At 66.9% G+C, this 50,743-nt stretch carries 46 protein-coding genes and 1 pseudogene (1 of these 47 running past the window's edge); 21 read left to right on the forward strand and 26 right to left on the reverse strand.

Annotated elements, in window-relative coordinates; translation table 11 throughout:
* Positions 1-409, forward strand: partial view of a M48 family metalloprotease gene (locus ACMUOY_RS09885; protein ID WP_413892549.1) — the end only. Its footprint begins 494 nt before the window's first position; the window shows 409 of its 903 coding nt (coding positions 495-903); the start codon falls outside the window, past its left edge; it ends in the stop codon at positions 407-409.
* Here ACMUOY_RS09885 and ACMUOY_RS09890 read toward each other — a convergent pair.
* The 9 genes from ACMUOY_RS09890 to ACMUOY_RS09930 all read right to left on the reverse strand — a co-directional run bounded on the left by ACMUOY_RS09890 (position 392) and on the right by ACMUOY_RS09930 (position 11,055).
* On the reverse strand, positions 392-1,297 hold the full coding sequence (locus ACMUOY_RS09890; RefSeq protein WP_413892550.1) for a DMT family transporter: 906 nt from the start codon (positions 1,295-1,297) through the stop codon (positions 392-394). The two genes, ACMUOY_RS09885 and ACMUOY_RS09890, sit on opposite strands and share 18 nt — an antisense overlap.
* A 162-nt stretch (positions 1,298-1,459) precedes the next feature.
* Positions 1,460-3,082 carry a gamma-glutamyltransferase family protein gene (locus ACMUOY_RS09895; protein ID WP_413892551.1) on the reverse strand — a complete coding sequence of 541 codons (1,623 nt, stop codon included), beginning with the start codon at positions 3,080-3,082 and terminating at the stop codon, positions 1,460-1,462.
* Between the two features lie 58 nt (positions 3,083-3,140).
* Positions 3,141-4,112, reverse strand: coding sequence for a Bug family tripartite tricarboxylate transporter substrate binding protein (locus ACMUOY_RS09900; RefSeq protein WP_413892552.1), 972 nt, complete (start codon positions 4,110-4,112; stop codon positions 3,141-3,143).
* Positions 4,113-4,242: 130 nt separating this feature from the next.
* Entirely contained in the window at positions 4,243-5,754 is a 1,512-nt protein-coding gene (locus ACMUOY_RS09905; protein WP_413892553.1) for a tripartite tricarboxylate transporter permease, read from the reverse strand.
* Positions 5,755-5,765: 11 nt separating this feature from the next.
* On the reverse strand, positions 5,766-6,254 hold the full coding sequence (locus ACMUOY_RS09910; RefSeq protein WP_413892554.1) for a tripartite tricarboxylate transporter TctB family protein: 489 nt from the start codon (positions 6,252-6,254) through the stop codon (positions 5,766-5,768).
* 141 nt (positions 6,255-6,395) lie between these two features.
* Positions 6,396-8,186, reverse strand: a complete 1,791-nt coding sequence (locus ACMUOY_RS09915; protein WP_413892555.1) for a GspE/PulE family protein — start codon at positions 8,184-8,186, stop codon at positions 6,396-6,398.
* Positions 8,183-8,953, reverse strand: a complete 771-nt coding sequence (locus ACMUOY_RS09920; RefSeq protein ID WP_413892556.1) for a spermidine synthase — start codon at positions 8,951-8,953, stop codon at positions 8,183-8,185. Before ACMUOY_RS09920 ends, ACMUOY_RS09915 begins: the two co-directional genes overlap by 4 nt.
* A gap of 22 nt (positions 8,954-8,975) precedes the next feature.
* Positions 8,976-9,509 carry a DNA-deoxyinosine glycosylase gene (locus ACMUOY_RS09925; RefSeq protein ID WP_413892557.1) on the reverse strand — a complete coding sequence of 178 codons (534 nt, stop codon included), beginning with the start codon at positions 9,507-9,509 and terminating at the stop codon, positions 8,976-8,978.
* Between the two features lie 700 nt (positions 9,510-10,209).
* On the reverse strand, positions 10,210-11,055 hold the full coding sequence (locus ACMUOY_RS09930) for a TatD family hydrolase (RefSeq protein WP_413892558.1): 846 nt from the start codon (positions 11,053-11,055) through the stop codon (positions 10,210-10,212).
* Between the two features lie 83 nt (positions 11,056-11,138).
* Here ACMUOY_RS09930 and ACMUOY_RS09935 point away from each other — a divergent pair, with 83 nt between their 5' ends.
* From ACMUOY_RS09935 to ACMUOY_RS09950, 4 genes are all read left to right on the forward strand, one after another.
* A complete protein-coding gene (locus ACMUOY_RS09935; RefSeq protein WP_413892559.1) occupies positions 11,139-12,062 on the forward strand; it encodes a S1C family serine protease in 924 nt (307 codons plus the stop codon).
* 129 nt (positions 12,063-12,191) lie between these two features.
* The gene (locus ACMUOY_RS09940; protein WP_413892560.1) at positions 12,192-13,199 is read left to right on the forward strand and encodes an AAA family ATPase; all 1,008 of its coding nucleotides are present in this window, start codon (positions 12,192-12,194) and stop codon (positions 13,197-13,199) included.
* Between the two features lies 1 nt (position 13,200).
* On the forward strand, positions 13,201-14,214 hold the full coding sequence (locus ACMUOY_RS09945) for a DUF58 domain-containing protein (protein WP_413892561.1): 1,014 nt from the start codon (positions 13,201-13,203) through the stop codon (positions 14,212-14,214).
* A 32-nt stretch (positions 14,215-14,246) separates the two neighbouring features.
* Complete coding sequence (locus ACMUOY_RS09950; RefSeq protein WP_413892562.1) at positions 14,247-15,290, forward strand: VWA domain-containing protein; 1,044 nt, start codon at positions 14,247-14,249, stop codon at positions 15,288-15,290.
* A 224-nt stretch (positions 15,291-15,514) separates the two neighbouring features.
* On the opposite strand, the gene ACMUOY_RS09955 is transcribed toward ACMUOY_RS09950, so the two are convergent.
* The 7 genes from ACMUOY_RS09955 to ACMUOY_RS09985 all read right to left on the reverse strand — a co-directional run bounded on the left by ACMUOY_RS09955 (position 15,515) and on the right by ACMUOY_RS09985 (position 23,226).
* Positions 15,515-17,122 carry a glycerol-3-phosphate dehydrogenase/oxidase gene (locus tag ACMUOY_RS09955; protein WP_413892563.1) on the reverse strand — a complete coding sequence of 536 codons (1,608 nt, stop codon included), beginning with the start codon at positions 17,120-17,122 and terminating at the stop codon, positions 15,515-15,517.
* 118 nt (positions 17,123-17,240) lie between these two features.
* On the reverse strand, positions 17,241-18,977 hold the full coding sequence (locus ACMUOY_RS09960; RefSeq protein WP_413892564.1) for an ABC transporter substrate-binding protein: 1,737 nt from the start codon (positions 18,975-18,977) through the stop codon (positions 17,241-17,243).
* An 81-nt stretch (positions 18,978-19,058) separates the two neighbouring features.
* The gene (locus ACMUOY_RS09965; RefSeq protein ID WP_413892565.1) at positions 19,059-19,367 is read right to left on the reverse strand and encodes a DUF2160 domain-containing protein; all 309 of its coding nucleotides are present in this window, start codon (positions 19,365-19,367) and stop codon (positions 19,059-19,061) included.
* A gap of 12 nt (positions 19,368-19,379) precedes the next feature.
* Positions 19,380-20,192 (reverse strand): carbohydrate ABC transporter permease, encoded by an 813-nt coding sequence (locus ACMUOY_RS09970; RefSeq protein WP_413892566.1) that lies wholly within the window; start codon positions 20,190-20,192, stop codon positions 19,380-19,382.
* On the reverse strand, positions 20,185-21,078 hold the full coding sequence (locus ACMUOY_RS09975; RefSeq protein WP_413892567.1) for a carbohydrate ABC transporter permease: 894 nt from the start codon (positions 21,076-21,078) through the stop codon (positions 20,185-20,187). The genes ACMUOY_RS09970 and ACMUOY_RS09975 overlap by 8 nt, the downstream gene beginning before the upstream one ends.
* Positions 21,075-22,151: an ABC transporter ATP-binding protein gene (locus ACMUOY_RS09980; protein WP_413892568.1), complete on the reverse strand. Its 1,077-nt coding sequence runs from the start codon at positions 22,149-22,151 to the stop codon at positions 21,075-21,077. The genes ACMUOY_RS09975 and ACMUOY_RS09980 overlap by 4 nt, the downstream gene beginning before the upstream one ends.
* A gap of 1 nt (position 22,152) precedes the next feature.
* A complete protein-coding gene (locus ACMUOY_RS09985) occupies positions 22,153-23,226 on the reverse strand; it encodes an ABC transporter ATP-binding protein (protein ID WP_413892569.1) in 1,074 nt (357 codons plus the stop codon).
* A gap of 161 nt (positions 23,227-23,387) precedes the next feature.
* Here ACMUOY_RS09985 and ACMUOY_RS09990 point away from each other — a divergent pair, with 161 nt between their 5' ends.
* The 11 genes from ACMUOY_RS09990 to ACMUOY_RS10040 all read left to right on the forward strand — a co-directional run bounded on the left by ACMUOY_RS09990 (position 23,388) and on the right by ACMUOY_RS10040 (position 34,285).
* The gene (locus tag ACMUOY_RS09990; protein ID WP_413892570.1) at positions 23,388-24,155 is read left to right on the forward strand and encodes a DeoR/GlpR family DNA-binding transcription regulator; all 768 of its coding nucleotides are present in this window, start codon (positions 23,388-23,390) and stop codon (positions 24,153-24,155) included.
* A gap of 38 nt (positions 24,156-24,193) precedes the next feature.
* The gene (glpK, locus tag ACMUOY_RS09995) at positions 24,194-25,684 is read left to right on the forward strand and encodes an FGGY family carbohydrate kinase (RefSeq protein WP_413892571.1); all 1,491 of its coding nucleotides are present in this window, start codon (positions 24,194-24,196) and stop codon (positions 25,682-25,684) included.
* A gap of 15 nt (positions 25,685-25,699) precedes the next feature.
* Positions 25,700-25,828, forward strand: coding sequence for a hypothetical protein (locus tag ACMUOY_RS10000; protein ID WP_413892572.1), 129 nt, complete (start codon positions 25,700-25,702; stop codon positions 25,826-25,828).
* A gap of 138 nt (positions 25,829-25,966) precedes the next feature.
* Positions 25,967-26,686, forward strand: coding sequence for an ABC transporter ATP-binding protein (locus ACMUOY_RS10005; protein WP_413892573.1), 720 nt, complete (start codon positions 25,967-25,969; stop codon positions 26,684-26,686).
* Complete coding sequence (locus ACMUOY_RS10010) at positions 26,686-27,489, forward strand: ABC transporter permease (RefSeq protein ID WP_413892596.1); 804 nt, start codon at positions 26,686-26,688, stop codon at positions 27,487-27,489. Before ACMUOY_RS10005 ends, ACMUOY_RS10010 begins: the two co-directional genes overlap by 1 nt.
* Positions 27,432-29,054, forward strand: coding sequence for an ABC transporter permease (locus ACMUOY_RS10015; protein ID WP_413892574.1), 1,623 nt, complete (start codon positions 27,432-27,434; stop codon positions 29,052-29,054). The genes ACMUOY_RS10010 and ACMUOY_RS10015 overlap by 58 nt, the downstream gene beginning before the upstream one ends.
* Before the next feature lie 43 nt (positions 29,055-29,097).
* Positions 29,098-30,303: an efflux RND transporter periplasmic adaptor subunit gene (locus tag ACMUOY_RS10020; protein ID WP_413892575.1), complete on the forward strand. Its 1,206-nt coding sequence runs from the start codon at positions 29,098-29,100 to the stop codon at positions 30,301-30,303.
* 158 nt (positions 30,304-30,461) lie between these two features.
* Positions 30,462-31,418, forward strand: a complete 957-nt coding sequence (locus ACMUOY_RS10025) for a chromate resistance protein ChrB domain-containing protein (protein ID WP_413892576.1) — start codon at positions 30,462-30,464, stop codon at positions 31,416-31,418.
* On the forward strand, positions 31,415-32,791 hold the full coding sequence (chrA, locus tag ACMUOY_RS10030; RefSeq protein WP_413892577.1) for a chromate efflux transporter: 1,377 nt from the start codon (positions 31,415-31,417) through the stop codon (positions 32,789-32,791). Before ACMUOY_RS10025 ends, chrA begins: the two co-directional genes overlap by 4 nt.
* Before the next feature lie 85 nt (positions 32,792-32,876).
* Entirely contained in the window at positions 32,877-33,332 is a 456-nt protein-coding gene (locus tag ACMUOY_RS10035) for a chromate resistance protein ChrB domain-containing protein (RefSeq protein WP_413892578.1), read from the forward strand.
* A gap of 68 nt (positions 33,333-33,400) precedes the next feature.
* The gene (locus tag ACMUOY_RS10040; RefSeq protein WP_413892579.1) at positions 33,401-34,285 is read left to right on the forward strand and encodes an energy transducer TonB; all 885 of its coding nucleotides are present in this window, start codon (positions 33,401-33,403) and stop codon (positions 34,283-34,285) included.
* Between the two features lie 203 nt (positions 34,286-34,488).
* On the opposite strand, the gene ACMUOY_RS10045 is transcribed toward ACMUOY_RS10040, so the two are convergent.
* The 5 genes from ACMUOY_RS10045 to ACMUOY_RS10065 all read right to left on the reverse strand — a co-directional run bounded on the left by ACMUOY_RS10045 (position 34,489) and on the right by ACMUOY_RS10065 (position 39,432).
* Positions 34,489-35,061, reverse strand: coding sequence for a hypothetical protein (locus ACMUOY_RS10045; protein WP_413892580.1), 573 nt, complete (start codon positions 35,059-35,061; stop codon positions 34,489-34,491).
* Between the two features lie 213 nt (positions 35,062-35,274).
* Complete coding sequence (gnd, locus tag ACMUOY_RS10050; protein ID WP_413892581.1) at positions 35,275-36,723, reverse strand: decarboxylating NADP(+)-dependent phosphogluconate dehydrogenase; 1,449 nt, start codon at positions 36,721-36,723, stop codon at positions 35,275-35,277.
* 43 nt (positions 36,724-36,766) lie between these two features.
* Positions 36,767-37,369, reverse strand: coding sequence for a restriction endonuclease (locus ACMUOY_RS10055; protein WP_413892582.1), 603 nt, complete (start codon positions 37,367-37,369; stop codon positions 36,767-36,769).
* The gene (gene lolD / locus ACMUOY_RS10060; RefSeq protein ID WP_413892583.1) at positions 37,366-38,067 is read right to left on the reverse strand and encodes a lipoprotein-releasing ABC transporter ATP-binding protein LolD; all 702 of its coding nucleotides are present in this window, start codon (positions 38,065-38,067) and stop codon (positions 37,366-37,368) included. Before lolD ends, ACMUOY_RS10055 begins: the two co-directional genes overlap by 4 nt.
* A gap of 108 nt (positions 38,068-38,175) precedes the next feature.
* Entirely contained in the window at positions 38,176-39,432 is a 1,257-nt protein-coding gene (locus tag ACMUOY_RS10065; RefSeq protein ID WP_413892584.1) for a lipoprotein-releasing ABC transporter permease subunit, read from the reverse strand.
* Positions 39,433-39,510: 78 nt separating this feature from the next.
* Here ACMUOY_RS10065 and ACMUOY_RS10070 point away from each other — a divergent pair, with 78 nt between their 5' ends.
* Together ACMUOY_RS10070 and recJ are read left to right on the forward strand one after the other, a co-directional pair.
* The gene (locus ACMUOY_RS10070; protein WP_413892585.1) at positions 39,511-40,458 is read left to right on the forward strand and encodes a phosphoglycerate mutase; all 948 of its coding nucleotides are present in this window, start codon (positions 39,511-39,513) and stop codon (positions 40,456-40,458) included.
* On the forward strand, positions 40,455-42,197 hold the full coding sequence (recJ, locus tag ACMUOY_RS10075; RefSeq protein ID WP_413892586.1) for a single-stranded-DNA-specific exonuclease RecJ: 1,743 nt from the start codon (positions 40,455-40,457) through the stop codon (positions 42,195-42,197). The genes ACMUOY_RS10070 and recJ overlap by 4 nt, the downstream gene beginning before the upstream one ends.
* Positions 42,198-42,257: 60 nt before the next feature.
* Here the strand turns inward: recJ and coaD are convergent, their stop codons facing one another.
* The 3 genes from coaD to ACMUOY_RS10090 form a co-directional block, all read right to left on the reverse strand.
* Entirely contained in the window at positions 42,258-42,758 is a 501-nt protein-coding gene (gene coaD, locus ACMUOY_RS10080) for a pantetheine-phosphate adenylyltransferase (RefSeq protein ID WP_413892587.1), read from the reverse strand.
* Between the two features lie 72 nt (positions 42,759-42,830).
* Positions 42,831-43,454 carry a 16S rRNA (guanine(966)-N(2))-methyltransferase RsmD gene (rsmD, locus tag ACMUOY_RS10085; RefSeq protein WP_413892588.1) on the reverse strand — a complete coding sequence of 208 codons (624 nt, stop codon included), beginning with the start codon at positions 43,452-43,454 and terminating at the stop codon, positions 42,831-42,833.
* 38 nt (positions 43,455-43,492) lie between these two features.
* The gene (locus ACMUOY_RS10090; RefSeq protein WP_413892589.1) at positions 43,493-45,874 is read right to left on the reverse strand and encodes a Lon protease family protein; all 2,382 of its coding nucleotides are present in this window, start codon (positions 45,872-45,874) and stop codon (positions 43,493-43,495) included.
* A 116-nt stretch (positions 45,875-45,990) separates the two neighbouring features.
* Between ACMUOY_RS10090 and ACMUOY_RS10095 the strand changes: the two genes are divergently transcribed.
* The 3 genes from ACMUOY_RS10095 (at position 45,991) to ACMUOY_RS10105 (ending at position 49,172) form a co-directional block, all read left to right on the forward strand.
* Complete coding sequence (locus ACMUOY_RS10095) at positions 45,991-47,592, forward strand: thymidine phosphorylase family protein (protein WP_413892590.1); 1,602 nt, start codon at positions 45,991-45,993, stop codon at positions 47,590-47,592.
* Positions 47,592-48,500, forward strand: a complete 909-nt coding sequence (locus tag ACMUOY_RS10100) for a ribose-phosphate diphosphokinase (RefSeq protein WP_413892591.1) — start codon at positions 47,592-47,594, stop codon at positions 48,498-48,500. The genes ACMUOY_RS10095 and ACMUOY_RS10100 overlap by 1 nt, the downstream gene beginning before the upstream one ends.
* 120 nt (positions 48,501-48,620) lie before the next feature.
* The gene (locus tag ACMUOY_RS10105; RefSeq protein WP_413892592.1) at positions 48,621-49,172 is read left to right on the forward strand and encodes a hemerythrin domain-containing protein; all 552 of its coding nucleotides are present in this window, start codon (positions 48,621-48,623) and stop codon (positions 49,170-49,172) included.
* Positions 49,173-49,235: 63 nt separating this feature from the next.
* On the opposite strand, the gene ACMUOY_RS10110 is transcribed toward ACMUOY_RS10105, so the two are convergent.
* Positions 49,236-50,573 carry a M16 family metallopeptidase gene (locus ACMUOY_RS10110; RefSeq protein ID WP_413892593.1) on the reverse strand — a complete coding sequence of 446 codons (1,338 nt, stop codon included), beginning with the start codon at positions 50,571-50,573 and terminating at the stop codon, positions 49,236-49,238.
* Between the two features lie 25 nt (positions 50,574-50,598).
* Positions 50,599-50,743: pseudogene (locus ACMUOY_RS10115) on the reverse strand (insulinase family protein); the annotation flags it as partial.

The following is a 50,743-nucleotide window of genomic DNA, read 5'->3' on the forward strand; positions in this document are numbered from 1 at the left end:
CACCAGCCGGCACCACCTCGTGGCCCTGCGCGCCAAGGCGCAGGTGGGCGTATTGACCCAGTTGGTGGGATCGCAGCTGCGCAACAACCTCGGTGGCTGGGTGTCGGCGCAGATGCTTTCGCTGGGGCGCAATCTTTACAGCAGCGGCCTGAACCAGCAGGATGAGTTCGATGCCGATCGCAACGGCGTCGAACTCGCCACGCGTGCAGGCTTCGACCCCTACGGGCTGGCCGCTGCCCTGCAGCAGTTGCGCACGGCCACCCCCGACGATCCTCTGTTCGCGCTGTCGCTGAGCACCCATCCGCCTGCCCAGCAGCGGCTGGACCGGATCGAAGTGGCCATGGGCAGCCGGCTCGACGGTTTCGCCGGCAAGCCGCCGGTGCCTCTGGCGCTACGCCTGGCGCGCTGAGCGCGAAAACACATAAATCCCGGTGATCACCAGCACGGTGCCGGCGATGATCCAGCTGTTCAGCGGCTCACCCAGAATCACCACTCCCATCAGAATGGTCGACATCGGGCCGATCATGCCGGTCTGCGCCGTCAAAGCGGGCCCGATGCGCTCGATCGCCATCATCACCAGCAGCACCGGCAGCGCGGTGCAGGCCGTCGCATTCAGCAGTGACAACCAGAGCACGGCGGGCGCGACCTCGGCGGCGGCCAGCGGGCGCAGCAGCGCGAACTGGGCGATGCACAGCAGGCAAGCCACCGAAGTGGCCAGCCCCGCCAGCCGTAGCGCGCCCAGACGGTGCACCAGCTCGCCGCTGTAGCTCATGTACAGCGCGTAGCTGATGGTGCTCAGGAACACCAGCAGCGCGCCCCAGGCCACAGCCGTTCCATCCAGCGAAAGCTGGTGACCAAAGACTAGCACCACCCCGCTGTAGCTCACAGCCATCGCCACCGCCTGGGGCCGGCGGATTCGCCGACCGTGCATCAGCCAGCCCAGCAGCAGCACCAGCGTGGGGTTGAGATACAGGATCAGCCGTTCGAGTGACGCGGTGATGTACTGCAGCCCGGCAAAGTCGAGAAAACTGGCCAGGTAGTACCCGGTGAATCCCAGCCACAGCACGCCCACCGCGTCGCGGCGTGTCAGCGCCGGCTTGCCACGCCCGGCCCACCACGCCATCGCCGCAAAGAAAGGTACCGCGAACAGCATGCGGTACATCAGAAGCGTGACCGCGTCCACGCCATGGCGATAGGCCAGCTTGACGATGATGGCCTTCCCGCTGAAGGCAATGGAGCCGACAACGGCCAACGCCAGCCCGGGCGCCAATTTCGTGGAATGAGGGGTGGCAGTCACGTCAGCCGCAGCGCCGGGCCGCCCCAAGCAAGGCTGGGCCCCCTCGGGGCTGAGTGCCGCGGCTCCCGATGTGCCTGCGCACATCGGGACGGCACGAAGGGCCCGCGCCTGTGGCGCTGGCACGTACAGCGCAGCACACGAAGTGGCAAGCGTGGAGGCCTGTCAGAAGCCAACCGCCTGCCCGTCACGGCGCGCGTCGCTGGCGGCCACATAGCCCTCGACCTTCGGGTCGCCCGCGCGCCAGATGAACTGGCCGGCGCCAAAGTCCTGGTAGGAGTCGTTGATGACTTCCATGCGGTGCCCGCGCTCGGCCAGGCCTTGCACGGTCTGCGCATCCAGCGCCGACTCCACGTTGATCTCCAGCCCGGCGTTGTAGCGCCAGCGCGGCGCATCGCAGGCGGCCTGCGGGTTCTGCCCGTAGTCGAGCATGCGCACCAGGGTCTGCATGTGGCCCTGGGGCTGCATGTTGGCGCCCATCACGCCGTAGCTCATCACCGGCTGGCCGTCCTTCGTGAGGAAGGCAGGGATGATGGTATGGAACGGCCGCTTGCCCGGCGCGACCAGATTGGCCGGGTTGGCGGCCTTCGCATCCACGCTGAAGCCATGGCCCCGGTTCTGCAGGCTGATGCCGAAGGTCGGCTCGACACAACCGGAGCCGAAGCCCATGTAGTTGCTCTGGATGAAGCTCACCATCATGCCGTTTTCGTCGGCGGCGGTCAGGTAGATCGTGCCGCCCTTGACCGGATTGCCCGCTCCGAAGTCCTGCGCCTTCTTCAGGTCGATCAGCTTCGCGCGGCTGGCGAGGTACGCGTCATCGAGCATCTGATCGACGCTGACTTCCATCGACGAGGGCTCGGCCACGAAGCGGTAAACGTCGGCGAATGCCAGCTTCATGGCCTCGATCTGCAGGTGCTGCGAGTCGACGCCGTCCACGGGCAGGCCCGCCACATCGAAATGGCCCAGGATGCCCAGAGCGATCAGCGCGGCGATGCCCTGCCCGTTGGGTGGAATCTCGTGCAGCGTGTAGCCGCGGTAGTCCTTCGCGATGGGCTTGACCCACTCGGGCTGGTACGCGGCGAAGTCGCTGGCCATGAGGTTGCCGCCATGCGTTGCCGAAAAACGCTCGATCGCCTGCGCGATCTCGCCGCCGTAATAGGCCTGGCCGCGCGTCTCGGCAATGGCGCGCAGCCCCCGCGCCGCCGCCTTGAACTGGAACAGCTCGCCGACCTCGGGCGCACGGCCCCAGGGCATGAAGGCCTGTGCGAAGCCTGGCAGGGATTGCAGTTCCGGCGTGGCCGCCGCCCATTTCTGCTGCACCACCACCGGCAGCAGGTAGCCCCGCTCGGCGATCTCGATGGCCGGTTGCATCAGGTCAGCGAAAGGCAGCTTGCCGAAGCGCTCGCTCATCGCCACCCAGCTGCTCACCGCACCGGGCACGGTGACTGCATCGAAGCCGCGTTTGGGGGGCGTTGCCACGTCTTGCCCGTACTTGCGGCGGAAATACTCCGGCGTCCAGGCGGCCGGTGCCCGGCCGGAAGCGTTCAGTCCATGCAGCTCTTTGCCATCCCACAGGATGCAGAAGGAGTCGCTGCCCAGGCCGTTGCTCACCGGCTCGCAGATCGTCATGGCCGCCGCGGCCGCCACGGCGGCATCCACCGCATTGCCGCCGTTGTAGAGCATGCGCAGCCCCGCCTGCGCCGCCAGCGGGTGGGACGTGGACACGACGTTGCGCGCAAAGACCGGCAGGCGCGTGCTGAGGTAGGGATTTGAATAATTGAAGTTCATTTGAATGAATCCGTGGTCGGTGTCGTCTCGACGAAGTCCAGAAAGAAATGGCGCGGCGCTACTCCGCCACGATCTTGCGCTCGGTGATGATTTTTTTCCACTTGGCGGCATCCAGCGCGGCCATCTGTGCAAACTGCGCCGGCGTGCCGCCAACGCCCTCGATGCCCAGCCGCGCCAGGCGCTCCTTGACATCGGCGTCGGCCTGCGCCTGGTTAACGGCGGTGTTGACCCGTGCCGTCACATCGGCCGGCAGCCCCTTGGGGCCGTAAAGGCCGAACCAGGTGTTGGACTCGAACCCGGGAAGCAACTCGGCCACCGCCGGAAGGTCCGGCGCCATCGGCGTGCGCTGCGCGGAGGTCACGGCCAGCGCGCGCAGGCGGCCGTCGCGCACATGGGGCAACCCGGTCGGCAGAGAGTCGAACAGCACGTCCACCTTTCCGCTCACGAGGTCCGGAATCGCCAGCGCCGTGCCCTTGTAGGGAATGTGCACCAGGAACAGGCCTGCCTGCGACTTGAACAGCTCGGCGGTGAGCTGCACGATGGTGCCATTGCCGCTGGAGGCGTAATTCAGGCGCCCGGGGTTCTTGCGTGCATAGTCCACCCACTCCTTGAGCGTCTTTGCGGGCGAACTGTTGGGCACCAGCATGATGCTGGGCGCGTTGCCAACATGGCAGATGGGCGTGAAATCACGCACCGCGTCATACGGCATCTTCGGATTCAACGCAGGGCCGATGGAGTGGGTGCTGGAGGTCGCCAGCAGCAGCGTGTAGCCGTCCGCGGGGGCCTTGGCCACCAGATCGGAGCCGATGGTGCCGCCGGCCCCTGGGCGGTTCTCCACCACCACCGCCACTCCAAGCTTTTCACCCAGCTTCTGCGAGAGCGTGCGGGCGAAGATATCGGTCGCACCGCCGGCCGGGAACGGCACCACCAGGCGGATGGGTTTGGACGGATAGGCCTGCGCCCAAGCGGGTGCCCCCAGCAACAGGGTGGCAGCGGCACCGGTGCCGATAACGAGTTGACGTCTTCTCATGGAATTCCTGCTGATTTCGAAGCGCTTTGCAAACCACCATTGTGCGGCACGTGACGATGAGATGCTGCAATGCCGCCGCTCAAACAAAACGGCGCCCACGGGCGCCGTTTGCGTCAGCCTGCGGACCGCGTCAATCCTCGACGAACGCCTCCTCGCGCTTGTTCTTGATGGCCGGCATCAGCACGATCACCAGCAGCAGCGCGGCTGCGGCCAGCAGGCCCGCCGACAGCGGCCGCGTGACAAACACGCTCCAGTCGCCGCGCGAGAGCAGCAGCGCCCGGCGCAGGTTCTCCTCCATCATCGGCCCCAGGATGAAGCCCAGCAGCAACGGTGCCGGCTCGGCGCCCAGCTTGATGAACAGATAGCCGATCACACCAAAGATGGCCACCATCCAGATGTCGAAGGTGTTGTTGTTGGTGGAGTACACGCCGATCGCGCAGAACAGCACGATGGCCGGGAACAACCAGCGGTAGGGCACCGTCAGCAGCTTGATCCACAGGCCGATCATCGGCAGGTTCAGAATCACCAGCATCAGGTTGCCGATCCACATCGAGGCGATCAGGCCCCAGAACAGTTCCGGGTTGCTGGTCATGACCTGCGGGCCCGGCTGGATGTTGTGGATGGTCATGGCACCGACCATGAGCGCCATCACGGCATTGGGCGGAATGCCCAGCGTCAGCAGGGGAATGAACGAGGTCTGCGAGCCGGCGTTGTTGGCAGATTCGGGTGCCGCCACGCCGCGGATGTTGCCCTGGCCGAACGGCACTTCGCCCGGCTTGAGCTTGGTCTTCTTCTCGATGGTGTAGGCCGCGAACGCCGCCAGCAGCGCGCCGCCGCCCGGCAGGATGCCGAGCAGGGAGCCGATGGTGGTGCCGCGCAGCACGGCCGGCACCATGCGCTTGAAGTCTTCCGCGGAGGGGTACAGGTGCGTCACCTTGCCGGTGAACACCTCGCGGTGCTCTTCCTTGATCGACAGGTTCTGGATGATCTCGCCATAGCCGAAGACGCCCATCGCAATCACGATGAAGCCGATGCCATCGGTCAGTTCCGGAATGTCGAAGGAAAAGCGCGCGACGCCGGAGTTCACGTCGGTGCCCACCAGGCCCAGCAGCAGGCCCAGCACGATCATCGCAATCGCCTTCAGCAGTGAGCCCGAGGCCAGCACCACGGCGCCGATCAGGCCCAGGATCATCAGCGAAAAATACTCCGCCGGGCCGAACTTGAAGGCCACCTCGGTCAGCGGCGCAGCAAAGGCCGCCAGGATCAAGGTGCCCACGCAGCCGGCAAAGAAGGAGCCGAGGCCGGCGGCCGCCAGTGCTGGCCCTGCCCGCCCCTTGCGCGCCATCTGGTAGCCGTCGATCACGGTCACCACCGAGGACGATTCGCCGGGCAGGTTCACCAGAATCGCGGTGGTCGAGCCCCCGTATTGCGCTCCGTAGTAGATGCCGGCCAGCATGATCAGCGCGGCCACTGGCGGCAGCGCGTAGGTGGCAGGCAGCAGCATCGCGATGGTCGCCACCGGGCCGATGCCGGGCAGCACGCCGATCAACGTGCCCAGCAGACAGCCGACGAAAGCGTAGATCAGGTTCTGGGCCGTGAAGGCGACGCCGAAGCCCAGCGAAAGATTGTTGATCAGATCCATGGGAAGTCTCCTCAGCCCGTGATGAAGGTCGGCCAGACCGGGAACTGCAGTTTGAGCAGCACGATGAAGGCGAGGTAACTGCCGATCGACAGGATGGTCGCGAGAATCAGCACCTCCTTGAGGTTGAACCGCTCACCAGCCAGGCTGGCGACCACGGTCAGCCCGTAAATGGCGGCGACCAGTCCCATGGCCGGGATCTTGAGCGACGGCAACCCCCCCAGCAGGATGCCGAACAGCACGTTCGACGCGATGACAAAGAACAGCGGTTTCCAGGCAAACTTTCCGATCTTGTCTCCCCCATCGGTTTCCACAACCAGGGCTTTGAACATGACGATGGCCCCCAGGATCGCCAGCAGGATGCCCAGCACCAACGGGAAGTATCCCGGCCCCATGCGCGCGCCATTGCCCACCGTGTAGGTGGTGGCCCCCAGGGCGAATGCAGCACCGACGGCGCTGAACATCAGCCCGGAGAAGAAGTCTTTCTGACTCTTGATTTTCACGAATGAACTCCTCGAAATGGATTTTTCGAAGGCTCGATTCTGGGGGGAAATGCCACCACCGCAGATGTGGATTTCACCTACGCAGCCGGATGAATCTCCCCTGACAACGACGACAGGAAAGGGTTAACACCAATGGAACCCTCAATCCACAGGCGGTGTTGCCAACAAGACCTCGTCCAGCGTGGTCAGCCCCTCGGCCACCCGCAGGGCGCCTGCCAGGCGCAACGGGCGCATGCCGTCGGCCACCGCCTGGCGTCGCAGGGCATCGATACTGGGCTGCTGGTTGACCCGGTCCTTGAAGGCCTCGGACACGGTCAGCAGCTCGTACAGGCCCATGCGGCCCATGAAGCCGGTCATGCGGCAGTCCACGCAGCCCACCGCCTTGTAGGGCCGATAGCCGCCATTGATCTTCCATGGCTTGACCACGGCTTCCAGATCGGCGCGGGTGGCGCTTTCGTCCTTCGCCTTGCACTGCGGGCACAGGGTGCGCACCAGGCGCTGGGCCAGCACGCCCAGCACCGTGGCGTTGATCAGGTAGGGCGGCACGCCGAGTTCCATGGCGCGCGTGATCGCGCTGGGCGCGTCGTTGGTGTGCAGGGTGCTGAACACCATGTGCCCGGTCAGCGCCGCCTGGACCGCCATCTCGGCGGTCTTGAGGTCGCGGATTTCGCCGACCATGATGATGTCCGGGTCCTGGCGCATCAGCGCGCGAAGGCCCTCGGTGAAGCCGAAATCCAGCTGCGGCTGGACCTGGGTCTGGTTGAATGCCGGCTCGATCATCTCGATCGGGTCCTCCACCGTGCTCACGTTCACCTCGTCGGTGGCCAGGCGGCGCAAGGTCGAATACAGCGTGGTGGTCTTGCCGGAGCCGGTGGGGCCGGTCACCAACACGATGCCGTGCGGCCGCTTGACCAGCGCCTCCCAGCGCTCGGCATCGTGGGCGCTGAAGCCCAGCGCGTCCAGATCCTTGACGGTGGTGTCCGGGTCGAAGATGCGCATCACCATCTTCTCGCCGAAGGCCGTTGGCAGCGTGGACAGGCGCATCTCGATCTCGTCGCCGCGCGTGTTGCGGGTCTTGATGCGGCCGTCCTGCGGGCGGCGCTTCTCGATCACGTCCATGCGACCGAGCAGCTTGATGCGCGCGGTCATCGCGTTGAGCACGCCGATCGGCATCTGGTAGACCGGGTGCAGCACCCCGTCGATGCGAAACCGGATCGTGCCTTGCTCGCGCCGGGGCTCCAGATGGATGTCGCTGGCACGCTGGTCAAAGGCGTACTGCCAGAGCCAGTCCACCACCTGCACCACGCCCTGGTCGTTGGCGTCGAGCTGCTTGTTGCTGCGGCCCAGCTCCACCAGCTGCTCGAAACTGGCGCCACCCGCATTGCCGCCGGCCTTCTGCGCCGCGCGCACCGACTTGGCCAGCGCAAAGAACTCCACCGTGTAGCGCTGGATCTCGCCGGGGCTGGCCAGCACCCGTCGCACCGTGCGGCGCGACTGCCGCTCCACCTCGGCCACCCAGTCGGTCAGAAACGGCTCGGCCGTGGCCACCACCACCTCGGTCGGCGTCACCTGAACCGGCAGCACGCGGTGCCGCTCGGCATAGGCCGCGCTCATGGTCTCAGACACCTTGCCCACATCGACCTTCAGCGGATCGATGCGCAGGTACTCCAGTCCCGTGCGACTGGCGAGCCACTGCGTCAGCGACTCGATGTCCAAGGGACGGTCGTCGCTGGCGCGGCGCATCGACACACTGGCCAGGCGAACCAGCGGGTGCTGCACGCTCTCGGCCTTGGCGCACCGGTCCACGGTCCGCCTGGCCTCGTCAGCCGTGATCAGGCCGTCTTCCCGGGCCCAGTCGACCAGCCGGCGCCAGTCGATGGGGCCCTGGTGGGCGGTGGCGGCAATGGGTGTGTGCGGCATGACCGTGTTCATGGTTTCCTGCAGGGTTTGAACACCCGCAACCACTTGGTGGCGGGCAGGTTCCAGCGAGTCTGGATGGTTTCGGCCCGCGCGGCAAGGGCCTCTCGCGAGGGGCGGGTGGGTGTGCGCTGCGCCAGCACCACGGTATTGCCCTCGCGGGTGGGCTTGAAGGCCCAGACGGCCTCCTCGCCGAAGGCCGCCGCAATCTTGTCCAGGCTGCGCTCGTAGCTGGAGGCGCGGCCGAACAGGTTGACGGTCATGCAGCCCTCGTCGGTCAGCAGGGCACGGCACTGCGCATAGAAGGCTTCGTCGTCCAGCACTGGTGCTGCGGCCTCATGGTCGTACAGGTCCACCTGCAACGCATCGACCGTGCCCTGCCATTCAGGACGCTGGATCTCGACCGCTGCGTCAGCAATCACCACCTGCAGCCTGGCGTCATCGGGCGGCAGCTTGAACCATCCCCGGCAGGCCACCAGCACCTGCGGATTGAGCTCGATCACGGTGGTCTTCATGCGCAGCTGGCGCCGGCAGAACTTGGTGAGCGCGCCCGCGCCCAGCCCCAGCTGCATCGCATGGCGCGTGGCCACCTGGGTGGGCTCGACGAACAGCAGCCAGGCCATCATGCGCTGCACGTATTCGAGCTCGATCTCGTACGGATCGTCCAGCTTCATCGATCCCTGCACCCACTCGGTGCCGAGATGCAGGCAGCGCACGCCGTTGTAGTCGGAGAAGTTGACCTCCGGGAGTTCCTCGCCGATGCCGGCTTTCCTGCGTGCCATAAGGGGTGGGTCTCGCTTGCTCTCAGATCAAACCATGTTGTTCACACACGCCGCGCCAGGCGGCGAGCTTGCGCTCGAAGCTCCAGGAGGCATTGGCCGGGCTGGTCGACGGCAGCCGGTGCACCGCCACACCGAGGGTGGCCGTGTGCCGCGCATGCTTGTAGCTCTCCCCGCCATTGTGTGCGATGCCGCGCAGCGCCGTGCAGCGCGCAGCCAGCGCCGCGAAATCATTGACCTCCGCGTGGCGAATGGCCGTGTCCAGACTGCCCTGGCGCTCGCAGCTGGCATACACGTCCCACAGCCCCAGGCCATGGTCCAGCAGCCAGGCAATCCTGTTTTCATAGCTGTCAGTGACCATCTGGCGCTGGGAAGGCGGCCAAATGGCTTCCATAATGCGCCAGAAGTGGTTCTGCGGGTGCCCGTAGTACTGCTGCGCGGCCAGCGAGGCGGCGCCGGGAAAGCTGCCCAGGACCAGCAGCACCGTCGCGTCCGACACGACCGGCGGCAGGCCGGTCAGGCGCTGGGCGGGGGCTGAGGGGGTGGGGGAAAGGGGCATGCGGGTGGGAATTTGGGTGATTTTTGGATTATCCCAGCGTGGGATGGTCGGTTGGTGCTATGAGTTTGTGAGTCTTCTTTTGGCTGCTGGCCGGGATGTGCGCCCGGCGGCGCCCCTACTTTCTTTGCTTCGCCAAAGAAAGTAGGCAAAGAAAGGCGAGCCGGATGCGTCGTCCCTTCGCTGCGCTACGGGCACGCTGCGTTGCTCGGCCCAGGCGGGGCGCGCAGAAACTCGCCCTTCGGGCTCAGACATCTGCGCACCTTTTCCCGCCTGGGCCTGTGCGACTCGCCGACGCATGACGGCTGGGGAACCGGGGGCTTTCGACCCTTCCGCTGGAACGAGCACTTTGTACGAATGACGGAGATCGTCGCGCCAGCGTCGCGTGAAGCGGAGGTTCCCGCTCCCCGCCGTTGCGGCCGGGCTGAGCAGCGCAGAGGCCGGCGGATCAAGAGGCTCAGATGTCTGAGGGCCGCAGGCCCGAGTTTCTGAGCCTCCCGCCGGTTTCGAGCAGCGCAAGGCACCGCGAAGCGAAGCGCAGGGGACCGGACGCCCGGCTCGCCTTCTCTTTGCTTACTTTCTCTTGGCGAAGCAAGAGAAAGTGAGTCGGCCGCCGGGCCGAGACCCGGCCAGCCACCCCATGAAAACTCACAAATCAATAGCTAAAACTGACCATCCCACGCCGGGATAGCACCAAAAAAACTCAAAAAATCCCTTCCATCACCCGCGGCAACGCCTCCCCCGCATTGCGCACGGTCGCAAGCGCCAGCTCTTCCACGGAAATCCCCCTCAAGCCCGCCACCACCGCGCCGATCCTCGGCAACTCGGCGGGTTCGTTGGGCTGGCGTGCCTGCCCGGCGGCACGCTGTTCGGCGGTCACGTAGAGCCAGTGCGGCGGGATGTCGGGTGCGTCGGTCTCCAGCACCAGCGCCGACAGCGGCAGTTCGGCCGCCAGGCGGCGCAGCTGCAGCGCGCGCTCATAGGTCACCGCACCGCCGAATCCCAGCTTGAAGCCCAGATCGATGAAGGCCTGCGCCTGCTGCTGGCTGCCATTGAAAGCGTGGGCGATGCCGCGCCAGCCTTGCAGGGGCGCCAGCTCGCGCAGCGCCCGCAGCAACGCATCGGCCGAGCGGCGAACATGCAGGATCACCGGCAGGCCATGGCGGCGCGCCAGCTTGAGCTGCTCGCGGTAGAAATGCTCCTGCCGCTCCTTCAGCGGGCTGAGCTTGAGTTCAGGCACGAAATAGTCCAGCCCGATCTCCCCCACGGCCACAAGGCGCGGGTCGTCCCGGTGGCGCTCCAGCGCGACGTCCAGCGTGGCAAGGTCGGCCTCCTGGGCGCGCGCCACGTACAGCGGGTGAATGCCCAGCGCGTAGGCGTCGCCGAAGCGGTGCGCCAGCGTGCGCACGGTGTCGAAGTTCGCGACTTCCACGGCCGGGATCACGCATTGCGCCACTCCGACGGTTGACGCACGCGCCCGCACCTCCGCGGCGTCTGTCCCAAATTCAGGCGCGTCGAGGTGGCAGTGCGTGTCGATCCAGACGGTCATGGCGCGATGATGCCCGAAGCCTGCACGAAGGCGGCAACCGTGCTAACGTGGCGGCTCCATCGTTCACGCGGGCAGGTCAAAGGATGCGAAAAACCGCTCTCTACAGCCGATCGGCACCCCGCCCGGGTCCGACTTCGCCTTCGTCCGCCAGCGATGCCGAAGCCCGGGCCGTGCCCATGCCCGACACGACCGCCCGCGCCCGGTGGCAGCGCGCCGCGGCCTTCCTCAGTAGTCCGCGCGGCCTGTGGATCGCCATCGGCGTGCTGACCTTCCTGCTGCTGTTCACCCTGGCCCAGGCACTGCGCCCCGGCGCGCGGGCGCTGACGCAGGAGGACATCGACGCCGCCGTGCTCAGCACCCTGGAGAAGACACCCCTGCCCTCGCCCGCTGCGCGTGCCGCCGAGGTGATCCGACCGTCCGTGGTGCGCGTGACGGGCTACCGCGCCGGCAAGAAGGGCGAAGAGGACATCGAGCACGGCGTGGGCACCGGCGTGGTGATCGTCGACAAGGGCGTGATCCTGACCAACCTGCACGTGGTGCAGGCCGCCGACACCATCAAGGTGCTGTTCGCCGACGGGCTGGAAGCCACTGCCTCCATCACCGGCGCTCAGCCGGAAAATGACCTGGCGGTGCTGCAGGCACACAAGATCCCCGACGACCTGATCCCCGCCACGATGCGCTCCACCCACGATCTGCTCCCCGGCGACCAGGTGGTGGCGGTGGGCTTTCCGTTCGGCATTGGCCCGTCGTATTCCGCCGGCGTGATCTCGGGGCTCAAGCGCGTGTTCCGTTCGCCCGAGGGCAAGCAGAAACTCACCAACCTGATCCAGTTCGACGCCGCGGCCAACCCGGGCAACTCGGGCGGGCCGCTGGTCACCATGGACGGCGAGGTAGTCGGCATCGTCACCGCCATCCTGAATCCGACCCCGGCACGCACATTCCTGGGCATTGCCTTTGCCGTGCCGATCGAAAACGCCGCGGCCGCCGTCGGCCTGCACCCTTTCTGAAACCTTGCGGGACAGACCAAGAGTTACACATAGTGAACTTTGCTCTGTCCTCAACCATTTAAATTGCGGGACAGACCCAGCGTTGCACGCAGTGAACCTTGCTCTGTCCTCAACCCTTTAGGAGCCCTCATGGACATGAATCCCGCAAAACCCGGCGATACCGCGCAGTTGATGGAACAGATCCTCTACGAGGTCAAGCGCGTGGTGGTCGGCCAGGACCGCTTCCTGGAGCGCGTGATGATCGCCATGCTGGCGCAGGGCCATCTGCTGGTCGAAGGCGTTCCCGGGCTGGCCAAGACGCTCACCATCAAGACCCTCGCCAACACCGTTCGCGGCCAGTTCAAGCGCATCCAGTTCACGCCCGACCTGGTGCCGTCCGACCTGGTCGGCACGCGCATCTACAACCAGAAGACCGGCGACTTCAGCACCTCCCTGGGGCCGGTGTTCACCAACCTGCTGCTGGCCGACGAGATCAACCGCGCGCCGGCCAAGGTGCAGAGCGCGCTGCTGGAGGTGATGCAGGAGCGGCAGGTGACGATCGCCGGCGAGACGCACCGCGTTCCCTCGCCCTTCCTGGTGATGGCCACGCAGAACCCGATCGAGACCGAGGGCACCTACCCGCTGCCCGAGGCGCAGGTGGACCGTTTCATGATGAAGGTGCTGGTGGACTACCCCACCGACGAGGAAGAGTTCGTGATCGTGCAGCGCGTCACCGGCGCACCGGTGGACGTCACGCCCGTGGCCACCACCGAACAGCTCGCCGCGCTGCAGGCCGAATGCCGGCGGGTCTATGTGGACCCTTCGCTGATCCAGTACGCCGTCAAGCTGGTGGCGGCCACGCGCACGCCCGAGAAAGCCGGCCTGAAGGACCTGGCGCGCTTCATCACCTTCGGCGCCAGTCCGCGCGCCACCATCAACCTCACCGAGAGCGCGCGCGCCCTGGCCATGCTGCGCGGGCGCACCTATGCGCTGCCCGAGGACATGACCGACCTGGTGCCCGACGTGCTGCGCCACCGGCTGGTGCTGTCGTACGAAGCGCTGTCCGAGGGGCTTTCGGCCGACGCCGTGGTCAGCAAGATCATGGCGAAGATTCCGGTGCCCGCCAAGCCACTGGAACACGAGAAACTCGCGGCCTGACATGGTCTTCAGGAACCCGTTTCGCCGCAAGGGCGCCGTCGAAGAAGCGCCACCGGACCCCGTTGCGACTGGACCCGCAACGGGCGAGACCGGCAGCGCCGAACGCGTTCTGCGCCGGCTGGAATGGTCGGTCATCCGCCGGCTCGACGGCCTGCTGCAGGGCGACTACCGCACGCTGATGCGCGGCGCCGGCCTGGACCTGGCGGACCTGCGCGAATACCAGCACCACGACGACGTGCGCCACATCGACTGGAACGTCACCGCCCGGCTGCAGGTGCCGCACGTGCGCGTGTTCACCGAAGACCGCGAGATGGCGGCCTGGTTCCTGCTCGACCTGAGCCCCTCGATGGATTTCGGCTCCCACACCGAGCGCAAGCAGGGGGTGGCGGCCGAATTCGTGGCGGTGCTGGCGCGGCTGCTCACGCGCCATGGCAACCGTGTCGGCGCGCTGGTCTATGGCACGGGCGTCGACACCGTCATCCCCGCGCGCGGCGGGCGCCGCCACGTGCTGCAGATGCTGCACACCCTGCAACACCGGCCCGACGCGAAGGACAGCACCGGAACCCGACTGCACGAGCTGCTGACGGCGGCCGGCAACGTGGTGCGACGCCGCTCCACGGTGTTCGTCGTGTCGGACTTCATCAGCGAGCCGGGCTGGGAGAAGCCGCTGGCCCAACTCGCCCTGCGCCACGAGGTCGTGGCCGTGCGCCTGCACGACCCGCTGGAACTCGAACTGCCCGACCTGGGCCTGATTCCGGTGATCGATGCCGAGACCGGCGAGCAACTGATGGTGGACACCAGCGACAAAGGCTTTCGCCAGCGCTTCGCGCGCATCGCCGCGCAGCGCGAGGCCGACCTGCGGGCCGCGCTGGCGCACGCGGGGGTGGACACGCTGGAGCTTTCCACAGAAGGCGACCTGGTGGACGCCGTCGTGCGCTTCGCCGACCTGCGCCGCCAGCGCACGCGCCGGGGCACGGGCGGCGCCTTGCCGCGCCACCTGCACCAGGCGGCCTGAGCAAGCCCACCAAGGACCGCAAGGACTAGACCATGACCTTCCTTTGGCCCCAATTCCTCTGGCTGCTGCTCACCCTGCCCTTGCTGGTGCTGCTGTATTTGTGGCTGTTGCGCCGGCGCAAGGCGCTGGCCCTGCGCTACGCCAGCCTGTCGATCGTCAAGGAGGCCATGGGCAAAGGGCCGGGCATCCGCCGGCACATTCCGCCGGTGCTGTTCCTGCTGGCACTCGCCGCGATGCTGGTGGCCGCCGCCCGGCCGTTCGCCGTGGTCACCCTGCCCTCACAGCAGGAAACCATCATCCTCGCCATGGACGTCTCGGGCAGCATGCGCGCCACCGACGTCAAGCCCAACCGGCTGGTTGCGTCGCAGGTCGCCGCCAAGGCCTTCCTGGAGGAACTGCCGCGCAACGTGCGCGTGGGCATCGTCGCCTTCGCCGGCACCGCGCAGGTGGTGCAGCCGCCCACGCTGAGCCGTGAAGACCTCGTCGCGGCCATCGACAAGTTCCAGATGCAGCGCGCCACCGCCATTGGCAGCGCCATCGTGATCGCGCTGGCCGAGCTGTTCCCCGACCAGGGCATCGACCTGGACGCGGTGGCCCGCGCCAGCGGCCGGCCGCGCGCCATGGCCATCGACGCGGCGCCCAAGAAACCGCAGAAGGAATTCACCCCGGTGGCGCCGGGGTCGTACAACTCGGCCGCCATCATCCTGCTGACCGACGGCCAGCGCACCACCGGCGTGGACACGCTGGAAGCCGCCAAGATGGCGGCCGACCGCGGCGTGCGCATCTACACCGTGGGCATCGGCACGGTGGACGGCGAGACCATCGGCTTCGAGGGCTGGTCGATGCGCGTGCGCCTGGACGAGGAGACGCTGAAGAAGATCGCGCTGCAGACCCAGGGCGAATACTTCTACGCCGGCACGGCCGAGAACCTGAAGGCCGTCTACGAAAAACTGGGCTCGCGCCTGACGGTGGAGAAAAAGGAAACCGAAGTCTCCGGCCTGCTGGCGCTGGTGGCAGCGGTGCTGGCGCTGCTGGCGGGCGGGCTGTCGATGCTCTGGTTCAACCGGGTGCTGTGAGGCCATTCCAGAGAGGTTTCAGAATAGAATATGGCTTTTCTCATCGTCAAATGGTCATAGTACGCTATAGATAAAGTAGTGGCATGGCGTTCACATTGGCGCGGATTTCGTCCGCCGTTGTCGCTTCACACATGGCAAAGAGGGCTGAGATTGACGACGCGGATGGTCTGGCAAGCGCCATGAACATTGCGTTCTGGCCGGCCTCGCGCAACGCGGTCCGGGTCTTAGGGCGTTGGCAGGTACTGGGCCGCGAGCCCGGCAAACTCGTCTGCCCTGGGATCGAGCCCGGTTTCTTCCCGGAGGATTTCGGCCACGCGCGGCGCCAACCGGGCTGCGAGTCGCGCATCCAGAAACAAGAGGCGTGAACGCCGCGCCAGCATGTCTTCGACCGTGACCGCATATTCATGGCGGGCGGCAAAGCGCACCATGGCCTCCGTCAGTCCGGCGGTCAGCGCCACGTCGGCGCCTGGCAAGCCCGCCAGGATCTGCATCTCACTGCCATAGGAATGCTCCCCTTCCGCCTGGCTCACCGAAACCGGCGAAAACTCAGGGCCAAACTGCGCACCGACAAGACGCAAGTCCGCCGTCTGCCCTGCAGCCCTTCGTTCCAGCAGCCCCTTTGCCGCGCACATGTCCAGCACGTCTTCGGCCATGGCGCGGTACGTTGTCCACTTGCCCCCGGTCACCGTGACCAGGCCGGTGCGGCTGACAATGACGGTGTGCTCCCGGGACAAGGCCTTGGTGCTTTCAGCATCGTCGTCCTGGGGTTTTACCAAGGGACGCAAGCCGACCCAGATGCTCTTGATGTCGGCACGGGTCGGCGCCTTGCGCAGGTAGCGCGCTGATTCCCGGAGGATGAATTCCACCTCTTCGGCAAATGCCAGGGGCTCGCGCGCGAGGTCGTTGCGCGGCGTATCGGTGGTGCCCAGAATGACCTTGCCCAACCAGGGCACGGCAAACAGGACCCGGCCATCCGAGGTCTTGGGCACCATCAAGGCGGTGTCCGAATCCAGAAATTTCCGGTCCACCACAATATGCACGCCCTGACTGGGGGCCACCATGGGCTCAACCGCCCGCCCCCCCGCAGCACTGTGGGCAGGGCTGTCCATTTCGCGCAGGGCATCGACCCATACGCCCGTCGCATTCACCACGCAGCGCGAGCGAACGCGATAGTCCTTCCCGCTCAGGGAGTCTTGCGCCAGCACACCGCTGATTTTTCCGCCTTCATAGAGCAGTCCGGTGGCCGCACAGTAGTTGACCAGCAAGGCCCCGCGCGTGACTGCCGTGCGGCCAATGGCCAAGGCCAGCCGGGCATCGTTGAACTGTCCATCCCAGTATTGCACGCCACCTTTGAGACCGTCTGTGCGTACCGTGGGCAATGCCTCCCCTGTAGCCTGCGGCCCCAGAAAGTGCGTTTTCCCCAAGCCGGCTTTACCGGCCAGCACGTCATACAGCGTGAGGCCAATGCCGTAAAACGGGGCTTCCCACCAGTGGTAGGACGGCACCACAAACGCCAGCGGCTGCGCCAGATGGGGCGCATTGCGCAGCAATGTGGTGCGCTCATGCAGGGCTTCGCGCACCAGTGAAATATTGCCTTGTGCCAGATAACGCACCCCGCCGTGGACCAGTTTGGTGGCGCGTGACGAAGTCCCCTTGGCAAAGTCGTGTGATTCCAGCAGAACGACGCTGAACCCGCGCGCGGCGGCGTCCAGCGCCACGCCCAGGCCGGTAGCCCCGCCCCCGACCACGGCAAGGTCATATTCCCTGTCTTCACCCAGGCGCGCCAGCAGATCCTCGCGCAGCGTTTGCAGCGGTTGAGCAACAGGGGGCATATCGGATTTCTAATTTCCTAGGTCAGAAGAAATGCGAGGGCCGAAATCAGGCCCTCGCGCAGGGCGACAGCAGCGCACACGCGCCGCCGTCGCGCCCAGGACAGCTATGCCGTTCGGCTTAGCGGACCTTGCCGTTCTTCCACGCGTTCAACAGCGTGTCATAGGCGATGGTTTCGCCCTTCGGCTTCTCGTTGGCCAGCTTCTTCCACGGTGCGCTCTTGTCGCTGAGCCACTTGTCCGGGCTGCTCTTGGCGTTGAGCTTGGGCGGGCACACGGCCATGCCGGAGCGCTCCAGGCGACCCATCACCGCATCCATTTCTTCGGCCAGGTTGTCCATGGCGGCCTGCGGGGTCTTCTCGCCCGTCACGGCGACCGCCACGTTCTTCCACCAGAGCTGGGCCAGTTTGGGATAGTCGGGCACGTTGGTGCCGGTGGGAGTCCACGCCACACGCGCCGGGCTGCGGTAGAACTCCACCAGCCCGCCGAGCTTGGGCGCCATATCGGTCATGGCCTTGCTCTGGATGTCAGACTCGCGGATCGGCGTCAGGCCAACCACGGTTTTCTTGAGGGAGGTGGTCTTCGCGGTGACGAACTGGGCGTACAGCCAGGCGGCGGCCACTTTGTTGGCATCGTGGTCCTTGAAGAAGGTCCATGAACCCACGTCCTGGTAGCCGTTTTGCATGCCTTGTTTCCAGTACGGACCGTTGGGTCCGGGGGCCATGCGCCACTTGGGCGTGCCGTCGGCGTTGACCACCGGAAGGCCGGGCTTGATCATGTCGGCGGTGAACGCGGTGTACCAGAAGATTTGCTGGGCAATCTGGCCTTGTGCTGGCACAGGACCGGCTTCACCAAAGGTCATGCCGATGGCTTCCTTCGGCGAATACTTCTTCATCCAGTCGATGTACTTGGTCAAAGCGTAAACGGCTGCTGGCGAGTTGGTGGCGCCACCACGTGATACGGATGCACCTTGTGGTGTGCAGCCGTCGGCCGAGGCGCGAATGCCCCATTCATCCACCGGCTTGCCGTTCGGAATGCCGATGTCGGCGGTACCGGCCATGGACAGCCAGGCGTCGGTGAAACGCCAGCCCAGCGACGGGTCTTTCTTGCCGTAGTCCATGTGGCCATAGATCGGCTTGCCGTCGATGTTCTTCACGTCGTCTGTGAAGAACGCGGCGATGTCTTCGTACGCGCTCCAGTTCAACGGCACGCCGAGCTCGTAGCCGTACTTGGCCTTGAACTTGTCCTTCAGGTCTTGCCGCGCGAACAGATCGGCGCGAAACCAGTAGAGGTTGGCAAACTGCTGGTCGGGCAGTTGATAGAGCTTCTTGTCGGGGCCGGTGGTGAAACTGGTTCCGATGAAGTCCTTGATGTCCAGACCGGGGTTGGTGTATTCCTTGCCCTTGCCGGCCATGTAGTCGGTCAGATTCATGATCTTGCCGTAGCGGTAGTGCGTGCCAATCAGGTCGGAGTCGGTGATCCAGCCGTCGTAGATCGACTTGCCGGACTGCATCGAGGTTTGCAGCTTCTCGACCACGTCGCCCTCTCCAATCAGGTCATGCTTGACCTTGATGCCGGTGATTTCTTCAAACGCCTTGGCCAATGTCTTGGATTCGTATTCGTGCGTGGTAATGGTTTCAGAGACCACGGAGATCTCTTTCACACCCTTGGCTTGCAGTTTTTTTGCGGCTTCGATGAACCACTTCATCTCAGCCATCTGCTGATCCTTGTTCAGCGTGGACGGCTGGAACTCGCTGTCCACCCATTTCTTGGCCGCCGCTTCGTCCGCCCAGGCATGCCCGCCCGCTGCGCACGCCAGCGCGACGGCGACGACGGAATATTTCAGCTTCAGTTTCATTGCCAATCTCCTCGGTTCATTGACCCCTGTATTGAAGATGCCGCGGCTCCAGGGGAAGGCGAGACGCAGCATTGGAAAAAATCAGCCCTTGTGCATGATCCAGCCGAGCAACGCCATGGACGCCACAAAGCTGATCCAGATCGAGGGCTCAGTCTGCAGGCTCATCCACTCGCCCAGCCGGCCACTGATGCCGATAAACCCCAGGTTCACGTAGGCAGCGCTGAGCAGGCCGATAAACAGTCGATCCCCGCGGGTGGTCTCCATCGGCAAAAAGCCCTTGCGCAGGATGGTGGGGGATTTGATTTCCCACACCGTCATGCCTGCCAGCATCAAGACGATGCAGCCAAAAAACACCGCTACCGGCGTGGTCCAGGCCATCCATTCAAACATCTGCTGTTCCTCTCAAACCCGACCCATCGCAAACCCCTTGGCGATGTAATTGCGCACAAACCAGATCACGATGGCACCTGGCACGATGGTCAACACGCCGGCTGCGGCCAGGGTCGCCCAGTCCATGCCCGAGGCCGAAATCGTGCGCGTCATGGTCGCGGCAATCGGCTTGGCGTTCACGCTGGTCAGGGTGCGCGCCAGCAGCAGCTCGACCCAGCTGAACATGAAGCAGAAGAACGCAGCCACACCGATGCCGGCCTTGATCAACGGGATGAAGATGCGGATAAAGAAACGCGGAAATGTGTAGCCGTCGATGTAGGCCGTCTCGTCAATTTCGCGTGGGATGCCGCTCATGAAGCCTTCCAGAATCCACACCGCCAGCGGCACATTGAACAGCAGGTGCACCAGGGCCACGGCAATATGCGTGTCCATCAGGCCGACCGAGGTATAGAGCTGAAAGAAGGGCAGCAAAAACACGGCCGGTGGCGTCATGCGGTTGGTCAGGAGCCAGAAGAACACATGCTTGTCGCCCAGGAAGCTGTAGCGTGAGAACGCATACGCGGCAGGCAACGCCACCGTCAGCGAAATGACGGTGTTGATGCCGACGTAGATCAGGCTGTTGATGTAGCCCGAGTACCAGGCCGGATCGGTCAGGATGGTCTTGTAGTTGTCCCAGGTGAAGTGGTCCGGGAACAGCGTGAAGCCGGCCAGGATTTCGTTATTGGTCTTGAACGACATGTTGACCATCCAGTAGATGGGCAGCAAGGCGAACACGATGTACGCCAGCAGGAACAGCGAGCGCTTCTGGAACCTGGGCTTACTCATGACCACCCTCCTTGGTCTGGGTACCGACGCGCTGCATCCAGTTGTACAAAATGAAGCACATCAGCAAGATGATCAGGAAATAGATCAACGAGAACGCCGCCGCCGGCCCCAAGTCAAACTGGCCCACCGCCTTTTGCGTCAGAAACTGGGACAGGAAGGTGGTCGAGTTACCCGGCCCACCCCCGGTGACCACAAAGGGCTCGGTGTAGATCATGAAGCTGTCCATGAATCGCAGCAGCACAGCGATCATCAGCACACCGCGCATCTTGGGCAACTGCACGTAACGGAAGACGTCCAGCTTGCTTGCGCCGTCAATGCTGGCGGCCTGATAGTAGGCGTCAGGGATGGAGCGCAACCCGGCGTAGCCCAGCAAGGCCACCAGCGGGGTCCAGTGCCAGACGTCCATCAGCAGCACCGTCAGCCACGCGTGGGTGGCGTTGCCGGTGTAGTTGTAGTCAATGCCCAGGCCGAGCAGGGCAGCCCCCATCAGGCCAATATCGGTGCGGCCAAAAATCTGCCAGATGGTGCCCACCACGTTCCAGGGGATCAGCAGCGACAGCGAGACGATCACCAGCACCGCCGAGGACTTCCAGCCCTGCGCCGGCATCGACAAGGCCAGCAAAATACCCAGCGGCAGTTCCACCGCCAGTACCGAGAACGAAAAGATGATCTGGCGCAACAGCGCGCTGTGCAACTCCTCGTCGCGCATGACAGCGGCAAACCACTCGGTGCCGACAAACACCCGGCGCTCGGGCGAGATGATGTCCTGCACCGAATAGTTCACCACCACCATCAGCGGCAGGATGGCCGAGAAGGCCACGCACAGCAGCACCGGCAGGATCAGGAACCAGGCCTTCTGGTTCACGGGTTTGGTGGTTGTGCTCATGCCAAAATTTCCTCGTTTTGGTAAAAGCAGGTGTGTTCGCCCATCAACTGCAGCCAGACACGGTCTCCGGCGACCAGGTTGCCTGGGATGGCCGAAAGGCGCGCCTTGATGGTGTGGCTCTCGCGGGTGGCGCTGACGATCACATGCGTGCCCACGTCCTGTACCTGCGTGATGGTCATGGGCAGGGCACCGGCTGAATCAGCGGCGGCCAGACTCACATATTCGGGGCGTACCCCCAACTTGCACTCTCCAACCACCGGGGTGCGCCCGGCCGGCATGGGCAGCGTGAATCCCGCCGTATGAAACCCCCCGTCGTCAGCATGGCCCGGCAGGAAATTCATGCCCGGCGAGCCGATGAAGTGCCCGACGAAGGTGTGGCTGGGCCGTTCGAACAAATCGGCGGCTGAGCCAGTCTGCACGGCCCGGCCACGCGTCATCACCACCACCTGGTCGGCAAACGTCAGGGCCTCGACCTGATCGTGGGTCACGTAGATCAGCGTGAGCTTGAGTTCATGGTGAATTTGCTTGAGCTTGCGGCGCAGTTGCCATTTCAGGTGCGGATCGATCACTGTCAACGGCTCGTCGAACAGCACCGCCGACACGTCCGGGCGCACCAGGCCACGGCCCAGCGATATTTTCTGCTTGGCGTCTGCTGCCAGCCCGGCAGCGCGCTGGTTGAGCTGGCCGCTCATCTCCAGCATTTCGGCAATCTCGCCCACGCGTTTTTTGATCTGGTCGGCCGGCATCTTGCGGTTGCGCAGCGGAAACGCCAGGTTCTCGGCCACGGTCATGGTGTCGTAGATCACCGGGAACTGGAACACCTGGGCAATATTGCGTTGCTGGGGCGTGGCGCCGGTCACATTCTTGCCGTCAAAGTGCACGTGTCCCTGCGACGGCGTCACCAGCCCGGACATGAGGTTCAGCAACGTGGTCTTGCCGCAGCCCGACGGCCCCAGCAAGGCATAGGCGCCGCCGTCTTCAAAGGTCATCTTCAGGGGCAGCAAGGCGTAGTCGCTGTCCTGCTTCGGGTCAGGCCGGTAAGCGTGGGCCAGGTCGAGTTCGATGCGTGCCATATCAGCGTCCTTTGCCACGCGACGGCGCCAGCAGCAACATGCCCTGCGCGTCAAACACATAAACCTGCGCAGGATCGAAATGGAAAGTCACCGGCTGCCCCAACCCGAAGTGGTGAACACCGGTCAGCTGCGCCACAAGCTCGCCCAGTGCCGTCTCAAAGTGCACGTAGGTATCGCTGCCGGAGATTTCGGCCAGTTCCACCTTGCCCGCCAGGGCCACATCGCCAACCCGTCCCGTCGCGCGCAACGCGCTGGAGCGCATGCCCACGGTCAACGCGGCGCCTAGCGTGTGCGGCAAAGCCAGCGCCAGCAGTGGTCCGTGGCGCAGTGCGACACCGGTGGGCGCCACGCTGGCGGCCAGCAGGTTCATGGGTGGGTCACTGAAGGCGCGCGCCACCCGGATGGAGGCTGGCGCATGGAAGACTTCGGAGGTCGGGCCGTATTGCAGCAACTCGCCGGCATCCAGAACGGCGGTATAGCCGCCCAGCAGCAAGGCCTCGCCGGGTTCTGTGGTCGCATAAATCACGGTGGAATCACCGGCAGCAAACAGGGCTGACAATTCATCGCGCAGTTCTTCGCGCAGCTTGTAGTCCAGGTTGACCAGCGGCTCATCGAGCAGCATCAGCGGCGCGCCCTTGGCCATGGCGCGCGCCAGCGCGACGCGCTGCTGCTGGCCACCAGACAGCTCGGACGGGTAGCGGTCCAGAAACATCTCAATGTGCAGTTTGGCCGCCAGATCGCGCACCCGCTGCTCCACATTGCGCTCGCCACGCAGCTTCAGGGGTGAGGCGATGTTGTCGCGCACCTTGAGCGACGGGTAGTTGATGAACTGCTGGTACACCATGGACACATTGCGTTCACGCACCGGCACGCCCGCCACGCTCTTGCCATCCACCAGCACCCGGCCGGTCGACGGTGCATCCAGCCCCGCCATGACGCGCATCAGGCTGGTCTTGCCGGCCTGGGTGGCACCCAGCAAGACCGTGACGGCGTTGCTGCGCGGGGCCAGGTTCATCTCGTACAGCCAAGTCTGCGGCCCGACCTTCTTGCTGATGGCCTCAAGAGTCAACTGCATCTCACGACCTTTACTTGTAGAACAGGGGCGCCCAAAAACCATTCGTATTTGATAATTATTGTTCGTTTAGCTTCTTTTTTTCTCAGTATTTACCCTATATCAGTTCTTTTTGATTCGTTTTACAGTCCATCGACCCCGCCCTTCTGGCGCAGCACAAGCCCATGAGTCCCAACCCCCGCCAGCTGACCCTGCTCACTGTGGTGCAAGCCCAAGGCTCCGTCACGGTCGAGCAGCTTGCGGCCACCCTGGGCGTCACATTGCAGACCGTCAGGCGCGACGTGCAGCGACTGGCCGACGAAGGTTTGCTGGCGCGCTTTCACGGCGGCGTGCGCCCGCCCAGTTCGACCACCGAAAACATTGCCCACAAACAGCGCGAGAGCCTGAACGCCGACGGCAAGGCGCGCATTGCGCTCAGCGTGGCCGCGGCGGTGCCCAATGACTGCTCGCTGATCCTGAACATTGGCACCACCACCGAGGCCATCGCCCGCGCCCTGTCGCGCCATTCCGGCCTGCGGGTGATTACCAACAACCTGAACGTGGCCAGCATCCTGAGCACCAACCCCAAGTGCGAGGTGATCGTCGTGGGCGGTGTGGTGCGCGGTCGGGACCAGGGCATCGTCGGTGAAGCCGCGGTGGACTTCATCCGCCAGTTCAAGGTGGATATCGCCTTGATCGGCATCTCGGCCATTGAACCCGATGGCTCGCTGCGCGACTACGACTACCGCGAAGTCAAAGTCTCGCAAACCATCATGGCCCATGCGCGCGAAGTCTGGCTGGCCGCCGACCTGAGCAAGTTCAAACGACCGGCGATGGTCGAAGTCGCCACGCTGGATCAAATCGACCGCCTGTTCACCGACGCCCATCCCCCCGACCCCTTCCCCGCCCTGCTGGCCGAAGCGCAAGTGCGCCTGACGGTCGCAGCGCACTAGGTGGTTGGCCCCCCCTTCTTGCATTGACACACGCCGCCATGACCTACCTGCTCGCCCTCGACCAAGGCACCTCCAGCTGCCGCAGCATTGTGTTTGACCCCAACGGCACCCTCGTGGCCATGGCGCAAAAGGAGCTGCCGCAAATCTACCCGCAGCCCGGCTGGGTGGAACACGACGCGCTGGAGATCTGGCGCCTGCAGCTGGTCACCGCCCGCGAGGTCCTGAGCACGGCGGGCATCACCGCGGCGCAGCTCAGGGCAGTGGGCATCACCAACCAGCGCGAGACCACGCTGATCTGGAACCGCCGGACCGGCCAGCCGATTCACCACGCCATCGTCTGGCAGGATCGCCGCGCCGAGCCCACCTGCGCCGAACTTCGAGCGAGCGGCCTGGCCGACAGCATTCGCGCCAAAACCGGTCTGCTGGTGGACGCGTATTTTTCAGGCACCAAGCTCAAATGGATTCTGGACAACGTGCCCGACGCACGCGCCCAGGCCGCCAACGGCGAACTGGCCTTTGGCACCATGGACAGCTGGCTGATCTGGCAGCTCACCGAAGGCCGCGTTCATGCGACCGATGTCAGCAATGCCTCGCGCACCATGCTCTTCAACGTCCATCACAACCAGTGGGATGCCGAATTGATGGCGGCGCTGGAGATCCCCGCCAGCCTGATGCCGGTGGTGCAACCCAGTGCGTCCCTGTTCGGCGAAGTGGCCCCGGCGCTGCTGGGCCATCGTGTACCCATTGGCGGTGTCGCCGGTGACCAGCAAAGCGCCTTGTTCGGGCAGGCCTGCTTCACGGCCGGCATGGCCAAGAACACCTATGGAACCGGCTGCTTCATGCTGATGCACACCGGCAGCGCCTTCCAGATTTCGGGCAACGGCCTGATCACCACCAGCGCGGCACAGACCACGGCACTGCCCGAGTTTGCGCTGGAGGGCAGCGTATTTGTGGGCGGTGCCGTGGTGCAGTGGCTGCGTGACGGCCTCAATGCCATCCAGAGCAGCACCCAGGTGCAGGCCCTGGCCGAAAGCGTTCCGGATTCCGGTGGCGTGATGGTCGTGCCGGCTTTCACCGGGCTGGGTGCGCCTTACTGGAAGCCCGATGCGCGCGGCTCGATCACCGGCCTGACGCGCGGCAGCACGCTGGCGCATATCGCCCGCGCGGCGCTGGAAAGCATCGCCTACCAAAGTGCCGCCCTGCTGCTGGCCATGGGTCGGGATGCCGCCCGCGCCGGCAGCGCGCCGGTGTCCGAGTTGCGGGTCGATGGCGGTGCCTGCGTCAATGATTTGCTGATGCAGTTCCAGGCCGATCTGCTGGGCATTCCAGTGGTTCGTCCGGCCGTGATCGAGACCACCGCCCTGGGCGCGGCCTACCTCGCGGGCCTCACCACTGGCGTCTACAGGAACACGGCCGAGCTGAGCGGATTGTGGCGCGCCGAGCGCCGCTTTATCCCCACCATGGCGCGCGCGCGCGCGCAGGACATGATGGCCCGCTGGGAGCATGCGGTCACCCAGACCGTGCTCTGACCCACAGCGGGACGATTGACCGGAACCCTTGGCCTGATCGGCGGCGGCAACAGGGCCTGCGTCATATTGGGCGCAGGGCTGAAGCCAGGTGAGAGCCCGGCCGGCTCCGGCGTCTCGCTGATGGGGTTCAACCGGGTGCTGTGAAGCGGCTTCAGAAGTGTTTCAGCCTAAAAAATGCTCCCTCCCAGCGTCAAATGGACATGAACAGCTATTGATTCAATAGTGACCCGGCCTTGACATCCGGGCTGGATTTTTCACGGGGTTCGCCGTTAGCATGGCCTTATGGACGCAGCACCGCGTGAAGTCATCTTCAGGGCCGAGGGCCTGACCAAGGTCTACCGCATGGGCGAAGTGGAGGTGCACGCCCTGCGCGGCGTGGATCTGGTGCTGTATGCGGGAGAGTTCGTCGTGCTGCTGGGCCCCTCGGGCAGCGGCAAGTCCACGTTGCTGAACATCCTGGGCGGGCTGGACGTGCCCACAGCCGGCCATGTCTGGTACCACGGCGAGGACCTGACCCGCGCCAACGATGCACAGCTCACCGCGTTTCGGCGCGAGCATGTGGGCTTCGTCTTCCAGTTCTACAACCTGATCCCAAGCCTGACGGCGCAGGAGAACGTCGCCATCGTCACCGAGATCGCGCCCAACCCCATGCTCTCCGGGGAGGCCCTGGCCATGGTCGGCCTGAAGGAGCGGCTGGACCACTTCCCGGCCCAGCTCTCGGGCGGTGAGCAGCAGCGCGTGGCGATTGCCCGCGCCATCGCCAAGCGGCCGGTGGTCATGCTCTGCGACGAGCCCACCGGCGCGCTGGACTCGGCCACCGGTGTGCACGTGCTCGAAGCGCTGGAGCGCGTCAACCTCGACATGGGGACCACCACGGTGGTCATCACCCACAACGTAGACATCGCGCGCATGGCGCACCGGGTGCTTTACATGGCCGACGGGCGCATCGGGCGCGAACAGGTCAACGCCGAGCGCCTGCCGGCGCGGGAGCTGCACTGGTGATGCGCCTGAAAGCCATCCACCGCAAGGCGCTGCGCGACCTGTGGCACATGCGCGGGCAAGCGCTGGCAATCGCGCTGGTGATCGCCTCGGGCATAGCCATGCTGGTGATGTCGGCCGCCACGCTCAGTTCGCTCCAGGACACGCGCGACCGCCTGTACCGCGACTACCGCTTCTCCGACGTCTGGGCCCAGGTCAAGCGCGCCCCCAGTGCCCTGGCGCAGCGCGTAGCCGAACTGCCGGGCGTCAATGAGGTCGAGACCCGGCTGATCGCCGGGGCCAAGGTCGAGCTGGCGGACTTTTACGAACCGATCGAGGCGGTGGTGCAGTCGCTGCCCGACACCGGCGAGCCTGCGCAGAACCGCCTGTACCTGCGCAGCGGGCGCATGCTGGCACCGTTTGCCGACGACGAGGTGCTGGTCAGCGAATCGTTCGCGCTGGCGCACAAGCTGCAGCCCGGCGACCGCCTGCGTGCCACGGTGTATGGCCGCACCCAGTGGTTCACCATCGTCGGCATGGCGGTCTCGCCGGAGTACGTCTACCAGATCAAGCCTGGTGCCATGTTCCCCGACTACCAGCGCTACGCCATCCTGTGGATGAACCGGCGCGCGCTGGAGGCGGCGCTCGACATGAATGGCGCCTTCAACCAGGTCGTGGTGCGGCTCAGCCCTGGCGCGGATGAGCGCGACACCATCGCCGCGATGGACCTGCTTCTGGCGCGAAACGCAGCCTGGGCGCGCATGGCCGCATGGACCAGCTCTCGTACCGTTTCCTGCACGAGGAATTCCGCCAGCTCGCCACCATGACGCGCGTCTTTCCGACGATTTTTCTGGGCGTGGCGGCGTTCCTGCTGAACGTGGTGTTCACGCGGCTGGTCGGCACGCAGCGGGACCAGGTCGCCATCCTCAAGGCCTTTGGCTACAGTACGCTGGACGTGGCGCTGCACTATGGCCTGATCGTCACGCTGATCTGCCTGATCGGCTCGGCGCTGGGGGTGGCCGGTGGCGCCTGGCTGGGCACGCTGATGTCGGCGATGTACCAGATGTACTTCCGCTTTCCCTTCCTGGATTTCAGCGTGTCCGTGCCGGTGGCCCTGACCGGTATCGGGGTCAGCCTGGTGGCGGCGCTGCTTGGCACCGGGCGCGCCGTCTACGCCGCGGCCGACTCGCCCGTGGCCGAGGCCATGCGCCCGCCCGCGCCGGATCGTTTCCGACGCTCACTGGCCGAGCGCCTTTTGCCTGCGCGCTGGCTGTCGCAGCCCACCCGCATCATCTTCCGTCAGATCGAGCGCCGGCCCGTCAAGGCGCTGATGACGGTGCTGGGCCTGGCCTGCGCGGGTGCCATCATGATGATGGCGCGCTTCCAGGACAGCGCGATCAACACCATGGTCGAGCTGCAGTTCCGCCTGTCACAGCAGCAGGACCTCTCAGCCAGCTTCATCGAGGTGGCGCCCCGGCGCGCGGTGAACGAACTGCGCGCCCTGCCCGGCGTGAGGCAGGTCGAGGGCGTGCGCTCGGTGCCAGTGCGTTTTCGCAGCGAGAACCGCAGCCTGCTCACCAGCATCGAAGGCCTGCCGCCCGGCGGCGAGCTGCGCCGGCCCATCGACGCCCAGCTGCGCCGCATCGACCTGCCCGAAGACGGCCTGGTGCTCAACGACTACCTGGCCGCGCGCCTGGGCGTCGGCGTGGGCGACCGGGTGTGGGTGGAGGTGCTCGAAGGGCGACGCGCAAAATTGCAGCTGCCGGTGGCGCGCCTGGTGCGCGAGCACGTCGGCCTGCAGGCCTACATGAACCTGGATGCGCTGAACCGCGCCCTGGGCGACGGCGATGTGATCAGCGGCACGCTCATGACGGTGGACGACGGGGCCGAGCCGGCGGTCTTCCGTGACCTCGACCGCCGCCCGCGCATCATCGGCTCGGCCTCCCGGCTGGCCTCGGTGGAGGCGCTCTACCGGAGCATTGCGCAGATGACCGGCCTGTTCATGTGGATCTCGATCGTGATGGGCGCGATCATCAACTTCGGCGTGGTCTACAACTCGGCGCGCATCGCGCTGGCCGAGCGCGGGCGCGAACTGGCCAGTCTGCGCGTGCTGGGCTTCACGCAGGGCGAGGTCAGCTACATCCTGCTCGGCGAGCTGGCCCTGCTGGTGCTGGTGTCGATCCCGCTAAGCTTTGCCGTGGGCTACGGGCTGTCGTGGTACCTGGCCAACAACCTGCAGTCCGACCTGTACCGCGTGCCGATGCACATTGCACCGTCCGCCTACGCCTTTGCGGCGCTGACCACGGTGATCTCGGCCCTGCTGTCGGCGCTGGCGGTGCGCGAACGCATCTACCGGCTGGACCTCATCGGCGTGCTCAAGACACGCGAGTGAAACACCCGGCCTGCCGCACAATGAATCCCCTGGAAAACCCGCCATGACCACGAACGCCCTCCCCCGCAAGATCCTGTTCTGGAGCGCCGGCGCCATTGCACTCGCGGTGCTGGCCTGGCAGGCCATGCGCGATCCGGTGCAGATGGCCAGCGTGGTCCCGGTCAGCCGCGGCCCGCTGGAGCAGAGCTTCCTGGAAGAGGGCAAGACCCGCCTCAAGCAGCGCTACGTGATCACCGCCCCGCTGGCCGGCGTGGTGCGGCGCATCAGGCTGCAGCCCGGCGACGCGGTGCAGGCCCGCCAGGTCGTCGCCGAGATCGACCCCACCGGCAGCGCCCTGTTGGACCCGCGCTCACGCAGCCAGGCGCTTGCGGAGGTCAGCACCGGCCAAAGCGCCCTCAACGCGGCGCGCCAGCGTGTGGCCGCTGTCACGACCACCGAAGCGGTGGCGCAGGGCGAGCTGCGCCGGCTGCAGCAGCTGCGCGAACAAGGCATGGTGACGGCATCGCAGCTCGACCAGGCGCGCGCCCAGGTGGCCACGGCCGGGGCCGAACTGTCCACCGCCCGCGCGGACGAACAGATCGCTGCGCGCCGCCTGCAGGTGGCGCAGGCTTCGCTGGCGCAGGAAGGCCAAGCCGGCCGCGGCAAGGTCCTGCCCGTCACCGCACCGGTGGCAGGCTTGGTGCTCAAGCGCCCGGTGGAGAGCAGCACCGCCGTCGCTATGGGCCAGCCCCTGCTCGAAGTGGGCGACCCGGCGCAGCTGGAGATCGAGGTCGAGGTGCTGTCCACCGACGCCGTGCGGCTGGCTGCCGGCCAGAAGGCCCGCGTGCTGCGCTGGGGCGGCGAGGGCGTGCTGGACGCCATCGTGACGCGCATCGAACCCGGTGGTTTCACCAAGGTCTCGGCCCTGGGCGTGGAAGAGCAGCGCACCCGCGTCATCCTCGACTTCACCTCGCCGCGCGAACGATGGGCCGCGCTGGGCGACGCCTACCGCGTGGAGGTGGAGTTCATCCTCAAGCAGGAGAAGGATGTGCTGCAGGTGCCCGGCAGCGCCCTGTTCCGCGCCGGGGACGGCTGGGCCGTCTACGTGGTGGACGGCGGCACTGCGCGGCGCACGCCGGTGAAGATCGGCGCCCGCGCCGCCACGGCCGCCCAGGTGCTAGCCGGCCTGAAAGCCGACCAGACGGTGATCGTGCAGCCCGATGACCGCATCAAGGACGGCACGCGGATCGAGGCGGTGAGCGGGCGTTGAATCATCGCTGGGGCGTAGGAGCGACCCGACCACACGCAGGTGGCCATTTCCTGCGCCAAATATGAAACGGAGAGTGCGAGCGGTGCGCTCTACCAATGACCTTATCTTTTTTGCATTTGAAATATTTATAACTATTCATGTGATGTATATTTCAACGCATGCTAGCCATCCTGATCCTGACCCTCCCGACCCAGCCCAACGCGGTGCGGGTGCGGGTCTGGCGCGCGCTCAAGACATTGGGCTGCGGCGCCTTGCGCGACGGCGCGTATCTGCTGCCTTCGGAACACGCGGTGCTGTTCGAGCCGCTCGCCGCCGAGGTGCGCGAGCACGGCGGCTCGGCCATGGTGCTGTCGCTGTCGCCGCGCGACGATGCGCAGCGTGATGAGCTGCTGGCGCTGTTCGACCGCACCGAGGCTTATGCGGCGTGGCGCGACACCGTCACGGCCCTGCAATCGGATCTGCCAGCCCTCGGCGAAACCGAGGCGCGTCGGCGCGGGCGAGCGGTGGCCGAGGCGCTGCACGCGCTTCGCCGCATCGACTACTACCCCGGCGCCGCCGCCGACCATGCACAGGCCGCGATGGACACGCTGCGGCTGGCGCTGGACGCCCGGTTCTCCCGGGGCGAGCCGCAAGCCCAGCTCGACCACGGCATCGAACGGCTCGATGCGCGCAAGTTCCAGGGCAAGCGCTGGGCCACCCGCGCGCGCCCCTGGGTGGATCGGCTGGCCTGTGCCTGGCTGATCCGGCGCTTCATCGACCCCCAGGCCCGGTTCATCTGGCTGTCCGACGCCGCCGGAACACCGTCCGCGCCGCGCGGCGCGCTGGGCTTCGACTTCGACGGCGCCCGGTTCACCCACGTGGGCTCGCGCGTCACGTTCGAGGTGTTGATCGCGGCCTTCGGCCTCGACGGCGACGCCCGCTTGCAGCGCATCGCCGGCGCCGTGCACGTGCTGGACGCGGGCGGCATTCCGGTGCCCGAGGCGGCGGGACTGGAAAGCGTGCTGGGCGGTCTGCGCGAACTGCACGCGGACGACGACGCGCTGGCGGCCGCCGCTGCAACCGTGTTCGACGCCTTGTATGCCTCGCCCGCCCCTTCGACCGGAACCGGCGCATGACCACCCCATCCACCGAACCTCGCGACGAAGCCCACCCCGAGGCTCTGGCCGCACCCGCCGCGGTGAGCTTCGCCGAGGCCTTTCGCTTCTGGCTCAAGCTCGGCTTCATCAGCTTTGGCGGACCCGCCGGGCAGATCGCCATCATGCACACCGAGCTGGTGGAGCGCCGCCGCTGGATCAGCGAGAAGCGCTTCCTGCACGCCTTGAACTACTGCATGGTGCTGCCCGGGCCGGAGGCGCAGCAACTGGCCACCTACATCGGCTGGCTGCTGCACCGCACCTGGGGCGGGATCGTGGCCGGTGCGTTGTTCGTGCTGCCCTCGCTGTTCATCCTGATCGCGATGTCGTGGGTCTATCTGCGCTTTGGCGACGTGCCCCTGGTGGCCGGGATCTTCTTCGGACTCAAGCCGGCCGTGACCGCCCTGGTTCTGCACGCCGCGCACCGCATCGGGTCGCGGGCCTTGAAGAACCGCTGGATGTGGGGCATCGCCGCCGCGTCCTTCGTGGCGATCTTTGCGTTCGACACGCCGTTTCCCGCCATCGTGCTGGCGGCGGCGCTGATCGGGCACTTCGGCGCGCAACGCTGGCCGGCGGTGTTTGCCCTGGGCGGCGGGCATGGGGGCGCGAAGCAGGGCTATGGACCTGCCCTGATCGACGATCACACGCCGACACCAGCCCACGCCCGTTTCTCGCGCAGCCACCTGGTCAAGGTGCTGGCTTTCGGGCTGGGGCTCTGGCTGCTGGCGATCGTTGCGCTGGTGGCTGTCAACGGCCTGCAGGGCACCCTCACGCAGATGGGCTGGTTCTTCACCAAGGCGGCGCTGCTCACCTTTGGTGGCGCCTATGCTGTGCTGCCCTACGTGTACCAGGGCGCGGTGGAGACGCACCAGTGGCTCAGCGGCCCGCAGATGATCGACGGCCTGGCGCTGGGCGAGACCACGCCCGGCCCGCTGATCATGGTGGTGGCCTTTGTGGGCTTCGTGGGCGGCTGGCTCAAAGAGGCGCTCGGGCCCGACGCGCTGTTTCTCGGCGGCGCCGTGGCCGCCACGGTGGTCACCTTCTTCACCTTCCTGCCCTCGTTCATATTCATCCTGGCCGGCGGCCCGTTGGTCGAGGCCACGCACGGCAAGCTGGGCTTCACCGCGCCGCTGTCGGCGATCACCGCGGCGGTGGTCGGCGTGATCCTGAACCTCGCCATGTTCTTCGCGCACCACGTGCTCTGGCCGCAGGGCTTTGGCGGGCGCTTCGACGCCGTATCGGCCGCCATCACCGTGGGCGCGGCCATGGCGCTGTTCCGGTTCAAGGTCGGCGTGATGCCGCTGCTGGCGGGCAGCGCAGCCGTCGGGCTGGCGGCCAGCCGGTTTCTCCCGTGATGCGCCAAAGGCCACCACCGGCAAGACGAAATCGATGGCTGGAAGGCCTTGCGAGTCGACCGACCCCACCCGAAGGAGCAACAGCATGAAATGGATCACCCGCGAACGCCCGAAGATCGACCGCATCGCCTGCCCCTGGCTGATCAGGCGCTTCATCGACCCCGACGCCGAATTCCTGTACGTGCCGGCGTCCGACGTGCTGAGGGTCGCCACCGAAACGGGCGCCACGCCCTATGACATCCCGGGCGTCGAAATGACGCACGTGGGCGAGCGGTGCAGCTTCGATGCCTTCATCGCCCGACACGCTTTGCACGACCCGGCGCTGCAACAGCTCGCCACCATCGTGCGCGGAGCCGACACCTCGCGCCTGGACCTCGCGCCCCAGTCCGCCGGGCTGTATGCGGTGTCGCTGGGCCTGTCTCAAGTGTTCAAGGACGACCATGAAATGCTGCGCCATGGCATGGTGATCTACGACGCGCTGTACGCCTGGTGCAAGGCCTGCCAGGCCGAGACGCACAACTGGCCGCCGAACCTGGCATGACCGCCGTGCACACGGGCTGTGAGTTCCCCTTCGGAGCCGTCTGATCCGTCGGACAGCGCTTGAACCCCATGCAACAAAACCGGTTGGTTGTCGCCGTTTTGCTGTCCGTGGCTTTGCACGCCCTGGGCATCATGGCGCTGGTCCAAGGCGGTCTTGACAGCAAGCGCCGAGTCGAAGCGGCCCGACCGGAGGAACGCGTGATCCGCCTGCAGGTGACGCCGATGCCGCCGATGGCCCCTGCAGAGGTTCCTTCGCCAGATCGCCCCGAACCGGCCGTTGCCCAGGCACCCACCCCGAAGCCCGCTCCTGCACCCGGCACAGCCCTGCAGGCCGCGCGGGAAACGGTGGCGCAGCCCCCGCCCACCGCACGCCCGCAGGCTTTAATGGACGCGCCCCCCGCCCCGACGGCGCAAGAGTGGGCACAGGCCGGCACATACACGCTGAAAAACAGCAAACGCTACCGCTACACCTGGGGGCAGCAGGTTCGCAGCATGATGGGCACCGCCATTGAGGGGCCGGACCAAGGCGTGGTCCGGTTTCGCGTCGAAGTCGCGCCCAGCGGGACATTGGCGCGGCTGGAGACCTTGTGGACCACGTCAGCGGCTGCCGAGCAACGGGCCCGCAAAGCCATCGACAACATGCCGGCGCTGCCGCCGACGCCGACCGGCAGGCCCCTGATCTTCGAGACCACGATTTCGTTTCAACCCTTTGATGCAGGCGGGCCACCGATCTACAAGCACGACTGCCTGCCCGATCCACCGGCCTACCGCAACCCGTTTGTGTGGGACGGCAAATCGCCACAGGTGCGTGCCCCGCAGCCGCCGGTGGAAAAGCCGGATCCCCAGGCCCTGGCGGAATGCCTCAAACAGCTGCCCGAAGACACTATCGAAGCCGAGAGCGCGCACGACCAGCGACAGCTGGATCAATGGGGGTCCGGCAAACTGGGCCGTTGACGGGGTTGGAGGCTTTCGCGTCACGGGCCGCAAGAGCACGTTCCAGGGGTCGTCCGGAATGACCGCGCCCGCTGCCAAACCGGCTTTCAAAGCCGCCAAACCCTTGCGAAACTCCATGAGATCGACTCTTTCAAGCAAAAATAGCCAAATCCCAGCATCGGATGGTCATACCATGCTATTTTTAAGATAGCGTCCTGGTGGAATCAGACAGTTTCCAGATCGTCGGCCAACAGCATCTGCGGCACGATCACGAAGCGGTAGGCCAGTTCCTCGCCGGGCTGGCGCACCAGCACCCAGATCAGGTCGAAGCGCTCGTCCGGCCAGTGCTTGGGCACATCGTCGGGATTCACGATCGGGAAATGGCGCACGATCTTGGCCATCGTCCCGTGGTGCCAGACCACCAGCGCGTTTTCGGGCCGACCGAGCACCTCTCCAACCAGTTCTGCCTCGTTGCCGTGGGTATGGCCGTCTTCGATGTCCAGCTTCAGGCGATTGGCGGTGGGCGCGGCCGTGTGGATCTCGCGCTTGCTCTTGGCTTCCTCGGTGGGGCGGGTGGCAATGACGCGACCCGGCCGCACGATGTGGGGATGGGCTTGCGACGGCACATGGGCAAACAGCCCCGCCAGCGCACCGGCACGCGTCCAGCCCAGCACCGACAGGGAGTGCCCGTCGTGCTCGCCATGGTGGTTGACGCCATGGGGTTTCGTGCCTTCGCCGGGCTTCTCGCCATGGCGAACAAACATGATCACTTCGGGGGCTTCGTTGGCGTGGGTCATCTCAGGATCTACCGGTTGGAAAGGGTTCATCAGGTGAAACGGGCGACCGGCTGAAGGGCCGTCCCATCGGGCGGGGCGCCACAAAGTTTACGACAGGCCGGCCGGCCCGGTGCGCTGCCGGCCAGGTGTCCGTTCAACCCCCATGGCTGTGACCATCGGGCACCTGGCGACGCCACTTCCGCCAGCCGCTGAACCGTTTAGCGCGCGCGGTTCCTAGGCCGCATAGACGGTCGAGGCGGTGTCGCCGCCGCGGCCGGTCCAGTTGGTGTGGAAAAAAGCTCCCCGTGCCTGGTCCACCCGCTCATACTGGTGCGCGCCAAAGAAGTCCCGCTGCGCCTGCAGCAGGTTGGCCGGGAGATTCGCGCTGCGGTAGCCGTCGTAATAGGCCAGCGCGGCGGACAGGGCCGGCGTCGGGATGCCGTTCTTCAGGGCTTCAACCAGCACATTCCTCAAGGATTGCTGGGCCTTGGATATGGTGTCGCGGAAGAACGGATCGAGCAGCAGGTTGGCCCGCGCCGGATCCGCATCGAAGGCTGCCTTGATCCTTTCCAGGAACACCGATCGGATGATGCAGCCCCCGCGCCACATCAGCGCAATACCGCCGTAGTTCAGCTCCCAGCCAAACGCCTGCGAGGCGGCGCGCATGAGCTGGTAGCCCTGGGTGTAGGAGATGATCTTCGCGGCGTACAGGGCGCGCCCGAGTTCGTCCACGAAGGTCTTCCTGTCACCCGGAAAATGAGGCCTGGGCCCCTTCAGGACGCTTGAGGCCAGCACGCGCTCGTCCTTCATGGACGACAGCACGCGGGCAAACACCGACTCGGTGATCAGCGTGAGCGGCACACCGATGTCCAGTGCGGTGACCACCGTCCACTTTCCGGTGCCTTTCTGCCCTGCCTTGTCCAGGATCTTGTCGACCAGGGGCAGGCCATCCTGATCCTTCACCGCCAGAATGTCCCGGGTGATCTCGATCAGGTAGCTGCTCAGTTCGCCCTCGCTCCATTCGGCGAACGCCGCGTGCATGTCCTCAGCCGTCATGCCCAGCAGGGTTCTCATGACGTCATAGACCTCACAGATCAGCTGCATGTCGCCGTACTCGATGCCGTTGTGCACCATCTTGACGAAATGGCCCGCGCCCTCGGCCCCGACCCAGTCGCAGCAGGGCACGCCATCGTCGACCTTGGCGGCAATGGCCTGGAAGATCGGCTTCACGCCGGCCCACGCGGCGGCCGAGCCGCCCGGCATGATCGAAGGCCCCAGCAGGGCGCCTTCTTCGCCGCCCGATACGCCGGCGCCCACATACAGGAAGCCCTGGCGCTCCAGCGAGCGGGTCCTGCGGGTGGTGTCCGAAAAATGCGAGTTTCCACCGTCGATGAGGATGTCGCCCGCATAGAGCAAAGGGGTGACGGATTCGATGAGGTCATCCACCGGCCGGCCGGCCGGGACCATCAACAACACTTTTCGCGGACGCTCGATCGATGCGACCAGCGCCTGCAGGGAATGACAGGCTTCGATGCCCTTGCCGTGCCCGCGGCTGGACACAAATTGCTCGACCCGGTCGGCCGACGCATCGAAGACCGAGACCGAGATGCCTTTGCCGGCCATGTTGAGGGCCAGGTTCTCGCCCATCAATCCCACGCCAATGAGTCCGATCTGAGACGGCATCGTCAAGTTTCCTCTCCATGAAGCCCGGGGCAGGTTCGGCGGCTCATCCCCGCGACGCGGTGCCCAACGGGGTATCCCGAAGCAGGCTCACGAGTTCCGGAGCCTGCAATACGCGGATGTGATTGCCCTTCGCAAACTTGGCGGCCTGCGGCGTCACATCCCCCAGGGCCACGAAAAGTCCCGCGCTGGCCTCGGCCTTGTCGATGGCCGCCTTCAGCTCACGCAGGGGCTCCATGCCCAGGCTGGCGGCCTTCCAGCGCTTGCCACTGACCAGCGTGGTCACACCCGCCTTGTGGATTGCAAAGTCCGCGCCCTCCGCGTCGCGCCCGTGGCGCCGGTTCACCGTGAAGCCCTGCTTGAGCCAGCCGTCTTCCAGTGCGGCCGAGAAGTCGCGCCATGACATCGCTCCGGCGGCCTCCAGCGTCTGCTGCACCCGCGCCGCGCTGGGCTCCTTCATCTGCCGGCGAGCGGCCATGACGGCGATCACCAGGAACGGGAATCCGCCCATGGCGCCGAACCAGAACATCTCGGCCGGCAGGGCGAGCCTGGCAATGAGCGCGATCACGCCGGCCAGCGCCAGACTGATCCACCACGGCGAGCGCAGCAGGATCGCAAACAGCGAGCGCTCGGCCATGCGGAATTTCATGCGCCCGCTCCCGCCATGCCAGCCTCGGACAGCTGGCCCAGCACCAGCCGCAGCTGACGCCCGCAGCGCGCCGCCAGCGTCTCGTCGTGAGTGACCAGCACGAAGGCCATGCCGTGTTCGCGCGCCAGTTGCAGCATCAGCTCGAACACGCCGTCGGCGGTGACGCGGTCCAGGTTGCCGGTGGGTTCGTCAGCCAGAACGCAGGCCGGCCGGGTGACCAGGGCACGGGCAATCGCCACCCTCTGGCGCTCGCCGCCCGACAGCTCGGCGGGGCGGTGGTGGATGCGGTCCTGCAGACCCACGCGGGCCAGCATCTTCTCGGCCACCTTTGCGGCCTCGGTGCGCGAATCACGGCGGATCCACAACGGCATGGCCACGTTGTCCAGCGCGCTGAACTCGGGCAGCAGGTGGTGAAACTGGTAGACGAAACCCAGGTGCCGGTTGCGCAATTCGCCCTGCTGCGCCGCCGTGAGCGCGGAAAGCTCCTGCCCCCGCAGCCGCACCTGCCCGCTGGTGGGCGCATCCAGCCCGCCCAGAAGGTGCAGCAGCGTGCTCTTGCCCGAGCCGGAAGCGCCCACGATGGCCAGCGTTTCGCCGGCGCGCACCTGCAGGTCCACCCCCTGCAGCACGGTCACGTCAAGCCGGCCTTCGGTGAAGCGCTTGGTGAGGCCTTGGGCCTGAAGAACGGTTTGCTCCATCACACACTCACACCGATAAAGAGGGGTTTCGCCGCCGGGCCGCCCCAAGGCGAAACGCGGCCCCCTTGGGGGGCAGGAAGCCACACGAAGTGGGCGACCGTGGGGGCTTCATTCATACCGCAGTGCCTCGGCGGGGTTCACGCGGCTGGCGCGCCAGCTGGGGTAGATCGTGGCCAGGAAGGCCAGCACCAGCGAGATCACGGCCACCGGCAGGATGTCGCTGCGCTGCGGATCGCTGGGCATGCGGCTGATCAGGTAGATGTCCTTGGGCAGGAAGTTGGCGTGCAGCAGGTTCTCCAGCGCCGGCACGATGACGTCGATGTTGAAGGCCACGCCCAGGCCCAGCAAAAGGCCGGCCAGCGTGCCGATCACACCGACCATCGCGCCCTGCACCACGAAGATGCCCATGATGCTGCCCGGGCTGGCGCCCAGGGTGCGCAGGATGGCGATGTCGGCGCGCTTGTCGGTCACGGTCATGACCAGCGTGCTGACCAGGTTGAACGCAGCCACCGCCACGATCAAGGTGAGGATGATGAACATCATGCGCTTTTCCACCTGCACCGCAGCGAACCAGGTGCGGTTCTGGCGCGTCCAGTCGCGGATCAGCAGGTCGCCGCTGAGGCTGGTGGCCAGCTGGTCGGCGACCGCGCGGGCCTGGTGCAGGTCGCGGATCTTCAGGCGCACGCCGGTCGGGCCTTCAAGGCGGAAAATGCGCGCCGCATCGTCCTGGTGCAGCATCACCAGCGCCGAGTCGTATTCGTAGTGCCCCGAGCTGAAGGTGCCCACCACCGTCATCTGCTTCAGGCGCGGCACCACCCCGGCCGGGGTCACCTGGCCGCTGGGGGCGATCAGCGTGATCACATCGCCCTCGCGCACGCCCAGACTGCGCGCCAGGTCCACGCCCAGCACCACGCCGAATCCGCCGCTGACCAGGCGCTTGAGCACCGTGTTCTTCAGCTCGCCGGCCAGGTCGGTCACGCTGGGTTCGAGCGCGGGGTCGATGCCGCGCACCATCGCGCCCTTCATGTCATCGCCGCGCGCCAGCAGGGCCTGCGCCGCAATGAAGGGGGCGGCGCCGATCACGGCCGGGTTGGCACGCACCTCGGCCAGCGTGCGGTTCAGGTCGGGCAGCGCCGCGCCGCCCTGCGCGTAGATCTCGATGTGCGAAACCACGCCCAGCATGCGGTCGCGCACCTCTTTCTGGAAGCCGTTCATCACGCTCAGCACGATGATCAGCGCACCCACGCCCAGCGCGATGCCCAGCATGGACACGCCCGAGATGAAGGAGATGAAGCCGTTGCGCCGGGTGGAGCGTCCGGCCCGGGTGTAGCGCCAGCCGAGAATCAGTTCGTAGGGGATTTGCATCAGCCGTTGGGAAGGGGTCACAGGGGCGATTGTGGCATCGCCGCCGGGCGTTCCCGGCCTTCCCGGACAATAGCCCGCATGTCCGACCCCACCCACCTGCTGATTGCCTTTGCAGCCGGCGGCACGCCTGCGGCGAAAGAAGCCTTGCGTGCGATGCGCCTGCCCCGGCTCGAGCGCCTGCTGCAGCGCCTGCAGCCCTTGCCGCCGGAGCCCGTCGACGAGCTGGCGCCCGAGGCCCCGCATGAGCGCGCCCTGGCCCGTGCCCTGGGCCTGGACAGCGGCGCCGGCCGCACGCCCTGGGCGGCGCTTGCGCTGCAGCGCGCGGGCGGCGCGCCCGGGCCACACGCCTGGGCCTGGATCACGCCCTGCCACTGGAGAGTGGGCATGGACCAGGTGCTGATGCAGGATCCCGCCGCACTGGAACTGCACGACGAGCACGCCCGCGAGCTCTTCGCGGCCCTGCAAGCCTGGTTTGCCGACGACGGCATCGAACTGAACCTCGAGACCCCGCAGCGCTGGCTGGCGCGCGGCGAGCTGTTCCGCGACCTGGTGAGCGCCTCGCTGGACCGGGTCAGCGGGCGCGATGTGGCGGCCTGGATGCCCGAGTCGCCGCAGGCGCGCATCCTGCACCGCCTGCAGAGCGAGATGCAGATGCTGCTCTACACCCACCCGGTCAACGACGCGCGGGCCGCGCAAGGTCTGCCGGCGGTCAATTCGTTCTGGGTCAGCGGCGCCGGCGCGCTGCCGCCGACCGTGCCCGAAATCTCCGCGCCCGCGCTGGACCTGAGCCTGCGCGAGAGCGCCCTGCGCCAGGACTGGGCCGCCTGGGCGCAGGCCTGGCAGCAGCTTGACGCGACCCGCGGCGCCGCTCTGCTGGCGGCACAGGAACGGGGCGAGCCGGTTCGGCTCACGCTGTGCGGCGAGCGCGCCTGGCAGACCTTCGAGTCCGCGCCCAGGCGCCTTTTTCAACGAGTTTCAGGCTTTTTTGGCACAAAGCCAGCGTCGATGCGTCTTGAGCAGCTATGAAATTGATAGAACGCGACATCCCGCCGCGCGCGGTCTGGGCGCTGGAGCAGGCCGGCGTGCACCCGCTGCTGGCGCGCCTGTTCGCCGCGCGCGGCGTGAACGGCCATGACGAACTCGACGACGGCCTGGCGCGCCTGCTGCCGCCTGGCAGCCTGAAGGGCGCCAAAGAGGCGGCCATGCTGCTGGCCGACGCCATCGCCGCCGACCGGCGCCTGTGCATCGTGGCCGACTATGACTGCGACGGCGCCACCGCCTGTGCGGTGGCGGTGCGCGGCCTGCGCCTGCTGGGCGCAAAGCACGTGGACTACCTCGTGCCCGACCGCGTGGTGGACGGCTACGGCCTCACGCCGCCGATCGCCCGTCGCGTGAAGGAACGCGGGGCTGACATGCTGATCACCGTGGACAACGGCATTGCCAGCGTGGAAGGCGTGGCCGAGGCGCGCGCGCTGGGCCTGAAGGTGCTGGTGACCGACCATCACCTGCCCGCCGCGCCCGCTGCCGACAGCGCCCTGCCGAATGCTGACGTCATCGTGAACCCGAACCAGCCCGGCTGCGCCTTCGAGAGCAAGTCGATGGCCGGCGTGGGCGTCATGTTCTACGTGCTACTGGCGCTGCGCGCTGAACTTCGCCACCGAGGCGCTTTCGACGCCGCCACACAGCCCAAGCTCGACGCCCTGCTCCCCTTGGTCGCCTTGGGCACTGTCGCCGACGTGGTGAAGCTCGACGCGAACAACCGCCGCCTCGTCGCGCAAGGCCTCAAGCGCGTGCGCGCCGGCGCCCTGCAACCCGGTCTGGCCGCCCTGTTCAGTGCCGCGGGGCGCCAGGCACGCGTGGCCACCACCTTCGACTTCGGCTTTGCCCTGGGGCCGCGCATCAACGCGGCGGGGCGGCTGTCGGACATGACGCTGGGCATCGAATGCCTGCTGACCGACGACGCCGGGCGCGCCGACGAGCTCGCGCGCCTGCTGGACGGGATCAACCGCGAGCGCCGCGAGATCGAGGGCGGCATGCGCGACCAGGCCTTTGTGATCGCCGAATCGCTGCTGGCCCCCGACGGCGAGCAGGCCGGCGAGCCGCCGCCCGCGCTGTGCGTGTTCGACGCCGGTTTCCACGAAGGCGTGGTCGGCATCGTGGCCTCGCGCCTGAAAGACCGGCTGCACCGCCCTACCTTCGTCTTCGCCGCCAGTGGCGCGCCCGGCAAGGCGCATGAGCTCAAGGGCTCGGGGCGTTCGATCCCCGGTTTTCACCTGCGCGACGCGCTGGACCTGGTGGCCAAGCGCCATCCCGGCGTGCTGTTGCGCTTCGGCGGCCACGCGATGGCGGCCGGCTGCACGCTGGACGCCGAGGCGTTACCGGTGTTCGAGGCGGCGCTGAGCCAGGTCGCGCGCGAGTGGCTGGACGCGGCCACGCTGACACGCCGTCTGGAGACCGACGGGCCGCTGGCCCCCGAGTACCGCCGCACCGACCTGGTCGACACGCTGCACCGCGAGGTCTGGGGCCAGGGCTTTGCCGCACCGACCTTCAGCGAGGAGGTCGAGGTCGTCTCGCAGCGGCTGGTGGGCGAGAAGCACCTCGCGCTCAAGCTCAAGCACCACGGCCAGCCAGTGGACGGCATCTGGTTCGGCCACACCGACCCGCTGCCGGCCCGCGTGAAACTGGCCTTCCGCCTGGATGCCGACGAGTGGCAGGGCGTGCGGCGGGTGCGCTTTCTCGTGGAGGGTGCGGAAATCCAGGACTGAGCATCCTTCTGGCACCATCCCGGCGCGCAAGGGCCGTCTACAGGGGTCGGAAAAGAATCGTCAGGGCTTGACGCCGTTGCGCGCCTTCTCGTACAGGCGCTCCAGCACATGGGGCGAGACAAACTTGTTGACCTCGCCGCCCAGCAGCGCGATCTCGCGCACGAAGGTGCTGCTGATGAACTGGTACTTGTCACCCGGCGTGAGGAAGACGGTTTCCACGTCCGGCATCAGCGCCCGGTTCATGCCGGCAAGCTGGAATTCGTAGTCGAAGTCGGTCACCGCGCGCAGGCCGCGCACCATGGCCTTGCCGCCGCGCGCCACCACGAAGTCACGCACCAGCCCCGAGAAACTCTCCACCGTGACCTGCGGGTAGCGCTTCACGGATTCGCGCGCCATCTCGATACGGTCTTCCAGGCTGAACAGCGCCTTTTTGTGATAACCCGCGGCCACCGCCACGATCACGCGATCGAACAGCTGGCAGGCGCGGCGCACCACGTCTTCGTGACCCAGGGTCATGGGGTCGAAGGTACCGGGATAGACGGCTAGCACGCTGTTGGCCATGGAAGGACTCCTGTTTGGGCGGGATGATAAGGGGGAATGGCCGCGGCACCGGGTTTCGGTTGCTGCGATGCGTCAGGCGGCAGGCTTCACCAGCAGATGCGCGTGCACCGCCCCGGCCTTGAGGTGGCGATGCAGCGCCAGGCCCAGCGGCTGCAGGCGCTCGTCCGTCCAGGCCTGCGGCGCTTCCAGATACACAAAGCCCCCAGGTGCCACGGCCTGCGCGGCGGCGGCCAGCGCCTTGTCGAACAGGTTCGAATCGAAGGGCGGATCCAGCAGGACTAGCTCCAGGCTGCCCGGCGCGACGCGGGCCATTGCCATCAGGCCGTCGCCGCGCTGGATGTGCACCGCCGCCGCGTCGAGCCGGGTCCGCGTGGCCTGCAGCTGCGCCACCAGTGCGGCGTCGGTTTCCGCCATGGCCACCCAGGTGGCGCCACGGGAGGCCGCCTCGAAGCCCAGCACGCCGGTGCCGGCAAATGCATCGATACAGCGCCAGCCGGTGAGGTCCTGGCCCAGCCAGTTGAACAGCGTCTCGCGCACCCGGTCCGGCGTGGGCCGCAGGCCGGGCCGGTCGGGCACCTTGAGCCGGGTGCGTTTCCACTGGCCGCCGATGATGCGGATCTCGTGCGCGGGGCTGCCTTGCAGGTGCCGCGGCCGGGCAAGTGCCGCGCTGCCGCTGGGGGCGGTCGGTTTTTTCATGGCGCCACTGTAATCGCTGTGAGGCCCCTGCCGCTGCGTCAGCGCCCGGCGCGGCGACCAAAGCGCCGGCAGGCCTGGCGGTAGTCGCGCAGCGTCTGCCCGGCGCGCGCCAGCACGCTGTCCGCGACCTCGGGGCCGCCGGCGGGGTTTCCGGTCAGCAGTTCGATGCCGTCCAGCACATGGGCCACCGCGTGCACCTGGAACAGCCCGCGCGACACGGCATCGACCACGTCGCGGTCCAGCATCAGATGGCGGCGGTTGCGCTCGGGAATCAGCACCGCATGGCTGCCGTCGAGCCCGGCACGTTCGCAGACGCGGAACCAGCCCTCGATCTTCTCGTTGAGCCCGCCCACCGGCAGCACCTCGCCGTGCTGGTTGACCGCCCCGGTCACGGCGATACCCTGGCGCAGCGGGAATCCGCTGAGGCTGGACAGCAGCACGTACAGTTCGGCGCAGGAGGCCGAGTCGCCTTCCACGCCGTTGTATTCCTGCTCGAACACGATGGAGGCGCTCAGGGCCAGCGGCGCCAGCTGGCCGAACAGTGCCGACAGGTAACTGGCCAGTATCAGCACGCCCTTGTCATGGATCGGGCCGGAGAGCTCGACCTCGCGCTCGATGTTGACCACGCCCTGGTGGCCTGCAAAGGTGCGCGCCGTCACGCGCACCGGAAATCCGAAGCGGGTGTCGCCCAGGTCGATCTGCGTCAGGGCGTTGATCTGGCCCACCCGGCTGCCTTGCAGCGTGATCAGCCGGTCGCCCTCGGCCACCGACTCGCGCAGCCGCTGCGCCACGGCGTCGTGCCGCGCGGTGCGCGCGGCCAGCGCGGCCTCCACCTCACCGACGCCGACCAGCCCCGCCTGGCACAGGGCCGCGCTCTCGGTGACCAGCGCCTCGGTGCGGGCGAAGATGGCGCTCTGGCGGGTCCGGTCGTCGGCTTCGCGGTGCGTCTCCTCCACCAGGCGCGCCACGGCGGCGGCAGAAAAGTGCGGCAACGCCAGCCGGCGGCAGGCCTGCGCCACGAAGATGCCGGTGGCGCGGCGCGTGGCCTCGGTGGCGATGAAGCTGTCGGCAAAGTCCACCTTCACCCGGAAGTGCCGCGCAAACTCGGGGTCGCCCTCCTGCAGCTCGTAGAAATGCTCGACCGCGCCGATCAGCACGATCTTCACGTCCACATCCACCGCCTGCGGCTCCAGCGACACCGCGCCCATCGACGCGCTCATCGTGCCCGGCTCCTCGATCTGCAACCGGGCGTTGCGCAGGAAGCGGCGCAGCTTCTCCCAGACCAGCGGGTCGGCCACCAGGTCGCGCAGATGCAGCATCAGGAAGCCGCCGTGCGCCTTGAGCAGGCTGCCGGCGCGGATGCGCGAGAAGTCGGTCACCAGCACGTCGTTCTCGGCCTGGTATTCGATGCTGCCGAACAGGGCGCGGAACTGCGGGTTGTTCTCGACGATCACCGGCGCGCCGCTCAGGCCCTCGTTGTCCACCACCAGGTTCACGCGGTAGCGCGCCAGCGTGGCCTCCAGCGCCTCGCGCCGGCTTTCATCGTCGGGTTCGAACACCTCGAACAGCTCGACGTTTTCCAGCACGTCGCGCTCCACCTCGTCCAGCCAGGCGCCGAGCTTGACCGAGTCCTTGATCTGCTTCTTCAGGCTGACGCGGATCGCCTGCAGCTCGTGCTCCAGCATCGGACGCACCACCTCGCGGCGCAGCTCGGCGCGGGCCTCGTTCATGACCCGCTCCATGGCGCCGGTCTTCTCCAGGAAGCGGTTGATCTCGCCATGCAACTCGTGCTCGGCCCGGTCGAACTCGGCGCGGCGCTCGCGCGGCAGTTCGGCCGCCTCCTTTTCGGTCAGCGCCTGGCCGTTCTCGCCGCGCAGGGTGAACACCAGGTGCCCGTCCTCGCGGCGCAGGGCAAAGTGGCGCTGCTCGGCAAAACTGGTCAGCTCGGCATAGGCCACGGCCTCCTGCGCGAGGTAGGCCTTCTCGACCTGTTCGCTGCCGGTCTTGAATTCCTGCCCCTCCAGCCGCTTCGGCACCTCGACCTGCAGCGACTTGACCAGCGCGGCCATGAGCTGGCGCAGCTGGCGCCCTTGCCCGGCGGGCATTCGCAGGGCGCGCGGGCGCTCGGGCGCGTCGAAGTTGTTCAGGTAGCACAGGTCCGGCGGCACGGCCCGGCCGGCCGCCACGGTCTGCATCAGTTGCTGCAGCAGCGAGGAGCGCCCGCTGCCGACCTCGCCCAGCACAAACAGGTTGTAGCCGGGCTGCTCCAGGGTGAGCCCAAAGCGAGCCGCGGTTTCGGCCCGCTCCTGGCCGATCCAGGGCAAGGGGTCGCGCAGCAGCTCGGCGGTGTCGACAAAGCCGAGCTGCGCGGGGTCGAGGGTGAACCGCAGCTCGCCGGGGGTCAGGCTGGATATCGGCATGGTCGTTCGGGCGGCAGAGTGCAAGGCGCGTTGGTGCAAGCTTAAACCGATCAGGCCGGTCGCGGACGGGGCTGCCGGCACTGGCCGGCGCGGTCCATTCCGGGTAGGCTCGTGGGATGCACGCCGAAGACGCCCGCCCCGCCTCCACGATCACCGCCGCACGCCATGATGCGCCCACACCTTCCACCCTGGCCTTGCGCCGGGTCGCCATCGACACCTGGCACGAGAACGTCGCCTACCTGCACCGCGACTGCGCCGTGTACCGGGCCGAGGGCTTCCAGGCCTTGTCGAAGGTCGAGGTGCGCGCCAACGGGCGCCACATCCTGGCCACGGTGAACGTGGTCGACGACGCGGCCATCGTCGGCTGCCACGAGCTGGGCCTGTCGGAAGACGCGTTCCAGCAGCTGGGCGTGCAGGACGGGCACACGGCCTCGATCTCGCAGGCCGAGCCGCCGGCCTCGATGGCCATGCTGTTCCGCAAGATCGGCGGCGAACGCCTCGGCCGGGAAGACTTCCGGGCCATCGTGCAGGACATCGCCAGCCACCACTATTCCAAGATCGAGCTGACCGCTTTCGTCGTGGCCTGCAACCGGGCCGAACTGGACCGCGAGGAGGTCTACTTCCTGACCGAGGCCATGGTCGCCAGCGGCCGTACGCTCGACTGGCGCGAGCCGCTGGTGGTGGACAAGCACTGCATCGGCGGCATTCCCGGCAACCGCACCTCGATGCTGGTGGTGCCGATCGTGGCCTCGCACGGCCTGCTGTGCCCCAAGACCTCGTCGCGCGCCATCACCTCGCCGGCCGGTACCGCCGACACCATGGCCGTGCTGGCCAACGTGGAGCTGCCCTTCGCGAGCCTGGAGCAGATCGTGCGCACCCACCGCGGCTGCCTGGCCTGGGGCGGCACCGCCGACCTCTCGCCGGCCGACGACGTGCTGATCTCGGTGGAGCGGCCGCTGTCGATCGACTCGCCCGGGCAGATGGTGGCGTCGATCCTGTCCAAGAAGATTGCCGCCGGCTCCACCCACCTGGTGCTCGACATTCCGATCGGCCCCACCGCCAAGGTGCGCTCCATGCCCGAGGCGCAGCGCCTGCGCCGGCTGTTCGAATACGTGGCGGGGCGCATGCACCTGGCATTGGACGTGGTCATCACCGACGGTCGCCAGCCCATCGGCAACGGCGTCGGGCCGGTGCTGGAGGCGCGCGACGTGATGCAGGTGCTGCAGAACGACCCGCGCGCGCCGATCGACCTGCGCCAGAAAGCGCTGCGCCTGGCCGGGCGCCTGATCGAATGCGACCCCGATGTGCGCGGCGGCGACGGCTTTGCCATTGCGCGGGACATCCTCGACTCCGGACGGGCACTGAGCCGCATGAATGCCATCATCGAGGCGCAGGGCAGCCGGTCCTTCGACCCGAACGCGCCTCGACTCGGCGCACTGAGCTTCGAGGTCCGCGCGGACGCCTCGGGTGTGGTGGCCGGCATCGACAACGTGCAGATCGCGCGCATCGCGCGCCTGGCCGGAGCACCCAAAGTGCCAGGCGCCGGGCTCGACCTGCTGCGCAAGCTGGGCCACGCGGTGGCGGCGGGCGACCTGCTCTACCGCGTGCACGCCGACTTCCCTGCCGATCTGGAGTTTGCCCGGCAGGCCTGCGAGCGCGCCAGTGGCTTCACGATCGGCGGCGCCGACGCCCAGCCGCATGTTTTCGTGGAGTTCTGATGCAAGCGCCACCCACCCTGCTGTATTTCGACGACGAACAGGGCGCCGCCCTGGGCCTGGCGCAGGCCGCAGGGCTGGTGCCTGCGCCGGTGCAAAGACACCGCTTTCCCGACGGGGAGATCCGGCTGCGCCTGCCTGACGCCCTGCCCGAACGCGTGGTGCTGCTGCGCACGCTCGACCATCCGAACGAGAAACTGGTGGACTTGCTGCTGGCCGCCCGCACCGCGCGGCTGCTGGGCGCGCGGCACCTGACCCTGGTGGCGCCCTACCTGGCGTACATGCGCCAGGACATTGCTTTTGTCCCCGGCGAGGCGATCAGCCAGCGCATCGTCGGGCGTTTCCTGGCGGAGCTGTTCGATGCGGTGGTCACGGTGGATCCGCACCTCCACCGCGTGGCCACGCTGCAGGAGGCGGTACCCGTCGGTCAGGCCGTGGTGCTCAGCGGCGCCCCGCTGCTGGCCGATCTGATCGCGCAGCGGCGCCCCGGCGCCTTGCTGGTGGGGCCGGACAGTGAATCCGCGCAATGGGTTTCGCAGGCGGCCGCGCGCCACGGCTTCGACCATGCGGTGTGCACCAAACAACGCCAAGGCGACCATGCGGTCGAGATCGAGCTGCCCGCCCTGCCGGTGGCCGGGCGCGCCGTCGTGCTGATGGACGACGTGGCCAGCACCGGCCACACCGTGGCGCAGGCGGCACGCCGGTTGCGCGCGGCCGGCGCCGTATCGGTGGACGTCGCGGTGACCCATGCGCTGCTGTCCGACGACGCCTTCGGGCAACTGCGGGCTGCAGGCGTGGATGCGTTCTGGAGCACCGACTGCGTCGCGCACCCCAGCAACGTGGTGAAAATGGCCGTGCCTCTGGCACAGGCGCTGGCCACCTTCTTGCCCAGCGGCATGGTGAAGGCATGACCTGCGTCAAGAAACCGCCGGTTTGCATTCACGCGTCCGGTGGGGGTTTGCTATATTGATCCCACCCAACCTGTCGGGGCAGGATTCGCGCCCGGAGACAAACTTGCAAAGGTACCCGCCATGAGCCTCAAGCCCGCCCATCCCATCAACGAATCCGCCGACGCGCCGCTGCTGAATTTCTCCAACTGCCACGAGGGCATCATCAGCCACCTGAATGACTTCGGCCAACTGCCGGCGTTGCTGGCGCCCGCCGCGCGCGCGCGCGAAATCGCGGAAGAGACGCTTCGCTTTTTCCGTGCCGCGGTCTTCGAACACCATTCGGAGGAGGAACGCGAGCTGTTCCCGGCGGTGTTGTCCAGTGCCGTCAAGGGCGAGGAGCGCGACCGGGTCCAGGTCATGGTCGACCAGCTGACCGCCGAACACCGCACCGTCGAAGCCGCGTGGCTGAAGCTCGAACCGGAGTTGAAAAAAGTGGCCAAGGGGCATTCGACCGAGCTCAACGTCGCCGGCGTCGAGCACCTGGTGACGAGCTACCTCGGGCACGCCCGGTTCGAGGAAGATCACTTCCTGCCGCTGGCCCACACCATCCTGGGGCGCAACGCCAACCACATGGAAGCGCTGGGCCTGTCGCTGCACATGCGGCACGCGCCGCGGATCATTGCGCATATCTGAAGCTTGCTCGCCTGGCTGGGCTGCTGGCCTGGTCTCGGCCCGGCTCCCTGCGCCCCAAAGGACTCAGGGTGCTCCCCCCACCACCACCGTCACCATCCGCTCCGGCTGCAGCTTGCGCTTGAAGGCCGCCCGGATGTCCGCCGCGCTGACGCGCTCCACCTGCTTTGTCCAGGTGTCCAGGTAGTCCAGCGGCAGGTCGTACCAGGCGATATTGGCCACGTTGTCGAGCAGCTTGCGGTTGCTGTCCAGCCGCAGGGCGAAGCCGCCGATCAGGTTGTCCTTGGCGGCCTTCAGCTCTTCGGGCGTCGGGCCTTCGGCCACATAGGCGGCCAGCACGTCGCGCGACACCTTCAGCGCCTGCGCGGCCTGGTCAGGCCGGGTCTGCAGCCCGATCGTGAACGCGCCCGCATGCAGTCCTGGCGCGAAATAGCTGTAGACGCTGTAGCTCAGACCGCGCTTCTCGCGCACCTCCTGCGTCAGGCGCGAGACAAAGCCGCCACCGCCCAGCGTGTAGTTGCCCACCAGCAGGGCAAAGTAGTCCGGGTCATCACGCTTGTAGCCGGGCTGGCCGATCAGGACATGCGCCTGGGCCGAATCGAAAGGAATGCGCCGCTCGGCTGAAGCCTGCAGCGGCGCCACCTCGCCCACCGCGGGCATGGGCGCGCAGGCGGCCGCGTCGCCCGCCGGCAGACGGCCCAGCAGGCGCGAGACCAGCGCATCGGCCTGCTGCCGGTTCAGCGCACCGACGATGCTGACCCGCGCCCGGCACGGCAGGATCAGCCGCGCCTGCTGCGCGCGCATGTCCGCCAAGGTGATGCGGGCCAGCGTCTCTTCAGTCATCTCATAGCCATACGGGTGGCTGCCGTAGACCGCTTGCACGAAGGCGCGCCCGGTGAGGGTGGCGGGTCGCGTATTGGCCTCCCGAATGCTGGCGGCAATGCGCTCGCGCTCGCGTTGCCAGATGGCTTCAGGAAACGAAGGCTCTGCCAGTTGGCGCGCCGCGAGTGCCGCAGCCCGCTCCAGCAGGTCGGGGTAGCTGAGCGAGCGCAGCGAATAGCTCAGCCGGTCGTTGCCGGCACCGGCGCCGAACGAGGCGCCCAGATCGGCCCAGGCCTCGCCGAGCTGGTTTTCATCGAGAGCCGGGTCGCCGCCCCGCGCGGCCACGCCCTTGGACACCATCGCGGCGGTCACCGAAGCCAGGCCGGCCTGGTGCGCCGGATCGCGCCGGGCGCCGGCGTCGAAATCGATCTGCACGTCCACCATCGGGATGGCCGGACTCTCGACCAGCCAGACGCGGGCGCCGCCCGGCTGGGTCCAGTGCTGGATCGGAATGCCCGCTTGCGCCAGATTCAGGAAAAAAGCGGCCATTCCCATCGCCAGCAGGCCCCTGACAGCTCTCATTTTTGTAGTATTCATGATCCGCCCTTCAATGCCGGGAACCCGCGGGTGGCGCGCGCCGCTTGCGGGCCGGATCGAGCGGCTGCGGCCGCAGCACCGCCACCGTGAGCTGGTCGTCACCAAAATACTTCGCGGCCACCGCCTGCACCTGCGCCGCGCTGACCTGGCGCAGA

The organism is Candidatus Skiveiella danica (assembly GCF_022705245.1).
GTDB classification, from domain to species: domain Bacteria; phylum Pseudomonadota; class Gammaproteobacteria; order Burkholderiales; family Burkholderiaceae_C; genus Skiveiella; species Skiveiella danica.

Coding starts and splice junctions, on each gene's coding strand:
- ACMUOY_RS09895 (WP_413892551.1), bottom strand. CDS start 3,082: ATGAACTTCAATTATTCAAATCCCTACCTCAGCACGCGCCTGCCGGTC.
- ACMUOY_RS09900 (WP_413892552.1), bottom strand. CDS start 4,112: ATGAGAAGACGTCAACTCGTTATCGGCACCGGTGCCGCTGCCACCCTG.
- ACMUOY_RS09905 (WP_413892553.1), bottom strand. CDS start 5,754: ATGGATCTGATCAACAATCTTTCGCTGGGCTTCGGCGTCGCCTTCACG.
- ACMUOY_RS09915 (WP_413892555.1), bottom strand. CDS start 8,186: ATGAACACGGTCATGCCGCACACACCCATTGCCGCCACCGCCCACCAG.
- ACMUOY_RS09920 (WP_413892556.1), bottom strand. CDS start 8,953: ATGGCACGCAGGAAAGCCGGCATCGGCGAGGAACTCCCGGAGGTCAAC.
- ACMUOY_RS09925 (WP_413892557.1), bottom strand. CDS start 9,509: ATGCCCCTTTCCCCCACCCCCTCAGCCCCCGCCCAGCGCCTGACCGGC.
- ACMUOY_RS09930 (WP_413892558.1), bottom strand. CDS start 11,055: ATGACCGTCTGGATCGACACGCACTGCCACCTCGACGCGCCTGAATTT.
- ACMUOY_RS09935 (WP_413892559.1), top strand. CDS start 11,139: ATGCGAAAAACCGCTCTCTACAGCCGATCGGCACCCCGCCCGGGTCCG.
- ACMUOY_RS09940 (WP_413892560.1), top strand. CDS start 12,192: ATGGACATGAATCCCGCAAAACCCGGCGATACCGCGCAGTTGATGGAA.
- ACMUOY_RS09945 (WP_413892561.1), top strand. CDS start 13,201: ATGGTCTTCAGGAACCCGTTTCGCCGCAAGGGCGCCGTCGAAGAAGCG.
- ACMUOY_RS09950 (WP_413892562.1), top strand. CDS start 14,247: ATGACCTTCCTTTGGCCCCAATTCCTCTGGCTGCTGCTCACCCTGCCC.
- ACMUOY_RS09955 (WP_413892563.1), bottom strand. CDS start 17,122: ATGCCCCCTGTTGCTCAACCGCTGCAAACGCTGCGCGAGGATCTGCTG.
- ACMUOY_RS09960 (WP_413892564.1), bottom strand. CDS start 18,977: ATGAAACTGAAGCTGAAATATTCCGTCGTCGCCGTCGCGCTGGCGTGC.
- ACMUOY_RS09965 (WP_413892565.1), bottom strand. CDS start 19,367: ATGTTTGAATGGATGGCCTGGACCACGCCGGTAGCGGTGTTTTTTGGC.
- ACMUOY_RS09970 (WP_413892566.1), bottom strand. CDS start 20,192: ATGAGTAAGCCCAGGTTCCAGAAGCGCTCGCTGTTCCTGCTGGCGTAC.
- ACMUOY_RS09975 (WP_413892567.1), bottom strand. CDS start 21,078: ATGAGCACAACCACCAAACCCGTGAACCAGAAGGCCTGGTTCCTGATC.
- ACMUOY_RS09980 (WP_413892568.1), bottom strand. CDS start 22,151: ATGGCACGCATCGAACTCGACCTGGCCCACGCTTACCGGCCTGACCCG.
- ACMUOY_RS09985 (WP_413892569.1), bottom strand. CDS start 23,226: ATGCAGTTGACTCTTGAGGCCATCAGCAAGAAGGTCGGGCCGCAGACT.
- ACMUOY_RS09990 (WP_413892570.1), top strand. CDS start 23,388: ATGAGTCCCAACCCCCGCCAGCTGACCCTGCTCACTGTGGTGCAAGCC.
- glpK (WP_413892571.1), top strand. CDS start 24,194: ATGACCTACCTGCTCGCCCTCGACCAAGGCACCTCCAGCTGCCGCAGC.
- ACMUOY_RS10005 (WP_413892573.1), top strand. CDS start 25,967: ATGGACGCAGCACCGCGTGAAGTCATCTTCAGGGCCGAGGGCCTGACC.
- ACMUOY_RS10010 (WP_413892596.1), top strand. CDS start 26,686: ATGCGCCTGAAAGCCATCCACCGCAAGGCGCTGCGCGACCTGTGGCAC.
- ACMUOY_RS10015 (WP_413892574.1), top strand. CDS start 27,432: ATGGACCAGCTCTCGTACCGTTTCCTGCACGAGGAATTCCGCCAGCTC.
- ACMUOY_RS10020 (WP_413892575.1), top strand. CDS start 29,098: ATGACCACGAACGCCCTCCCCCGCAAGATCCTGTTCTGGAGCGCCGGC.
- ACMUOY_RS10025 (WP_413892576.1), top strand. CDS start 30,462: ATGCTAGCCATCCTGATCCTGACCCTCCCGACCCAGCCCAACGCGGTG.
- chrA (WP_413892577.1), top strand. CDS start 31,415: ATGACCACCCCATCCACCGAACCTCGCGACGAAGCCCACCCCGAGGCT.
- ACMUOY_RS10035 (WP_413892578.1), top strand. CDS start 32,877: ATGAAATGGATCACCCGCGAACGCCCGAAGATCGACCGCATCGCCTGC.
- ACMUOY_RS10040 (WP_413892579.1), top strand. CDS start 33,401: ATGCAACAAAACCGGTTGGTTGTCGCCGTTTTGCTGTCCGTGGCTTTG.
- ACMUOY_RS10045 (WP_413892580.1), bottom strand. CDS start 35,061: ATGACCCACGCCAACGAAGCCCCCGAAGTGATCATGTTTGTTCGCCAT.
- gnd (WP_413892581.1), bottom strand. CDS start 36,723: ATGCCGTCTCAGATCGGACTCATTGGCGTGGGATTGATGGGCGAGAAC.
- ACMUOY_RS10055 (WP_413892582.1), bottom strand. CDS start 37,369: ATGAAATTCCGCATGGCCGAGCGCTCGCTGTTTGCGATCCTGCTGCGC.
- lolD (WP_413892583.1), bottom strand. CDS start 38,067: ATGGAGCAAACCGTTCTTCAGGCCCAAGGCCTCACCAAGCGCTTCACC.
- ACMUOY_RS10065 (WP_413892584.1), bottom strand. CDS start 39,432: ATGCAAATCCCCTACGAACTGATTCTCGGCTGGCGCTACACCCGGGCC.
- ACMUOY_RS10070 (WP_413892585.1), top strand. CDS start 39,511: ATGTCCGACCCCACCCACCTGCTGATTGCCTTTGCAGCCGGCGGCACG.
- recJ (WP_413892586.1), top strand. CDS start 40,455: ATGAAATTGATAGAACGCGACATCCCGCCGCGCGCGGTCTGGGCGCTG.
- coaD (WP_413892587.1), bottom strand. CDS start 42,758: ATGGCCAACAGCGTGCTAGCCGTCTATCCCGGTACCTTCGACCCCATG.
- rsmD (WP_413892588.1), bottom strand. CDS start 43,454: ATGAAAAAACCGACCGCCCCCAGCGGCAGCGCGGCACTTGCCCGGCCG.
- ACMUOY_RS10090 (WP_413892589.1), bottom strand. CDS start 45,874: ATGCCGATATCCAGCCTGACCCCCGGCGAGCTGCGGTTCACCCTCGAC.
- ACMUOY_RS10095 (WP_413892590.1), top strand. CDS start 45,991: ATGCACGCCGAAGACGCCCGCCCCGCCTCCACGATCACCGCCGCACGC.
- ACMUOY_RS10100 (WP_413892591.1), top strand. CDS start 47,592: ATGCAAGCGCCACCCACCCTGCTGTATTTCGACGACGAACAGGGCGCC.
- ACMUOY_RS10105 (WP_413892592.1), top strand. CDS start 48,621: ATGAGCCTCAAGCCCGCCCATCCCATCAACGAATCCGCCGACGCGCCG.
- ACMUOY_RS10110 (WP_413892593.1), bottom strand. CDS start 50,573: ATGAGAGCTGTCAGGGGCCTGCTGGCGATGGGAATGGCCGCTTTTTTC.